Annotated in this window: 53 protein-coding genes and 2 pseudogenes; 31 read left to right on the top strand and 24 right to left on the bottom strand. The window is 46.9% G+C overall.

The window, feature by feature from the left end; genetic code table 11:
* The 21 genes from HMPREF9007_RS26795 to HMPREF9007_RS15325 all read left to right on the top strand — a co-directional run.
* A partial coding sequence (locus HMPREF9007_RS26795) for a hypothetical protein (RefSeq protein ID WP_165000517.1) occupies positions 1–290 on the top strand: 290 nt, incomplete at its 5' end.
* 20 nt (positions 291–310) lie between these two features.
* Complete coding sequence (locus HMPREF9007_RS15230) at positions 311–1,072, top strand: ParA family protein (RefSeq protein ID WP_004322043.1); 762 nt, start codon at positions 311–313, stop codon at positions 1,070–1,072.
* A 4-nt stretch (positions 1,073–1,076) separates the two neighbouring features.
* Positions 1,077–1,487: a DUF3408 domain-containing protein gene (locus tag HMPREF9007_RS15235; RefSeq protein ID WP_004322040.1), complete on the top strand. Its 411-nt coding sequence runs from the start codon at positions 1,077–1,079 to the stop codon at positions 1,485–1,487.
* Positions 1,488–1,516: 29 nt separating this feature from the next.
* Positions 1,517–1,870: a DUF3408 domain-containing protein gene (locus HMPREF9007_RS15240; RefSeq protein ID WP_004322038.1), complete on the top strand. Its 354-nt coding sequence runs from the start codon at positions 1,517–1,519 to the stop codon at positions 1,868–1,870.
* Between the two features lie 2 nt (positions 1,871–1,872).
* Entirely contained in the window at positions 1,873–2,586 is a 714-nt protein-coding gene (locus HMPREF9007_RS15245) for a hypothetical protein (protein ID WP_004322036.1), read from the top strand.
* 175 nt (positions 2,587–2,761) lie between these two features.
* Positions 2,762–3,073 (top strand): DUF4134 domain-containing protein, encoded by a 312-nt coding sequence (locus HMPREF9007_RS15250; RefSeq protein WP_004322034.1) that lies wholly within the window; start codon positions 2,762–2,764, stop codon positions 3,071–3,073.
* A 41-nt stretch (positions 3,074–3,114) separates the two neighbouring features.
* Positions 3,115–3,450: a DUF4133 domain-containing protein gene (locus HMPREF9007_RS15255; protein ID WP_004322031.1), complete on the top strand. Its 336-nt coding sequence runs from the start codon at positions 3,115–3,117 to the stop codon at positions 3,448–3,450.
* Positions 3,447–5,951: a TraG family conjugative transposon ATPase gene (locus tag HMPREF9007_RS15260; RefSeq protein WP_004322029.1), complete on the top strand. Its 2,505-nt coding sequence runs from the start codon at positions 3,447–3,449 to the stop codon at positions 5,949–5,951. Before HMPREF9007_RS15255 ends, HMPREF9007_RS15260 begins: the two co-directional genes overlap by 4 nt.
* A 125-nt stretch (positions 5,952–6,076) precedes the next feature.
* A complete protein-coding gene (locus HMPREF9007_RS15265; RefSeq protein ID WP_004322027.1) occupies positions 6,077–6,490 on the top strand; it encodes a DUF3876 domain-containing protein in 414 nt (137 codons plus the stop codon).
* A 27-nt stretch (positions 6,491–6,517) separates the two neighbouring features.
* Complete coding sequence (locus HMPREF9007_RS15270) at positions 6,518–7,156, top strand: DUF4141 domain-containing protein (protein WP_004322026.1); 639 nt, start codon at positions 6,518–6,520, stop codon at positions 7,154–7,156.
* A 3-nt stretch (positions 7,157–7,159) separates the two neighbouring features.
* Entirely contained in the window at positions 7,160–8,185 is a 1,026-nt protein-coding gene (gene traJ / locus HMPREF9007_RS15275) for a conjugative transposon protein TraJ (RefSeq protein ID WP_007841019.1), read from the top strand.
* 81 nt (positions 8,186–8,266) lie between these two features.
* Positions 8,267–8,890 (top strand): conjugative transposon protein TraK, encoded by a 624-nt coding sequence (gene traK / locus HMPREF9007_RS15280; protein WP_004322024.1) that lies wholly within the window; start codon positions 8,267–8,269, stop codon positions 8,888–8,890.
* Positions 8,890–9,156, top strand: a complete 267-nt coding sequence (locus tag HMPREF9007_RS15285) for a TraL conjugative transposon family protein (protein ID WP_008761198.1) — start codon at positions 8,890–8,892, stop codon at positions 9,154–9,156. The genes traK and HMPREF9007_RS15285 overlap by 1 nt, the downstream gene beginning before the upstream one ends.
* On the top strand, positions 9,153–10,241 hold the full coding sequence (locus HMPREF9007_RS15290) for a hypothetical protein (RefSeq protein ID WP_004322022.1): 1,089 nt from the start codon (positions 9,153–9,155) through the stop codon (positions 10,239–10,241). Before HMPREF9007_RS15285 ends, HMPREF9007_RS15290 begins: the two co-directional genes overlap by 4 nt.
* Positions 10,242–10,260: 19 nt before the next feature.
* Entirely contained in the window at positions 10,261–11,592 is a 1,332-nt protein-coding gene (gene traM, locus HMPREF9007_RS15295; RefSeq protein ID WP_004322021.1) for a conjugative transposon protein TraM, read from the top strand.
* Between the two features lie 85 nt (positions 11,593–11,677).
* Entirely contained in the window at positions 11,678–12,670 is a 993-nt protein-coding gene (gene traN / locus HMPREF9007_RS15300; RefSeq protein ID WP_032539475.1) for a conjugative transposon protein TraN, read from the top strand.
* Entirely contained in the window at positions 12,667–13,224 is a 558-nt protein-coding gene (locus HMPREF9007_RS15305; protein ID WP_004322018.1) for a conjugal transfer protein TraO, read from the top strand. Before traN ends, HMPREF9007_RS15305 begins: the two co-directional genes overlap by 4 nt.
* A 12-nt stretch (positions 13,225–13,236) precedes the next feature.
* Positions 13,237–14,130, top strand: coding sequence for a toprim domain-containing protein (locus HMPREF9007_RS15310; protein ID WP_007841022.1), 894 nt, complete (start codon positions 13,237–13,239; stop codon positions 14,128–14,130).
* A gap of 5 nt (positions 14,131–14,135) precedes the next feature.
* Complete coding sequence (locus tag HMPREF9007_RS15315) at positions 14,136–14,645, top strand: DUF3872 domain-containing protein (protein WP_004322015.1); 510 nt, start codon at positions 14,136–14,138, stop codon at positions 14,643–14,645.
* Entirely contained in the window at positions 14,642–15,163 is a 522-nt protein-coding gene (locus HMPREF9007_RS15320) for a hypothetical protein (RefSeq protein WP_004322014.1), read from the top strand. The genes HMPREF9007_RS15315 and HMPREF9007_RS15320 overlap by 4 nt, the downstream gene beginning before the upstream one ends.
* 94 nt (positions 15,164–15,257) lie before the next feature.
* Complete coding sequence (locus tag HMPREF9007_RS15325; RefSeq protein ID WP_004322013.1) at positions 15,258–16,241, top strand: phage exclusion protein Lit family protein; 984 nt, start codon at positions 15,258–15,260, stop codon at positions 16,239–16,241.
* 122 nt (positions 16,242–16,363) lie between these two features.
* On the opposite strand, the gene HMPREF9007_RS15330 is transcribed toward HMPREF9007_RS15325, so the two are convergent.
* The 15 genes from HMPREF9007_RS15330 to HMPREF9007_RS15375 all read right to left on the bottom strand — a co-directional run bounded on the left by HMPREF9007_RS15330 (position 16,364) and on the right by HMPREF9007_RS15375 (position 23,999).
* A complete protein-coding gene (locus tag HMPREF9007_RS15330; RefSeq protein WP_008156960.1) occupies positions 16,364–16,567 on the bottom strand; it encodes a hypothetical protein in 204 nt (67 codons plus the stop codon).
* A 60-nt stretch (positions 16,568–16,627) separates the two neighbouring features.
* Positions 16,628–16,873, bottom strand: a complete 246-nt coding sequence (locus HMPREF9007_RS15335) for a hypothetical protein (protein ID WP_004322012.1) — start codon at positions 16,871–16,873, stop codon at positions 16,628–16,630.
* Positions 16,870–17,088, bottom strand: coding sequence for a DUF3873 family protein (locus HMPREF9007_RS15340; RefSeq protein ID WP_004322011.1), 219 nt, complete (start codon positions 17,086–17,088; stop codon positions 16,870–16,872). The genes HMPREF9007_RS15335 and HMPREF9007_RS15340 overlap by 4 nt, the downstream gene beginning before the upstream one ends.
* An 11-nt stretch (positions 17,089–17,099) precedes the next feature.
* Positions 17,100–17,357, bottom strand: coding sequence for a hypothetical protein (locus HMPREF9007_RS15345; protein ID WP_004322010.1), 258 nt, complete (start codon positions 17,355–17,357; stop codon positions 17,100–17,102).
* 27 nt (positions 17,358–17,384) lie between these two features.
* Positions 17,385–18,719, bottom strand: a complete 1,335-nt coding sequence (locus HMPREF9007_RS15350; protein WP_004322009.1) for a PcfJ domain-containing protein — start codon at positions 18,717–18,719, stop codon at positions 17,385–17,387.
* A gap of 4 nt (positions 18,720–18,723) precedes the next feature.
* Positions 18,724–19,146, bottom strand: coding sequence for a PcfK-like family protein (locus HMPREF9007_RS15355; RefSeq protein WP_004322008.1), 423 nt, complete (start codon positions 19,144–19,146; stop codon positions 18,724–18,726).
* A gap of 17 nt (positions 19,147–19,163) precedes the next feature.
* On the bottom strand, positions 19,164–19,757 hold the full coding sequence (locus tag HMPREF9007_RS15360; protein ID WP_004322007.1) for a hypothetical protein: 594 nt from the start codon (positions 19,755–19,757) through the stop codon (positions 19,164–19,166).
* A 9-nt stretch (positions 19,758–19,766) separates the two neighbouring features.
* Positions 19,767–20,057 carry a hypothetical protein gene (locus HMPREF9007_RS15365; RefSeq protein WP_004322006.1) on the bottom strand — a complete coding sequence of 97 codons (291 nt, stop codon included), beginning with the start codon at positions 20,055–20,057 and terminating at the stop codon, positions 19,767–19,769.
* Positions 20,058–20,076: 19 nt separating this feature from the next.
* Positions 20,077–20,298 (bottom strand): hypothetical protein, encoded by a 222-nt coding sequence (locus HMPREF9007_RS26065; protein WP_004322005.1) that lies wholly within the window; start codon positions 20,296–20,298, stop codon positions 20,077–20,079.
* Between the two features lie 11 nt (positions 20,299–20,309).
* The gene (locus HMPREF9007_RS0124890; RefSeq protein ID WP_004322004.1) at positions 20,310–20,528 is read right to left on the bottom strand and encodes a hypothetical protein; all 219 of its coding nucleotides are present in this window, start codon (positions 20,526–20,528) and stop codon (positions 20,310–20,312) included.
* A gap of 226 nt (positions 20,529–20,754) precedes the next feature.
* Positions 20,755–21,288, bottom strand: coding sequence for a hypothetical protein (locus HMPREF9007_RS26060; RefSeq protein ID WP_004322003.1), 534 nt, complete (start codon positions 21,286–21,288; stop codon positions 20,755–20,757).
* A 267-nt stretch (positions 21,289–21,555) separates the two neighbouring features.
* Positions 21,556–22,449, bottom strand: coding sequence for a site-specific integrase (locus tag HMPREF9007_RS15370; RefSeq protein ID WP_277754651.1), 894 nt, complete (start codon positions 22,447–22,449; stop codon positions 21,556–21,558).
* Positions 22,446–22,664, bottom strand: coding sequence for an Arm DNA-binding domain-containing protein (locus HMPREF9007_RS27615; RefSeq protein ID WP_277754650.1), 219 nt, complete (start codon positions 22,662–22,664; stop codon positions 22,446–22,448). Before HMPREF9007_RS27615 ends, HMPREF9007_RS15370 begins: the two co-directional genes overlap by 4 nt.
* A gap of 3 nt (positions 22,665–22,667) precedes the next feature.
* Entirely contained in the window at positions 22,668–22,817 is a 150-nt protein-coding gene (locus tag HMPREF9007_RS27610) for a hypothetical protein (protein WP_225651914.1), read from the bottom strand.
* Positions 22,818–22,835: 18 nt separating this feature from the next.
* Positions 22,836–23,999 (bottom strand): site-specific integrase, encoded by a 1,164-nt coding sequence (locus HMPREF9007_RS15375; RefSeq protein WP_225651912.1) that lies wholly within the window; start codon positions 23,997–23,999, stop codon positions 22,836–22,838.
* A 325-nt stretch (positions 24,000–24,324) separates the two neighbouring features.
* On the opposite strand from HMPREF9007_RS15375, the pseudogene HMPREF9007_RS15380 reads away from it, so the two are divergent.
* Positions 24,325–24,793 (top strand): annotated as a pseudogene (locus HMPREF9007_RS15380) (site-specific integrase); the annotation flags it as partial.
* Positions 24,794–24,932: 139 nt separating this feature from the next.
* Here the strand turns inward: HMPREF9007_RS15380 and HMPREF9007_RS15385 are convergent.
* A complete protein-coding gene (locus tag HMPREF9007_RS15385) occupies positions 24,933–25,214 on the bottom strand; it encodes a helix-turn-helix domain-containing protein (protein WP_005868720.1) in 282 nt (93 codons plus the stop codon).
* A 5-nt stretch (positions 25,215–25,219) separates the two neighbouring features.
* Positions 25,220–25,507 carry a helix-turn-helix domain-containing protein gene (locus HMPREF9007_RS15390; RefSeq protein WP_005868718.1) on the bottom strand — a complete coding sequence of 96 codons (288 nt, stop codon included), beginning with the start codon at positions 25,505–25,507 and terminating at the stop codon, positions 25,220–25,222.
* Between the two features lie 315 nt (positions 25,508–25,822).
* Between HMPREF9007_RS15390 and HMPREF9007_RS15395 the strand changes: the two genes are divergently transcribed.
* The 6 genes from HMPREF9007_RS15395 (at position 25,823) to HMPREF9007_RS15425 (ending at position 30,829) form a co-directional block, all read left to right on the top strand.
* The gene (locus HMPREF9007_RS15395) at positions 25,823–26,128 is read left to right on the top strand and encodes a helix-turn-helix domain-containing protein (protein ID WP_005868716.1); all 306 of its coding nucleotides are present in this window, start codon (positions 25,823–25,825) and stop codon (positions 26,126–26,128) included.
* Positions 26,109–27,341, top strand: coding sequence for a VapE domain-containing protein (locus tag HMPREF9007_RS15400; protein WP_032850299.1), 1,233 nt, complete (start codon positions 26,109–26,111; stop codon positions 27,339–27,341). The genes HMPREF9007_RS15395 and HMPREF9007_RS15400 overlap by 20 nt, the downstream gene beginning before the upstream one ends.
* Positions 27,342–27,674: 333 nt before the next feature.
* Positions 27,675–28,676, top strand: a complete 1,002-nt coding sequence (locus tag HMPREF9007_RS15410) for a toprim domain-containing protein (protein ID WP_008761192.1) — start codon at positions 27,675–27,677, stop codon at positions 28,674–28,676.
* A 156-nt stretch (positions 28,677–28,832) separates the two neighbouring features.
* A complete protein-coding gene (locus HMPREF9007_RS15415) occupies positions 28,833–29,216 on the top strand; it encodes a MobC family plasmid mobilization relaxosome protein (protein WP_005868711.1) in 384 nt (127 codons plus the stop codon).
* Entirely contained in the window at positions 29,182–30,099 is a 918-nt protein-coding gene (locus HMPREF9007_RS15420; protein ID WP_005868710.1) for a relaxase/mobilization nuclease domain-containing protein, read from the top strand. The genes HMPREF9007_RS15415 and HMPREF9007_RS15420 overlap by 35 nt, the downstream gene beginning before the upstream one ends.
* 4 nt (positions 30,100–30,103) lie before the next feature.
* Positions 30,104–30,829 carry a hypothetical protein gene (locus HMPREF9007_RS15425; protein WP_008761191.1) on the top strand — a complete coding sequence of 242 codons (726 nt, stop codon included), beginning with the start codon at positions 30,104–30,106 and terminating at the stop codon, positions 30,827–30,829.
* A 50-nt stretch (positions 30,830–30,879) separates the two neighbouring features.
* Here HMPREF9007_RS15425 and HMPREF9007_RS15430 read toward each other — a convergent pair whose 3' ends face one another.
* The 7 genes from HMPREF9007_RS15430 to HMPREF9007_RS15455 all read right to left on the bottom strand — a co-directional run bounded on the left by HMPREF9007_RS15430 (position 30,880) and on the right by HMPREF9007_RS15455 (position 35,062).
* Positions 30,880–31,209, bottom strand: coding sequence for a helix-turn-helix domain-containing protein (locus HMPREF9007_RS15430; protein ID WP_005868707.1), 330 nt, complete (start codon positions 31,207–31,209; stop codon positions 30,880–30,882).
* A 129-nt stretch (positions 31,210–31,338) separates the two neighbouring features.
* A complete protein-coding gene (locus HMPREF9007_RS15435; protein WP_008761190.1) occupies positions 31,339–31,758 on the bottom strand; it encodes an RteC domain-containing protein in 420 nt (139 codons plus the stop codon).
* Positions 31,712–31,951 carry a hypothetical protein gene (locus HMPREF9007_RS15440; protein ID WP_008761189.1) on the bottom strand — a complete coding sequence of 80 codons (240 nt, stop codon included), beginning with the start codon at positions 31,949–31,951 and terminating at the stop codon, positions 31,712–31,714. The genes HMPREF9007_RS15435 and HMPREF9007_RS15440 overlap by 47 nt, the downstream gene beginning before the upstream one ends.
* Before the next feature lie 56 nt (positions 31,952–32,007).
* Positions 32,008–33,009 (bottom strand): aldo/keto reductase, encoded by a 1,002-nt coding sequence (locus HMPREF9007_RS15445; protein WP_005868703.1) that lies wholly within the window; start codon positions 33,007–33,009, stop codon positions 32,008–32,010.
* 80 nt (positions 33,010–33,089) lie between these two features.
* The gene (locus HMPREF9007_RS15450) at positions 33,090–33,995 is read right to left on the bottom strand and encodes a helix-turn-helix domain-containing protein (protein WP_008761188.1); all 906 of its coding nucleotides are present in this window, start codon (positions 33,993–33,995) and stop codon (positions 33,090–33,092) included.
* A gap of 79 nt (positions 33,996–34,074) precedes the next feature.
* Positions 34,075–34,446, bottom strand: a complete 372-nt coding sequence (locus tag HMPREF9007_RS0124880) for a cupin domain-containing protein (protein WP_008761187.1) — start codon at positions 34,444–34,446, stop codon at positions 34,075–34,077.
* 46 nt (positions 34,447–34,492) lie between these two features.
* Positions 34,493–35,062 carry a Crp/Fnr family transcriptional regulator gene (locus HMPREF9007_RS15455; protein ID WP_008761186.1) on the bottom strand — a complete coding sequence of 190 codons (570 nt, stop codon included), beginning with the start codon at positions 35,060–35,062 and terminating at the stop codon, positions 34,493–34,495.
* Positions 35,063–35,438: 376 nt separating this feature from the next.
* On the opposite strand from HMPREF9007_RS15455, the pseudogene HMPREF9007_RS15460 reads away from it, so the two are divergent.
* The 3 genes and pseudogenes from HMPREF9007_RS15460 (at position 35,439) to HMPREF9007_RS15470 (ending at position 40,258) form a co-directional block, all read left to right on the top strand.
* Positions 35,439–36,813: pseudogene (locus HMPREF9007_RS15460) on the top strand (helix-turn-helix domain-containing protein).
* Between the two features lie 11 nt (positions 36,814–36,824).
* Positions 36,825–38,552, top strand: coding sequence for an AAA family ATPase (locus HMPREF9007_RS15465; protein WP_008761185.1), 1,728 nt, complete (start codon positions 36,825–36,827; stop codon positions 38,550–38,552).
* A 59-nt stretch (positions 38,553–38,611) separates the two neighbouring features.
* Positions 38,612–40,258 (top strand): ATP-dependent helicase, encoded by a 1,647-nt coding sequence (locus HMPREF9007_RS15470; RefSeq protein WP_277754654.1) that lies wholly within the window; start codon positions 38,612–38,614, stop codon positions 40,256–40,258.
* Positions 40,259–40,475: the final 217 nt, after the last annotated feature.

The raw sequence follows: 40,475 nt of genomic DNA, 5'->3' as shown, positions 1-40,475 counted from the left end.
GGCGGATGCCGTTTCAATGGGCCAAACGCCAGGAAAAGCGGTGGAAAGGGTGGCCAAAGAACGCCACAAGCTGCCACGACAACGCCAAATGCTGCCACGCAACAGCAAAGAGACACAACCTTGGCGAAAGTCATTTTCCTTTGCAGGCGGAATGGTCGGTATGCCTGCCCTTATGCTTGCCTGCCGGCACACAGGCATGGATGGGAACAGGCATACCGGGAGGGATGCCGGACTGCCTGCTCGCTTACCGGGCGGATGGCTGCCGACCGGACCAAGAAACGGATGTCTAACAAATAAAAAAGAAGAAAGCATGAAAAAAGAACCTTTGTTCATCGCCTTCTCCACCCAGAAGGGAGGAGCAGGCAAAACGACACTCACCGTACTGATGGCGAGTTACCTGTATTACGTGAAGGGATATGACGTGGCGGTCGTGGACTGCGACTATCCCCAGTTCAGCATCAAGGACATGCGCGAACGCGACTTGAAAAGTATCGAGCGCAACCCGTACCTGCGCAAGCTGGCATACGAGCAGTTCAAGCGCATCGGCAAACGCGCCTACCCGATTGTGGGGAGCCGTCCCGGCAACGCGATTGAAACGGTCAGGCCATTTGTCGAGTCGGCGACACCGCCCGACTTCATCTTCTTCGACCTGACGGGTACGGTGAACAACCTCGACCTGATCCGGACAGTAGCGACGATGGACTACATCTTCTGCCCGATAGCCGCAGACCGTTTCATCATGGAAAGCTCGCTGAAGTACGCGGGCGTCATCAACGACACGCTGATCACTACCGGCAAGTCGAACATCAAGGGCATCCGCCTCTTGTGGAACATGGTGGACAAGCGCGAGAAGACCGACCTGTACGACATCTATGACAAGGTGATAGCCGGGATGGGGCTTGAAGTGCTGGACACCAGTCTGCCCGACAGCAAGCGTTTCCGCAAGGAAGGCTCTGAGGAAGGCGACCGCCCGTTTTTCCGCTCCACGCTGCTGCCGCCGGACAAGGCATTGGCGAAAGGGAGCGGCATCGATGCCCTCGCGGAAGAAATACTCGGCATCGTAAAGCGTTGAACCGATGGCCAAGAAACTCGATGTCGATATTGACCCCGGCAAGTTCCTGGATTCGTTCCGTCCGGAAATGCCCGCGCCCGCCTCCCCGGGGAGCCTCGGAACAGATGGCAACACTTCCGCAAAGGAGGCCAGGCTGGCGGAAAAACCGAAAGCAAAGGTGGGCAAGGATGCCACGGAAAAGGAAGAGGAATACCTGGAACGCTTCCTCCATGCACCGAGAATCCCCGTGTGTTCGGGCAAGACCGCCTACATCCGCAAAAGCTACCACGAGCGGATACAGCGTATCGTGCAGGTCATCGGGAAGAACGGGCTTACGTTGTCGGTCTATGTGGACCGTGTGCTGGAGCAGCACTTCCGCGAATACGAGGAAGTGATCCGCCGACTTTACAAGAAAAATTACGAGGACATTTATTGATTTTATTCACCCTAAAAAACGAAAACAAGATGGGATTTTTCAATTCGAGAATGAAAAAGAAGGGGAATGGCAACCCGAAGGCGGACACTCCCCAAGTGAACAATCTGGAAAAGGCGGACGTAGTCATCCACATTGTGGACGACACCCAATTAGAAAAAGCGGCGGTGTTCCTCCGCTATCTGACGCCCAGACAAGGAGCGCACCGCCAGTGCATTTACCTCAGCCGTGAGATGCACGGGAAGCTGTCCCGCATTGTGCGGACACTGGGCGGGAACGGCAGCACCATTGGCGGGTACATCGAGAATGTGCTGGAAGAGCACTTGCAAACCTATGGGGACGACATCAATGCCCTGTTACGCCGTGAAACCTCGCAACCGCTCTGACGATGGCCGAGCTGCTCATCGTGCTGATGATGGCCTTCAACCTATGGATGGTCATCTACCTGACTTGGGAACGCCGGGAAGAAAACGTACCCAAGGAGGACAAGGAAAAGGATGTGGGCGCACCGGAAAGGTCCGGCGACATCATGGGGAAAAGCCTGTTCCGGATGCCTGAACGAAAACCGCAGGCTGCTGCACCGATGTCCAATGCCACCGTGCAAGCCCCCGGCGAGGAGGTGGACGAGAAGGACGTGGCCTTTGACGATGAAACTGCCTCCCCCAATAGCCGGCTTTCGGGAGCCAGGCCGTCGCGCCAAGTGCCCGACGAGGAACTGGACGAGGTGTTTGCCGACAAGCGTGTTTCCGACATCGGGGCGGAATATGACGAAGACGGAGATGATGACGGCGAGCCTCATGAAGCGGGAGGCATGACCTTCGAGGACATCGACCTTGCCATGCGGACGGTGAAGAAACCGAAAGCCACGAAAGAGGAACGCCGTCACGCCGGAATGGTGTTCTGCGACATGAAGGGCAACGAACTGTTCGCGATGATAGAAAAGAGTTCGGAAGCGACCCGCAGGAAACTGGACGAGCTGATGGACTACTATCTGGACTCCGTGTCGGCGGCGCAGGCAAACACTACACCGGTGATTATGCCCAAGAAAGCGCCCGCAGTTCCGGACAACTTCGAGGACTTCAACATCCGCGACTATGTATAACAAGTAAAAACGTAACAGCAATGCGAAAAAAGAAAATCGACTACGGCTAAACCATCGGCTTGCCACCGAGACCACTAAATCCCAAAAGCCGGCTTCATCCAAAGCCGCAAGAATTAAAACAAGTATCAACCGCCAATGGGAACATCCAACCCGGAGGCACAAAACAGAAAAGATTATGACAAAGACATTGAAGAAAAAGCAAATCATCCTCGCGGCCCTCCTGCTGGCTGCCAACATCCAAGTTTTCGCGCAAGGCAACGGCATGGCGGGCATCACCGAAGCCACCAGCATGGTCACTTCCTACTTTGACCCGGCGACGAAACTCATCTACGCCATCGGCGCGGTCGTCGGGCTTATCGGAGGCATCAAGGTGTACGGCAAATTCAGCGCCGGCGACCCCGACACCTCGAAGACCGCCGCAAGCTGGTTCGGCGCGTGTATCTTCCTGATTGTAAGCGCGACCATCCTGCGCTCGTTCTTCCTCTAACAAACGGGTATCCTATACATATATAATAAGGTATAAGGACAATGGCTGAGTACCCCATCAACAAGGGCATCGGCCGTCCGGTGGAGTTCAAGGGCCTGAAGGCGCAGTACCTGTTCCTGTTCGCGGGCGGGCTGCTCGCCGCCTTCATCCTCTTCATCATCCTCTACATGGCAGGCGCGGGCCAGTGGCTCTGCATCGGCTTCGGCGCGGTATCCGCCTCGTCGCTCGTGTGGCTCACGTTCCGGCTGAACGCGAAGTACGGCGAACACGGGCTGATGAAGTTGGGCGCGGCACGGATGCGCCCACGCCATGTGCTCCACCGCAGACGGGTGTCCAATCTGTTAAGACGAAAAAAGAAGAAAGGAAGAAACGTATGAGAAACATCATGAAAGCCACCACGCTGGAAAGCCGCTTCCCCCTGCTTTCGGTGGAACACGGGTGCATCGTCTCGAAAGACGCGGACATCACCGCCGCCTTCGAGGTGGAGCTTCCGGAGGTCTATACCGTCACGGCGGAGGAATACGAGGGCATCCACGCCACGTGGTGCAAGGCAATCAAGGTACTGCCCGACCATTCGGTGCTGCACAAGCAAGACTGGTACGTGAAGGAACGGTACCGCCCCGACCTCGGCAAGGAGGGCATGGGCTTCCTCGCCCGCAGCTACGAGATGCACTTCAACGAGCGCCCGTTCCTGCACCACAAGTGCTACCTGTTCCTGACGAAGACTACGAAGGAGCGCATGAGGCAGCAGAGCAACTGGAATACGCTGTGCCGGGGGCATATCGTACCGAAAGAAATACAGGACAAGGAGACGGCGGTGAAGTTCATCGAGGCGGTGGAGCAGTTCGCGCGTATCCTGAACGATTCGGGGCATATCAAATTGCGCCGCCTCTCCGATGACGAGCTTACAGGCACGGACAAGGAGACGGGCATCATAGGCAGGTACTTCGCCCTGTCGCTGGGCAACGCGGACTGTCTGGAGGACATCGAGATGACGGCAAGGGAAATGCGCGTCGGCGACAACCGCCTGTGCCTGCACACCCTGTCGGACACGGAGGACCTGCCCGCAGCGGTGGCCACGGACTGCCGTTACGAAAGGCTGTCCACCGACCGCTCGGACTGCCGCCTGTCCTTCGCCGCGCCGCTGGGACTGCTGCTGCCCTGCAACCACATCTACAACCAGTATGTCTTCATCGGCAACAGCGACGAGGAACTGCGCCGCTTCGAGAAAACGGCGAGGAACATGCAGTCGCTCTCCCGGTACAGCCGCCAGAACGCCATCAACCGCGAGTGGATTGAAGAATACCTGAACGAAGCGCACTCGCAGGGGCTGAAGTCCGTCCGCGCCCACTTCAACGTGATGGCGTGGAGCGACGACGCGGAGGAGCTGAAACGCATCAAGAACGACGTGGGCAGCCAGATGGCAAGCATGGGCTGTGTGCCGCGCCACAACACGACGGACTGCCCGACGCTGTTCTGGGCGGGCATCCCCGGCAACGCGGCGGACTTCCCGGCGGAAGAGTCGTTCCACACGTTCATAGAGCAGGCGGTGTGCCTCTTCGCGGGCGAGACCAACTACAAGGACTCTCCGTCCGCCTTCGGCATCCGCATGGCGGACCGCATCAGCGGCAAGCCCCTGCACATCGACATCTCCGACCTGCCGATGAAGCGCGGCGTGACGACCAACCGCAACAAGTTCGTATTGGGTCCTTCGGGCAGCGGCAAATCGTTCTTCATGAACCATCTGGTCAGACAATACTATGAGCAAGGCTCCCATGTGGTGCTGGTCGATACGGGCAACTCCTACCAAGGGCTGTGCGAGATGATACACCGCAAGACCAAGGGAAAGGACGGGGTTTATTATACCTATACGGAGGACAACCCGATTTCCTTTAATCCGTTCTACACGGAGGACAAGGTGTATGACATCGAAAAGAGGGAAAGTATCAAGACTTTGTTGCTGACGCTGTGGAAGAAGGACAATGAGCCTGCTACCCGTGCGGAGGAGGTTGCACTTTCCAATGCCGTGTCGCAGTACATAGGACGTATTAAGGAAGACAACAGCATTGTCCCATGCTTCAACACGTTCTACGAGTTTATAGACACGGATTATCGCAAGGTATTGGAAGATAAGAAAGTGCGTGAAAAGGACTTTGACATTGCCAGTTTCCTGAATGTGCTGGAGCCGTACTACAAGGGCGGTGAATATAATTACCTGCTTAATTCGGACAAGGAACTGGACTTGCTACACAAGCGGTTCATCGTCTTTGAAATCGACCAGATAAAAGAGCACGCCATCTTGTTCCCGGTTACGACAATCATCATTATGGAGTTGTTCATCAACAAGATGCGCCGTCTGCAAGGTATCAGAAAGATGATAATAATTGAAGAGGCTTGGAAGGCGATTGCTTCGGCGAATATGGCTTCCTATGTAAAGTATCTTTATAAGACGGTCAGAAAGTATTTCGGCGAGGCAATAGTGGTGACGCAGGAGGTGGACGACATCATCAGCTCGCCCATCGTCAAGGAGTCCATCATCAACAACTCGGACTGCAAGATACTGCTCGACCAGCGGAAGTTCATGAACCGCTTCGACCAGATACAGGGATTGCTGGGGCTGACGGAAAAGGAGAAGTCGCAGATACTTTCCATCAACCAGTCCAACGATTCGTCCAGACGATACAAGGAGGTGTGGATAGGCTTAGGCGGCACACAGTCGGCGGTGTACGCCACGGAGGTGTCCATACACGAATACCTTGCCTATACAACGGAGGAAACGGAGAAGATGGAAGTCCGCGAACTGGCGGGGAAGCTGGGCAGCGACATGGAAGCCGCCATACGGCAGATTGCGGAGAAACGTATGGACGAAGAAAAGTAACCGATGGAAACATCACCCGACCACAGACGGCGTTTGAGGCCACCTTATACGGCATATAAGGGTGTATCAAACGGCGTATGAGGTCAAGACACATTTTATCAACAAAAAAACAAGAATTGAAGATTATGAACATTGAACTGACAAAGACACAACGGCTGCTGCTTTGCGGCGGTCTGATAGGCTTGGCGTCGCTGATGCTGCAAGCCTGCGAGACGGTAATGAAAGAAAACGAAGACATCCGCGAGAAGATTTGCGGCAACTGGCAGAGCGTGGAGGGCAAGCCCGACATATTGGTGTACAAGGAGGGCGCACTTTACAAGGTGACGCTGTTCCGCAGGGCGGGCGTCCACCGGAAACTGAAGCCGGAGACCTACCTGCTGCAAAGGGAGGCGGACGGTAACCTCTACCTGAACACGGGCTTCCGCATCGACGTGGCATACAACGAGGAAACGGACATCCTGTCCTTTTCGCCTAACGGCGACTATATCCGGGTGAACACGGATGAAACAGCCAATGGCGAAAAGAAGAAAGAACAATAAGAATGTACCACTAAATCCAATGTGAATATGAGACAAAAACTGAAAATGCCATTGGTGGCAGCCTGCCTGTGCCTTGCAGGTGCAGGCACGGCAAACGCCCAATGGGTGGTGTCCGACCCGACGAACCTCGCGCAGAGCATCATCAACTCCGCCAAGGAGATGGTGGAAACGGCGGGCACGAAAGCCAACACGCTCAACGGCTTCTTGGAAACCAAGAAAGTGTTTGAGCAGGGAAAGAAGTATTACGACGCGCTGAAATCCGTACATGACGTGGTGAAGGGCGGCGTGAAGGTGTCGAAAAGCATCGGGTTGGTGATGGAAATATCAGAAATCTATGTGGATAACTACCAGAAGATGCTCTCTGATGAGAACTACACGCCGGAAGAGCTTGCCGCCATATCGTCGGGCTACACCATGCTGATAGACGAGAGTTCGGACGTGCTGCAAGACCTGAAGAACGTGGTGAACGTGACGGGGATGTCGCTCACGGACGCGGAACGGCTGGCGATTATCGACAACGCCTACCGCAGCCTGATGAACTACCGCAACCTCGTGCGCTACTACACGAACAAGACCATATCGGTGTCCTACCTCCGGGCAAGGAAGAAGAACGACATGGACCGGGTGATAGGACTCTACGGAAACCCCAACGAAAAATACTGGTAAGTTATGGGAGAGTTCGACAACCTTCACCAGATACTCCTTTCGCTCTACGACGAGATGATGCCGCTGTGCGCGGACATGACGGGCGTGGCGAAAGGGCTTGCCGGGCTGGGCGCGTTGTTCTACGTGGCGGTGCGCGTGTGGCAGTCGCTCGCCCGCGCCGAGGCGATAGACGTGTACCCGCTGCTCCGCCCGTTTGCGCTCGGTTTGTGCATCCTGTTCTTCCCGACCATCGTGTTGGGTACGATGAACAGCGTGTTAAGCCCCATCGTGCAGGGCGTACACGGCATCCTCGAAGAACAGACCTTCGACATGAACGAGTACCGGGAGCAGAAAGACAAACTGGAATACGAGGCGATGATGCGCAACCCGGAGACCGCCTACCTCGCCAGTGATGAGGAATTTGACCGCCAGTTGGACGAGCTGGGCTGGTCGCCCTCGGACTTGGTGACGATGACGGGGATGTACATGGACCGGGCGGCGTACAACATCAAGAAGACGGTGCGTGACTGGTTCCGGGAACTGCTGGAACTGATGTTCGCCGCAGCCGCGCTCATCATCGACACGCTCAGGACGTTCTTCCTCGTGGTGCTGAGCATCCTGGGACCGGTAGCCTTCGCCTTTGCCGTATGGGACGGCTTCCACTCGACGCTCTCGGCGTGGTTCAGCCGCTACATACAGATTTACCTGTGGCTTCCCGTGTCGGATTTGTTCAGCACCATACTGGCGAAGATACAGATTCTGATGTTGCAGAACGACATACAAGCGATGCAGACCGACCCGAACTTCTCGGTGGAGGCGAGCAACGGGGTGTACATCGTGTTCCTCATCATCGGCATCGTGGGCTACTTCACCATCCCGACGGTGGCAGGCTGGATCATCCAAGCAGGTGGCGGCATAGGCAGCTACAACAAGAACATCAACACCGCCGGGGCTTTGGGCGGCAGCGTGGCGGGAGCCGCCGCAGGAAACGTGGCAGGCCGCGCGGGCAAGCTCATCAAGGGAACGGCGGGAAAGCTGTTCCGAAGATAGGCATTCCGGACAATCCGTTTCCGTGAGTTGCCCGACCCTTAAAAACGGATTATTGAACAATTAAAAGACGAAAAGAAGAAAATGGAATTCAAATCACTCAAGAACATCGAGACGAGTTTCCGGCAGATACGTCTGTTCGGCATCGTCTATACGGCGGCCTGCGCCCTCGTGGTGGTCTGCTCGGTGGTGTGCGCCTTCCGCTTCGCCGAGGCGCAACGGCAGAAGATATACGTCCTCGATGGAGGCAAGAGTCTTATGCTCGCGCTCTCGCAGGACCTGTCGCAGAACCGCCCGGCGGAAGCCAGGGAACACGTGCGCCGCTTCCACGAACTGTTTTTCACCCTCTCGCCGGAGAAAAGCGCGATAGAGCACAACGTGAAACGCGCCCTGCTCTTGGCAGACAAGAGCGCGTACAACTATTACGCCGACTTCGCCGAAAAGGGCTTCTACAACCGCATCATCGCCGGGAACATCAACCAAGTGTTGCAGGTGGACAGCGTGGTGTGCAATTTCGACCGCTATCCCTACGAGGCGCGGACATACGCCCGTCAGATGATTATCCGCGAGAGCAACGTGACGGAACGGACATTAGTAACCGCCTGCCGCCTGCTCAACGCGAGCCGCTCGGACGACAACCCAAACGGCTTCACCATCGAGGGCTTCACGGTATTGGAGAACAAGGACATCCGGACGATTGAAAGATAATGCGTATGGGAAAGATGAAAAATCTCATTGAAAAGTGGACCACCGGGCTGAAAGGTTGGTTACGCAATAGGCTGGACGCCCTGCCGCCCAAAGCACGGCTTAGGATAGTCCTTGCGGCATTTGCCGTGTTCGCCTCGCTCTGTCTCTACATGACTGCCGCCGCAATCATCGGCTTCGGCAAAGGGGAAGAGGCATTGGAGATACGGCACATCGAGAAGTTAGAAATATATAATAAGGTGTATCACTCAAATTTGAATCCACAATGAAATTATCAGATTGGATATGGGAAAAGATGGAAAACTTGCAGGATGCCGGATTCCGATGGAAACCGACCTTGAAGTTCTGCCATCAGGTGCTTCGCTTGGATTACAATGCCATTGCCGATTCCATCGTAAGGAACGGGCATCGCCCGGCAATTACGGAAGAGCAGGCAAAAATACTCTGGGATTACCGTTTCTTCCGGAATCTGGACCAGACGGAACGCAGCGGCTGGCACAAGGTTATGGATGTACTGCAACAAACCGATTGGGGCAAACAGCAGGTCTGGTTGTTGTCCGGATTGAAAATGGGGAATGAAACACTTCCCCAAAAACTGAATGCCATGTACACGCTGCTTTGTAGTGCCCATACGGGTAAAAGCCATACCCTATGTCCTCTGCCCAATCCGGAAGAAGTGGCTACCGCCCATAAGCTGGTAGGGTATTGCATGAAGGACGAGGAACTCGACTACTTGAAGCGGCTTGCCCTGCATGGGGAATATCCGGGAGACCTGACCGCCATCAGGCATGGTCTGATGGATATGTACCAAAAGATAGAGGACCTCGAATGGGAACGGGCCAAGGAAATGCGTGCGGACAATCACTGGTCGGCGGACTCCATCGATGCGGCCATCCAGGAGGAAAAAGGACGGATTATGCGCAGTGCCTCCGATTTGTACGAGCAGAAAGTGCAGGGCAAGTTCCCGGACGACTATCGGAAAGCCCTGCACCGGGAACGGATGGTGCTTCATGGACTCTCTCAAAAGGGATGGGACGGGCAGACAAAAATTCCGAAACCTCTGTTGGTCAAGTATGGGTTGGCGGAATCATTCGGAAAAATAAGCGATGCGTTGATGGATTACATTATCCGTTGTGACATGGGAGACGATACTTATCCCAAGCATATGGTAGGGCATCATAACCGCATCATCAAAGAACAGTCCCGGATAGGATTGGAACGCTTGGAACACAGGTTGTTTCCGGATAAAAACAAACCAAAGCTCCATCCGGCTTCTTTGGGTACGCATAAAATGCCCATTCGCTTACAGAATCAGGTAAGCAAAGAGAATAAAGGTATAAAAATCAGACTTTGACAAGCTAATTGAACTGATGATGGAAACAAAAGAACAGAAGAATGAATCAAGAACAAAAGAGAAAAAGCCGCTGACGGAACAACAGCGTCAGCAAAGGCAGAAGATGCTGGTCTATCCGCTGATGGTGCTGCTGTTCGCCGGGTGTATGTGGCTCATCTTCGCGCCGTCCTCCGAGGACAAGGAGAAAGAACGGCAGGGACAGGGATTCAACACGGACATGCCCATGCCCGAAGACTCCAAAATCATCGGGGACAAGGCGAAAGCCTACGAGCAGCAGGATTTGGAAAACAAGCGGAAGGAACGCCGGGGCATGGTGGGCGACCTCTCCGCGTTCTGGAACGACAGCGACGGTGACACGCCAACGGACGATGCCGACACTTCGGACGATTACCGCCTGACACGGACGGAAACGACCGACGGGGAAACGGCGGACGAAAGACAGGCGGGCATCCGCACTTCCGCTGCCGCCTACCAACGGCTGAACACCTCGCTGGGCACGTTCTACGAGCCGCCGAAGGAGGACACGGAAAAGGAGGAACTCCGGGAGCGCATCGACGAACTGGAAGCCATGCTGGTGGCGCAGGATAGCAAGCCTTCCACGATGGAGGAACAGGTCGCCCTGTTGGAAAAGTCCTATGAGCTGGCGGCGAAGTACCAGAATGACAACAATGCCGGACAAGCCGCACAGCCCGATGAAACGGGAGGTTCTGTGAGTACAGGCGAAAAGAGCATGAAGGCAGAACCCGTAAGCGATGTAAGGCGGACGGTGGTGTCCGCCCTGCCGCAGCCCATGACAGACTCGGCGTTCATCGCGGACTATTCGGGGGAACGCAACTACGGCTTCCACACCGCCATCGGTGCGGAGGAAACGACGGGGAAGAACACCATCGCCGCCTGTGTGCAGGGCGACCAGACGCTGACGGACGGGCAGACGGTGAAGCTCCGGCTGCTGGAGCCGATGCGCGTGTCGGGGCGCGTCATCCCCCGGAACACGCTCCTTGTGGGCGCGGCACGGTTGCAGGGCGAAAGGCTCGGCATCGGCATCACCTCGCTGGAACACGGGGGAAACATCATCCCGGTAGAACTGGAGGTGTACGACAGCGACGGGCAGGCGGGCATCTTCATACCCGGCTCGATGGAGATAGACGCGGCAAAGGAAATCGGGGCGAACATGGGCAGCTCGCTCGGAAGCAGCATCAACATATCGACCGACGCGGGGGCGCAGCTCGCCTCCGACTTGGGGCGAGGGGCGATACAGGGCATCTCGCAGTACATCTCGAAAAGGATGCGCACGGTCAAGGTACATCTGAAGTCAGGGTACAGGGTATTGCTCTACCAAGAAAAGGAATGAACAGTCCAAAAACATAAAGGCAAAAAAAGAAAAAATAATCAACAAACTAATTTTTATTTACCACTAAATCCAACGTAAAATGAGTATCAAGAAAGTAATGACAATGTTTGCCCTGCTGATGGGCATCGCCTGTGCGAGCTACGCGCAGGGAGTGACGAACGACAGCACTGCCACCGCCAAGGAGGACGGGCTGGAACTGGTGAAGGACGTCTATCCGCAGACGGAGGAGGACGGCGACCTGTACCACGGTCTGACGAAAAAGCTGATGTTCGACCGCATGATACCGCCGCACGGCTTGGAAGTCACGTATGACAAGACCGTCCACATCCTGTTTCCGGCGGCGGTGCGCTACGTGGACTTGGGTTCGCCCAACCTGATAGCGGGCAAGGCGGACGGTGCGGAGAACGTCATCCGTGTGAAGGCGACGGTCAAGAATTTCCGCAACGAGACGAACATGAGCGTCATCACGGAGGACGGGTCATTTTACACATTTAATGTGAAATACGCCGATGAGCCGCTTATCCTGAACGTGGAAATGAAGGACTTTATCCACGACGGCAGCACGGTGAACCGACCGAACAACGCGCAGGAAATCTACCTGAAGGAACTGGGCAGCGAAAGCCCGATGCTGGTACACCTCATCATGAAGTCGCTGCACAAGGAGGACAAGCGCAAGGTGAAGCACATCGGCTGCAAGCGTTTCGGCATCCAGTACCTGCTGAAAGGGATTTATGTCCACAATGACCTGCTGTATTTCTACACGGAGATAAAGAACCAAAGCAATGTGCCGTTTGACGTGGACTACATCACGTTCAAGATTGTGGACAAGAAGGTGGCGAAGCGTACCGCCATGCAGGAACAGGTGCTGTTCCCGCTCCGCGCCTACAACTACGCCGTCCGTGTAGCCGGGAAGCGGTCCGAACGCACGGTGTTCTGCCTTCCGAAGTTCACCATCCCCGACGGCAAGCAGCTCGTGGTGGAGATGAACGAGAAGGACGGCGGACGCCACCAGACGTTTACCGTGGAGAACGAGGACTTGGTACAGGCTGAAACCATCAACGAACTGCGCGTGCGATGAAAGGAAAGGTACTGTTTATTGTAACGCTTCTGTTCGTCCTCCTGGCAGGACGGGCGGAAGCCCAACGGTGCCTGCCGAAGATGCGGGGCATCGAGTTGAGAGCCGGGCTGAACGAGGCGGACGGCTATGTGCTGGGAGCCATGCTTTCGAGCTACGCGAAAGGTGGGAACAAGTGGGTGTACGGGCTGGAATACCTGAAAACCAGCCACGGATACCGGAGTACGACCATCCCTGCGGCACAGTTCACGGCGGAGGGCGGTTACTACTACAACTTCCTCTCGGACGCGAAAAAGGTGGTGTTCTTCTACGCTGGCGCGTCAGCCCTTGCCGGGTACGAGACGGTGAACTGGGGCGGAAAGACGCTGTACGACGGGGCGAGGCTGAACAACAAGGACGCCTTTGTCTATGGCTGCGCCGCCACGCTGGAAATGGAGCTGTACCTCGTGGACTTCATTGCGCTGACGGCCTCGCTGCGTGAACGCTTCCTGTGGGGCGGCAGCATGGGCGTGTGCCACACGGAATACGGGATAGGCGTGAAGTTCATCATCAACTGAATGTGCGCCTATATGGATATAGAAGCGATGAAACGCTATCCGCTGGAGGACTTCCTTGCACGGCTGGGGCATCATCCCGTGCAAAGACGTGCCAACGCCATCTGGTACAGGTCGCCGTACCGGGAGGAACACACGCCTTCCTTCAAGGTAAACCCGGAAAAGAACCTCTGGTTTGATTTTGGCGAGGGCAAGGGCGGTAACATCTTCGCCCTTGCGGGGGAGTTCATCCAAAGCGGCGACTTCCTCACACAGGCGAGGTATGTGGCGGAGGTGGCGGACATGCCGTTGCAGGACTATGAGCAACGCCGCACCCCCGAAGTGCGGCAACCAGCCGGACACAGCTTCGAGGACGTGGAAGTGCTGCCCTTGCAGAGCCGGGCGTTACTCCATTACCTGCAAGAAAGGGGCATACCGTCCGCCATAGCCATCGCGAACTGCAAGGAGATGCGCTACTCCACGCACGGGAAACGGTATTTCGCCGTGGCTTTCGGCAACTGCGGTGGCGGCTACGAGATACGCAACCCGTTCTTCAAGGGCTGTGTGCCGCCAAAGGACGTCACCCTGCTGCCGTCAGGCTCTGCCGTTTGCAACGTGTACGAGGGCTTCGTGGACTACCTTTCCGCCCGTGCATTAGGCATCGGCGGCGGGGAGGACCACCTTGTCCTCAACTCGGTGTCCAATGTGGCGAGGGCGTACCGGCATCTGGACGGCTACGGAACGGTGCGGTGCCACCTTGACAACGACGAAGCCGGGCGGCGGACATTGGAAGCCCTGCGCACACGTTACGGCGAAAGGGTGTCGGACTGCTCCGGCATCTACGGCGGATGCAAGGACTTGAACGAGTATCTGCAAAGCCGTCTGAAACAAAACGAGAAGAACAACAAGAACATCAAACTTAAAATGTAACGGTTATGAACATGAACAAATTAAACAATACACGGAAAGTGAAAAGAAACATAGTAAAATCATTGGCAACCCTTTGTCTGGGGCTGCTCTCTGTATGCTTCACCGCCTGCGATGACGATTTGGACGTGACGCAAGCCTATCCGTTCACGGTGGAAGCCATGCCCGTGCCGAAGGAACTGGCGCAGGGCGAGACGGCGGAAATCCGTTGCGAACTGGTACGCGAGGGCGAGTTTGACGGGGCGGTCTATACCATCCGCTATTTCCAATACGACGGGGAGGGCACGTTGAAGCTGGATAACGGCTTGGTGTTGCAGCCCAACGACCGCTACCTGCTGGAGAACGAAAAATTCCGCCTATATTACACCTCGGAGTGCGACGAGTCGCAAAGCCTGACCATCACGGTGGAGGACAATTTCGGCAATGCCTGCGAGTGGGAATTGGAGTTCAACAACGACTCGGACGCGGAAACGGAGGGAGGCGTCGCTGTGTCTGACACCTTGAACGCCAGCCGATGATGCGCAAGGCGTTGCTCCTGCTGCTGGCGGCTGCCCTCTGTGGCAGCCTGCCGGCACAAGACACGGACAGCATGGCGGAACTGCTGGCATCGTTTAACAATCATCCCAAGGCTGACATCGCCGTTGAACTGATAAAAAAGTACGAGGGACTGCACGACCGTTCCGATTACCCCTACTACGGCTACGGGCATCGCAGGTTGCCCAACGAAAACCTTTCCTATGACATGACGGAGGCGGAAGCCGAAGCCCTGCTCCGCAAGGATTTGGCGGTGCGCTACAAGCTGTTCCGCAAATTTGGTAAAGATGCCTTGCTTCTTACCGTATTAAGTTTCAATGTGGGTCAAGGGGTATTGCTTGGTCACGGCGGACACCCGAAAAGCAAACTCATCCGCAAGCTGGAAGCCGGGAATCGAGACATTTACCGTGAATATATCGCTTACTGCCGGTACAAAGGAAAGCAGCACGCCATGCTATTCAATCGAAGAAAAACAGAATTTGCGTTGCTATATATTCCGTGATATGATTAAAATTCCTTGCGGTAAATAATTTCGCAAGGAATTTTTGCTTCCAATACAAATAAACATATTATCTTTACAAATAAATTTTCGAAAAATGAAAGAGCCGAAAGAAATCTATTATTTACCTGTAGAACAGTTATCTGATGATGTTATTCAATATATTGAAAAAGTTTTTGAGTTATTAGATGCTGTAAAAAATGATTGCAATAGCAATAATTTTTCTCGCCGATTTACTTTCATAAGAGATGAGAAAGCTATTAGTGATGTTGCGGAAATTAAAAAAGATAATAATAAATTAAATCATATATATATCAACGAAAATTTCTGTCAGTATTTATGGTCTGTTTGTGTCTATCTTATCGCATATTTTGAAAATGTTATACATATCCCTATGATGGATGCTGTTGGTATTAATAAAAATGGATATAAGCCCAATATGATAGATGTAGAATATGGCAATGATTGTTTTTTCAGAGGACGGCAATTATTACATAACTTTAATAGAGATGCATATTGGGTTACTCCAAATATCTGTAATCCGCAGCAATTTGAAAATATTATAAGCCATGCGAATGATGTCTATTGTGCTGCAATAGCATTTATATATGCTCACGAGTTTTCACATAATTATTTGGGGCATACACAAATACAGCAAACGCTTTCTCGTTCAATAAATGATGAAATTGCAGCAGATGATATGGCAATTAGCTTTATTCAAACTGAATATAACTCTGCATGGGGAAGAACCTATAAGGCAGGAATTGCAACTACATTAGCAGCCCTTTTATTAATGGGAGAGGATTCTATTTCTGGTGGTGGAACCCATCCAGATATGGATGTTCGAATAGAAAATTTGGTTACTAAACTGGAATTGCACGAAATGGATCTTCTTTGGGGCTATTTAGGGGTTGCTTTAAGATTATGGCTTCTTGTTTTTGATGGCTTATCCATCAAAGAGGATATGCAGCAACCGGGGTTTGGTTCATACAAAGAGATATATTTATATTATATAGAAAAATTAAAGATTGTCAGGCAACAACGTTATCCTACAATTATCAAACCAGACTGGGATATATAATTAATGACTTCATTGGATTTTTCCATCTTATCGAAGATGGGGGCAACGGTTTCTTTGCTACTTTCTTATCCGCCGACCTGCTCATGAAAGAAAGTAGCGGGCGGCAAGCCTGCCGCCCGATTTTACCGCTTTATCCTTTGCAGCACACGCTCAAGTGTGCGCTCGGCAATGGGGCGTGTGTCCTTGTTCCAAAGGTTATACCCGTGTACGGATATTCCCACGCTCCGCAAATCTCGGATATAACCGGACGCTTCATCTTGCGTGGGCAGGTAAACGAACTGCACCCATGCGTCCCTGCCGTCTGTCAGTATGAAATAGTATTTCATTTCGCTTGTTTTTTCAGTTGTTACGAATGGAGTGTGGGCGGTGTTTCCACCGCCACGCACTCAAAATTCCTTTATGTCGGCGATAGCCGTGCAGCGTGTGAGCCATTCCTTTACGCAGGGCATGTTGTATTCGGAAGTGATGACTGCCGTATGCCCGTTTATCTGCGTAAACCTCGTACTTTCATAGTCCTCCACCCATCCTTTGAGGCTGTCCGTTCCCCATGCGTCCGCATCGGCGAACATATTGTCCAAAACCTTGATAGGGTCGCTGAACGTCACTATCAGCGTTTCATATCCTGCGCTCATCGTCTGCCCTCCTTCGCTTTAATCCATTCGTCACGCAACCGCCTGCACTCGTCCAATGTGGGTTTCACGCAGGAGAACAGTTCTCCCGTTGTGGTGTCCCGATAGTCATATTGGTACATCGTGCGGACTTTGCGCCCGATTTTCAGTTGGAATTTCTCGTATTTCTCACCTGCCGTGCAGGTGCTTACTCCGTTAATAGTCATTCTTGTTGTCATAGCCTTATCAATTAAAATTCAACAATCAGTAATCTGTTCTCCAAACATTGGTCGGGGTCGGATGCCTTTTTCTGTGTCACCCACAGATGGTGTGCGCCATACCCGAATGCGAAAAGGGCGTTGAAAAGTTTCTTTCGGGCGAACACCTCCATTACCCCCCTTACATCCTGCTCGTCCTTTGTCAGTACAAGCGTGTTCAACAATTCGATGAACATTTCAGGCAGTTTCTCGTGCCACCCGAAAATCATGTTTTCTATTCTCACTTCCATATCAATAAGTATTAAGTTGTTAAACGATTACGCTGCTTCTTTCATCCGTTTCCGTATCTGCTCGGCATTGTCCTCCACCAATTTGATGATGCGGTCGTGGTATTCGGTGTTGGAGTTGCATACGCCACGGCTCTGCACCACTTTTAATGTCCGCAAGTCCACCTCCACTGTCTCGATGCGTCGCTCGTCTATCCGTGCGGAAAGTATCAGGGAGTTCTCATTGTTGTAGTAGGCGTTGGCATAGACGCAATGGTGCATGGCTTTCCCCTCCTCGTAGAACTCGTCCACGCTTTGCAGCACCTTGACGATGATTAGACCGTCCGTCAGTACAAGGTTGAGGAATGCGGCTTTCTTTCGGATATACTCGTCTTTCTCTTTCGCCATTTCTTCCAGACGCTTCCGCTCACGCTCCAACCGCTCGGCTTCCCACTCCCTGTGTTGCTGCTGCCGTTCACGCTCCAATTGGACTTGCCGTTTCCCCATATACAGGTCGTGAGCCGCCTTGAAATCGGGCGGGCATATGAAACGGGGGTTGCGCAAATCTTTTCCCAATCTCTCTAAGAGATATACGAGGTCGCACCACAATGAGATGTCGGTTATGGCATATTTATTCCGCATGGCTATCTTGTACGAGTTCCAACATCTGTCAAGTACCTGCGGACGGGAGAGGAAATAGCGCAAGTGTTCGATGTTGCCCGACTTCAGCAATGTTTCCGCACGGCTGTCCGAAAGGATAGCCTTGAAGAAGTCGTAAGGCAGTATGCCGTGCAGGTTGCCGTCAAAGCCATTTCGCTTAATTTCGGGGATAATCCGTCGGCGTGGATAGGTGCATATCGGGTCAATGTCATACACCTTATGCTGGTTGTTCCTGCGGATTTCCATCGGGCTGTCCTCGTTCCACAAGTCGTAGTAGAGAAGTGAAAAGCCACGCAACCTTGCCACTGTCTCGGACTTGCCGTCAGGAGCAATCCACCGCTGTGCCACCTCAAAGATGGAATACTCCGCCTTTTGCCCGACTTTCTGACGGCTCCTGACGAAAAAGAAACGTATTACCTGGTAGCCTTTGCAGGTGGTGATGATGGAGAAATACTCGTTGTCCACGAACACCCTCTTTCGGGTGTCCGTGATTTCCAATGCCGTGCCGCAGTTCGGGCAGGTGCATCCGCAAAGCGTGTCGGCAAGGCTGTGTCCGCTTTTCCATGCGTGTCCGCACTCCGTGCAGGTAATGACGCCTTTTGCAGTCCGCCTGCCGTAGTGCTTGAAACAATGGTGGAAAGCGTAGGTTCTCTGTGCGTTTGTCAGTTCGGGCAGGGTTGCGCTCAGACGGATGACTTCTTTCTGTATGGGTGTCTTGGGTTTCATAGGTTCAGAATAATGAAAGTTCAACTTGTTGTGCGTTTGTCTTTTGGTTCGCCTTAGCCTTGTTCCGGTTTTGCATCTTGCGCAGTTCCTCGTCTTGGTATTGGCGGATGGCTCTCTGCCTTGCTTCCGCCTTTTCCTCGTCCGTCAGTTCAACTCCGCATACCATGACTTGGCACGGGATTGGTTTGCCGATGTCGATGTCGTCCTCGTCAAAATAGTGTACCGCTTGCGACAAGACTTCCCCTGCGGTAACGCCTATGCCGTTGCCTCCATTGCATTGGCTTTTCGCCCAATGCAACAAATAGGTGATGCAATCGTCCATGTTCTTGTTCGGCTTGCTGTAACTTGCTGCAAACAGCTTGTCCTCCGCCGCACGGCTGTCCAAATAGGCTTGGATGGTCCGCTTGAAATGGTCTGTTCCGTTCATATCTGTATGTATTTTAGTTATTTGAAAAATTCTCCGTTGGATAAAAACTCGTATTCGTTGGCTTCGCAATCACGCTCAAAGGCTTCCTCGTTGCTAGCATATTCCACATCATCCCTGCAAAAGCGGAAAAAGCTGTCGATGCAGTCATTCATCAAGTCATACAAGTTCGTATGCTTGTCGGGGACTTTCAGAAAGTCGTATATGGGTTTCAGTATGTCCATGTCCGCACAATAACCCGTCAGCACACAATCATTGGTTACGGATATCCGACTTCTGCGCTGTTTGTGGAAGTCCTTTTTGTGCCAATAGGTCTTGGGCTTGAAAAGGTTGTGCCAATAGTTGTTCACGATGAATTTCAGCAACCGCACACCGCACAGTTCTTCCTCTTCCCCGCTGTAATTTGAGATGAATTGGAAATTATAGGTACAGGCATCATAATTCCACCTGCTTACCTTTACCTTGAAAATCTCCTCAAAGGCTTTCAACGTTGCCCTGTTGTCGGATGCGTCATATTCAAAGCCTTTCAACCACTTCCAATAGGCGTTCTCTTTCGCCTTGTCCGAAAGCTCGTCCACCTTGTAAACTTCGTATTTCCTCGTTTCCGTTCTCATAACTTTGCTCTATTGTTCGTCCAACATATTGTGATAAAACAACTCGTCATCCCGTCCGTAGATTTCCATCGTAGGGTTGTTGTCGTTTTCCGCAGGGGACAGTCCTTCCACCGTTTCGGGGTTCAATTCGTAGTCGCAATAGATGACGTTCTCGTCCATACCGATATGGCTGTTCACGTCTTTATCTTCCCATGAAAGAATGATGGATTTGGCTTCTTCATAGCTGTTCGCTTTGATGGAGAAGCGGGTACGTTCCCAGCAAGTTACCTTGCAATCCATATAAAAGTCAAAAGTTTCCATTGTCTGTAATTTAAGATGGTTATACGGTTTTCTGTAAAATCTCTATGTGGTATTGGGGCGGGCATTCCAAGATGAGAAAGGCGATGAAGTCCTTTCTTGCCTCCTTGTTCAACTCGTGGTACAACCTCCTGAATGAGGAAAAGTTACCGTTGATGCACACCTCTACCATATACTCGAAGATGTTGTCCACCTCGTAATACCTGCATTGTTGTGCCACTGTCTTGCTGTGTCTTTTCGCCATATCCGTATGAATTAAAGGGTTAATAACCAAATGAAAATTCCGATAGCTGCCACTACTGAAAGCAGGGCGGTGAGGATGCCGAACATGAAGTTCAACATACCCAGCAGGATTTCCCCTGCGATGCCCACCGCCAAACCTCCTGCGCAAAGGGTAATGCCCCATGCTGCTCTCACCATTGCGGACAATACGCTCCGCATAGCCTTTCCGATGTCGTTCAATGTCATTCTCATATCTTCCAATTTTTAGATTGTTGTTACTTGTCTTGCTCGGATGGGGAGGTCGGGTCGAGTCCTTTTTTCTTTTCGCCTCTCCGTATGTCCGATGTCTCCTTGTGACGTCTTCCGACCGCGCACCGGTCGTTTTCGTTTCAGGGGAAAAAGCAAAGGTCAGGGGAGTAGGTTCAGCAAATTTTTTCGACAGAATACTACCTGAGCCTGCGAAGTGTGGAGATTGTGGCTAAAAAATTTGTGTTCCTAATCCCGTCTTTACCTTTGCCCCTGCAACGAAAATGACCACTGATGCCGTCTGGAATGGCGGCATGGGGACATTGGCATACACTTGGAGAGACGGAAAGGAAAAGGGGGAAGTATGTGAAATGGCGCAACGCGCCACAGGAAAATCGAAAGGGCGGCGCAACTGACAAGGGAAAGCCTCGCTTTCCTGCCGCCGTGACGGAAGTCCCGTGACCGTCATTGTCATGCGGGCATGGCTTGCGGTCGCGGGTGTTCCTCCGGCGGCATCTGTCTGAAAATGGTCTTGCCTGCCATTGCTCCGATTGGCAACGGCAGGGCAAGACGGTTGGAAGACAGGCCACACATGACAGCCGGGAATAGTCGCAGGAGCAGATTCACGCTTGCCGTGTCCTGCATCCGGCGGCATTTCCGGCTGACAACGGAAACGAAAAAAGAAAAACGAATAAGACGGTCTTGGCCGTTCAGCACAAGCACATAAAAGAAGTGTCCGCGACGATGGCAGTGTCACTGGTGACATTGTGGTCGTCGTGGGCTTTTCTTTGCTTGTGCTGCTTCTGAAATGGGCTTGCGCACATCAAGCCGGAAGCCGTTTTCAGAACAGGAAAAATGATGGAGGATAAAATTTGCGGGCGAAATAAAATTGCGGGAAATTTTGCAAAGACGGGGACTGTTTTGTACCTTTGCAAAAAGTAAGGACGTTCTTTCGCTTGATGCAAAATGAGGCAGATTATAGAAGTTCGCTGGTTTCTAAACCGTTAACAAGTCTGTTTTGTTTCTCTGTTAATTATCTCATAGCTTGAAAGATACAATTTTTATTGTGTCTTCTCTGATAGAATGTCAAATGGCATCCCAGATTGCACTGTTCGGCTATGATTTTAAGGCTGCGGCACAGATTGCAGGTCTGCGGAACGTAAAACAATCTTCCGTCCTTACCTTCCCCTTTGTATTTTTCGATAATGCGAAGGGGTATGTCAAGAAGTTTGATATGGCACTCCGCCTTGGTCTTCTGCCGTGCAATGTGAATCCATTTGGAACCGTCTTCTTTCGTGATGATATTGTCTTCTGTCAGGTTTGCCAGATCAGCCCTGCCGATGCCCGTGAACACCGAAAAGACAAACAGGTCACGGGTATGGCATAAGCGGTAAGTCGGCAGTCGGGCATTGAGCAGCTTTTCAAACTGTTCCCTGTTCAGGTGGCGGTGGTTCACCGGCACTTTCTCAATCTTATGTCCGGCAAACGGGTCACGTTTCAATATATGTTTCTTCAACGCCAGCCGGGTCATCTTGTGCAGCAGGATAAGATAGTCATTGTAGGCAGAAACCTTCAACTGCAATACGGTCGAGAAATAGAATGTGAAGTCGGTCATGAACTTCATCGTCAGCGAGCGTAACGGAATATCCTCCAAATCATACTTGAATTTCAAAAAGTTGGATATATGCTTGCGAGTGGTAAGATAACGGACGTAGGAATGCCTTGTCCGGTCAATGCCCACACGTTTGGCATATTCCTCGTTATGCTCGTCAAACAAGGAAAGCAGCGTTTCCTTGACGTCTGATTTTCCCGTGACGGCATTCTTGATGATTTCAGCCGAGACGAAGCCGTAAGAATCCACGTTCTTTTTGTAAGCGGACTTCGCTTTTTCCTCCAATGCCTCCAACAATGAGTTCAGCCTGTTCAACTCGTTTCTTTTTCGCCGGTGATGTTTCCGGTCTTGCGTCCGTCCGCGAATGCCTTTCCCTTCTTTGCATCCCATAAGTCAGGTTCAATTTCCAGTCCGGTGGAATACTGGCTCACCTTCCCGTCAAGGGTGACACGTCCCATAACCGGGCATCTGCCGTTTTTCTTTACTTTCTGACGGTTGATGTAGAACAACAGTTTGAATGTGCTTCGCATGGCTTACCCTTCCATTATTTTGGTTATATACTCCCTTTGCTTCATGCTCGGATTGACTCTCCGTTGGCTGTAATCTTTCAGAATCGGTGACGGGGCGGTGTCAATGTCCGACAAGGAGAACCTGCCGCTGATAATACCATTCAGGCAATCCACGTCCCTATCAATTTTATCCTACGTGACTTTCGCATACCGCTGTGTGGTAGTGATATGCCGATGCCCCATGATTTTGCTGACGGTTTCTATCGGAATTCCCTGTGACAAACAAATTATACTTCCGAAGGTATGCCGGGCCTGATGGAATGAGATCGGACGGTTGATGCCGCACATCACGGACATCTTTTTCAGATGCCTGTTCATGCTCTCTTTGGTCAGCATCGGAAGCAGTTTTCCGTTGCTGTCCATACCCTTGTACTTTTCGACGATTTTCAACGGTATCTCCATCAGCCGCACACATTCGGGTGTGCCTGTCTTTTGCCTTTCCGTGTGAATCCACAGGCTTCCGTCATCCGCCCTCACCAGATTGGCGGCTGTCAGACTCCTCATGTCGCAATAGCAGATACCCGTCCAGCACGAGAATAGGAACATATCCCTCGTGAAATTACGGTTGGGGGTGTCATAGGTAGTGTTCGCAAACCTGTCAAGCTCGTCTTCCGTCAGGTACATCTGTTTGAAAACAGGTTTCTGCGGGGCATAGCCTTTGAACGGGCTGAAAGGGATGATGCCGCGGAACACGGCAAGCATCATCACGCTTTTCAGGCGGTTGATATGTCCGAGGATGGTTCTGGGCATGAAACGCCTTGTCGTGCGCATATACATATCAAACGCTTCGATAAAGTTTTCATCCAGCTGCTTGACAGGCATATCCGACACATGGTATCTCTCTTTCAGGAACTCACCGAGTATCCGGCAGGTGTTCCGGTACTGGTAGAACGTGCTTGCCGCCCTGTTCACCCCTACACGCAGGGCATAGTCGCTGTTATGCTCCGCATAGAGCTTCATGATGGTATCCTGTGTTTCAGCCTGACCTTGAAACACGTTTCTGACTTCCTCTGCTGTCACGACATCCTGCATGTCGGAAAGCTCGTTGAACCGCTTTTGCAACAATAGCAGTACCCGTTCAATCTCCCTGTTTGCCATTGTCGCCACCTTGCTTTTGCCCGTGCAGCGTTGGGCTGTGGCGTTCCACAACCGCACATTGATTTTGAACTTGCACGCAAATTGTGCGATGGAATTGACCTTTCCCTTGATGGATATTCTGCCCATGAGTGGAGAAAAGCCGTCCTTGTCCTGTCCGCCGCGCTTGATGTAGAGCAGCACTTTCATTTCTGTTTTCATGCGTTACTTTTTTGATTGCAATTTTACTCATACTTCGCCAGTCGAATGATATGAGAATCAGGCAGAACGGCGCAATCAAAACCGGACGGGCTAAATCTGCCGGAAATGAGGATGTTTCCCGGATGGAAAGTCATCCTCTCTGACTGTTTAACCCTTGATTGACTGCATCTGAATGAAATGAAAACAGGTAATGACTTGGTAGCTGAACAGGTTCGTTATTCCACCTGTCTTTGCTGTTTACCCAACTGTGCAAACCAACGCAATTTTGCTGTATTACAACGCATTGACGTTTGTTTGCTATATTCCTCTATTGGTCGCATTGATAGTTTTCTATCTATATACCGGGCTGGCGTTCATAGACGTATATAATTTGCGCTCCGAACACATTTCAGAGGACAGCAACGGCAACCTGTGGATAGTGAAAGCCCGTGAAAAAACAAACAACCTTTGTAACATTCCGCTTTTGAGCATCCCCAAGCAGATACTTGACAAGTACAAGGATAACCCCCTATTGCCTTGACAAAGGAACTTTGCTGCCCGTCCCTTGCAATCAGAAAATGAACAGCTACCTGAAAGAGATTGCCGACCTGTGCGGAATAAAGAAAAACCTCACCACGCACACCGCAAGGCACAGCTTCGCTTCGGTTATCGCGCTGGCTAACAACGTGTCACTGCCAAATGTCGCTAAAATGCTGGGGCATTCATCCACCCGAATGACACAGCACTATGCAAAAGTGTTAGACCAAACGATATTAAGAGATATGCAAGCGGTTGAAAAACAGCTATCTGTATAAATATAAGTAAAGCCAGCAATACAGTTTTATTAAAAACACGATTGCTGGCTTTCAACCAAACCATAAATATAGAAAACAAGACAGCTATATTTCAAGACTTCAAGCTATCAAGATTCCAAGATAGCAAGTTTTCAAGATTTCATTTCCGGTAATGCCTATCCAATAAATCCCTGATGTCACTTTCACGATAAATGATTTTTCCCGGAAGTTGCACGTAGCCCAGCAGCCCCGTGTCCCTATAATCCTGCAAAGTCCGTTTACTGATGCACAGCCTTTGGCAGACTTCCTCCCCCGTCAGGTAGTGTTCACCGTTCAGCACCGGGCGGTAGTTGGTGACAATATGCTCCACGTTCTCCAAAACCCGGTCAAGGGATGAAAACAATACCTGCGTAGTTTCCGAATCTTTCGTTATCAAGTCCATACGATTCATGTTTTAGGGGTGTTCTTTACTTGGTTGAGTATAAAGGTTTCCACGTCCGAAGCCTTATAATAAATTTTGCAATTGATTTGCGAATAAGGCAGCTTGCCCGTATCACGGTAGGTTTGCATCGTCCGGGAAGAAACATTCAGCAGGCGGCAGGCTTCGCTGTTATCCAACCATTTGTCCTGCTTTCTCCGCAAAGGTAGGCAGAGCGCATCCATACGCCCCACAAAACTTTCAAACCTCTGTTTCCACAACTCGAATGTCTTCTTTTCAATCGTTACTATTTCCATATACTGATATTTTTTGTTATTACTCCGTTTTTCTTGTCCGGTACAAATATACAGGTCAGGATAACAGGTTGTTACTGCCTATCCTCAGATGTCCTTAGAAGTCCTCAAATGTCCCAGCCCGATAAAACGATAATGGGAATAAGCCCTTTTTCTCTGTTCTTCCCATATAAGTAAGGTGAAGTACACATGGCGTTTTCGGATAGCTTGTATTAATACGGTGCAGAGCAGTGCAAAGCAATTCCAAACGCTTGACACTTTGCTTTTTACCGATTTTTCTTATTTTATTTGTGGTGCTAATTCAAAGAACAAAGCACCATGAACAATCCATTTGAAGAAATTTTCAAGCGGCTGGAAAACATCGAAAAGATGATTTCCCCCGTAGTCGGCACACAGCCCAAAGGACGGGACGGCAAAGAACCCGTTTTAGTCAGAATATCCGTAGCCAGCAGCATAACCGGATATTCGGTCAATTACCTCTACCATTTAGCCAGCACCGGGACGATACCCTGTGTGAAGCGTGGTCGCACCCTACGTTTCGATGCGGACGAGCTGAAACAGTGGATGCGGCAGCAATATGTCCCGGCTTCCAACAGACTTCCCGATGAAAAAGAAAAGAGATAACGAAGCGGAACGTATCGGGGGCAGGCAGTCCAAGAACGAGCGTATCGAAAGGCAGCTTAATTCCTTGTACGACTTCCGGTTTAACACCGTGAAGAGCCGGACGGAATACAAGCCTGCCGATACCTCCGGCTTGTACCAGCCCGTCACGAAGTTTGCCCTGAACTCTTTCAGGCGTGAACTGGATGCGACCACAGGCATCACCACCTCCGCCGACAATATCCGCATGATACTGGAAAGCAACTTTGCCGTGAAAGTGCATCCCATACGGGAATACCTAACCGCCCTGCCCCTGCTGAATCCTGTCGAAAACGGACATATCAAAAGGCTGCTGGGCACGGTACAGGTAGCCAACCCCGACAAGTGGGAGGAATATTTCACCAAATGGCTGGTAGGCGTGGTTGCCAATGCGATGAACGACACGGGATGTCAGAACCACACCTGCTTAGTCCTGACCGGGGAACGGCAGGGGCAGTTCAAGACATGGTGGCTGGATAACCTTTGCCCACTGCCGTTGAAGAGCTATCTCTTTACCGGGAAGATAGACCCACAGGGAAAGGACATATTGACACTGATAGCCGAATACCTGTTCATCAACATAGACGACCAGCTAAAGGAACTCAACAAGCAGAACGAGAACGCCCTGAAGAACCTGATAACCACCCCGGCAGTCAAGTACCGCAGACCGTATGACATCTATATAGAGGAATATCCGCACTTAGCCAGCTTCATGGCATCGGTGAACGGGAACGAGTTCCTGACCGACCCGACAGGCAGCAGGCGTTTCCTGCCGTTTGAAGTCCTGCATATAGACAAGCCGGGGACAGAAGCCATCCGTATGGATAATGTCTATTCCGAAGCCATGTACCTGTATCGGCAAGGTGTACGGTACTGGTTCAACGATACGGAGATTGAAGAGCTGTACAAGGTCAGTGCAGGTTTTCAGGTGCAGACGGTGGAGTTTGAGATGCTGATGCAGCATTTCGAGAAACCGGAAGAGGGGGAAGAAAACCTGTTCTTTATGACAACGGCACAAATCCTCACCTGTTTACGGAATGTGTGCCCCATGCAGTTATCAGAAAAACGGTTGGGGGAAGCGTTGCGGAAAGCTGGGTTCAAACGGGTACAGAAACGCATAAACAACGGTGGTTATTCGGTATATGGATATAGGATAAAGCCTGTTCCAACCCCTTACACCGATAACGATTACGGTTAGGAATCCGCTTTGCAGTAGGTTGATATTGCCATGCAGCAACTACCCTAAAAACAACTTACTGCACATTAACTATTGAATATCAACCATTTGCAACAGGTGCAGTAAGCAGTAAGATAAAACCCGGAACTTTCGGAAAATTTGAGAAAAAAGAAAAAGCAGATGCCAACATGGATAGTTTTCTCTCTTTTTATATAGGAATAACTTACTTATCTTACTGCATAAGAGATAATACATTGAAAGAAAAAGAATTAGGTGCAGTAAGTCCGTATCTTTTCTTCTTACTGCTTTCTTACTGCCTTACTGCAATCATCCAACATCTAAAAAACAAAAATTATGACTTATCAGGAAGCTAACAGCATAAGTATCAAGGACTATTTGGAATCATTGGGCATCCTGCCCGTAGTGGATAAACTTTATTACGGTATGTACCACAGTCCGTTACGTCAGGACGATACGCCCAGTTTCAAGGTGGATTACGGTGTAAACCTTTGGTGTGACTTTGGGACGGGTGAGGGCGGCTCGCTCATCGACCTTGTGATGAAACAGTACGGATGCAACGCTTACGGGGCTATCAGCCGACTGGAACAGGACTATTACTCCGCCAATACTTTTTCTTTTCAAGGGAAAAATATCCCCGAAAAGAATCCGGCAAGGGAGGAAAGGAAGCGACCAGCCAGCCCGGTAGAAATCCGTAGCATCCAGCCGTTACAGTATCCGGCACTCACCAATTATCTGAAAAGCCGGGGCATTGCGCCCGAAGTGGCAGCGGACTATGTGCAGGAAATGTATTACCGTGTAAACGGGAAGCCGCTTTTTGCGCTCGCTTTCAAGAACGATGCCGGAGGGTACGAACTACGCAATCCCGGTTACAAGGGCTGCACCTTTCCCAAAGACATCACACGCATACAGTTTGCAGGAAAGAAAAACGATGCCTGTTTCGTGTTCGAGGGATTTATGGACTACCTTTCTTTCCTAACCATCCGGCACAAGAACAGCCCGATTTATCCCTGTATCGACTGGCAGGATTACATCATCCTGAACTCGACCGCCAATGTGGATAAAGCATTATACCCGTTAGGCGAGTACGAAAAGATACACTGCCTTTTGGATAATGACGAAGCCGGACGTAAAGCCACCCAAGCCATACAAAAGGAATACGGCTGGCGTGTGCGTGATGCCTCACACCTGTACAGCGGACACAAGGACTTGAACGACTACCTATGTCAAAAGTCCAGTCTTCCGGAGAAGCAAACGCAGTCTGCCAAGCAGCCGAATCAGGAAGAGAAAAACAAACAATCTCCCGGTGAAAAAAGAAAAAGGGGCAGACGGTTGTAGGCAGGAGAACAGGCAAGGCATACCAACGGCAAGCGGTGTGATTCAGGAGAGCAAGGTTATGTTTCGGTAGACCGAAACCCCTTGCTTTGCCTGACAGCAAAGAAAATTTCTCCCGTTGGTCGCAATTTTAAAGATACCATTCAATAAGCAAAACGTATGACAGAGATAAGGAACAAGGCAGGAGGTCGCCCGGCAAAGAGCCGGATAGACAAACAAAAGAGAGTAGTCAGTACAAAGCTGACCGAACTTCAATATTACGCTATCAAGAAGCGAGCCGGAGAATCCGGTCTGCCCGTCAGCGAGTACGTCCGGCAAGCGGTCGTTTCGGCAGAGATAACGCCACGGTTGAACAGGCAGGATGCCGACACTATCCGCAAGCTGGCAGGGGAAGCCAACAACATCAATCAACTGGCGCACCGGGCAAATGCCGGAGGGTTTGCACTGGTAGCGGTGGAACTCGTGAAACTAAAGAACAGGATTATTGAAATCATAAACCAGTTATCGAATGATTGGAAAAATAAAAAAGGGAAGCGGATTTAAAGGCTGTGTAAACTATGTGCTGGATAAGGAACAAGCGACTTTGCTTCATGCGGAGGGAGTACTAACAGAAAGCAAGCAGGATATTATCCGTAGCTTCTGCACGCAAACCGAAATGAATCCCAATTTAAAGAAGCCGGTCGGACATATTGCGTTAAGTTATTCGGCAGTGGATGCGCCCAAGCTGACGGACGAGAAAATGATACAGTTGGCGCAGGAATATATGCATGAAATGAAAATCACCGATACGCAGTATATCATCGTGCGCCACCAAGACCGGGAGCATCCGCACGTGCATATCGTATTCAACCGAATAGACAACAACGGAAAAACGATTTCGGATAAAAACGATATGTACCGGAACGAGCAGGTTTGCAAGAAACTGAAAGCAAGACACGGGCTTTATTTCGCTAAAGGGAAAGAGCAGGTGAAACAACACCGTTTGAAAGAGCCGGATAAATCAAAATACGAGATTTACACGGCTGTAAAGAACGAAATCGGGAAAACAAGGAACTGGCAGCAATTACAGAAGCAGTTAGTGGAAAAGGGTATCAATATTCATTTCAAGCGCAAGGGACAGACGGATGAGATACAGGGTATTTCCTTTTCCAAAGGTGAATATACATTCAAAGGTTCGGAGATTGACCGCAGTTTCAGTTTTTCAAAACTGGATAAATACTTCGGAAATACAGGACTGACGACAGCCGGAAACAACAAACAGACAATTTATACACCTGTTCAGGAGCCAGCTACAAACAAAAGTAATAATTCACTGATAACAGGTTTGGGCGGTTTGTTCTCCGTTTCGTCCTCTCCGGCTGATGAAACGCCTGACAATCCCGATTTGAGAAAGAAGAAGAAAAAGAAACGACAATTTAAGTTATAAACGAATGGAAGAGAATTTGATTTTAGAAGGACTTCTCTCTATGGTTGCGGAACTGAAAGAGAAGCAAGAAAAGCAGGTGATACCAGCCAGCCGGGAAGAGACGATAAGCCGACTGGATGTTATTGAACAACGTATTTTAGAGATGCAGAACAAACCTGCCATTTCTGAAAATACGGTGCAGGAGATTTTGAACCAAATCGCCTGTATTAAGAAAAGACAGTCAGGCAATCAGAAACAAGACCTTAATGATATAAAGGGAATGATTGTGACTTCGCACCGATATTTCAAAGAGAAATTAAAGGAACTGTTTCCGACAGATACCCGGCAGCAGGAAAAGGTAGAAGCCGTTTCGTTATACGATAAAATCCTAAGCCGGATAACTCCATATCTGCAACCGAAGTTCTTTCTTTTTTCAGCAGGAATAATTATCGGTATTGTTTCGTTAATCCTGAATGTTCGTTTTATGGAACGTATGCAACAGTTACAGGACAATGATATAAAATACCGTTATTTCCTGATGAAAGGGAAAGCGGACGGGAATATGCTTAATCTATTGGAACTAAAGTTTATCCGGGAACGGGACAACGCTTTCATTCAGGACTTGACAGAGACAGTTATTGATTTTGAATACCGTAGCAGAAAGCAAGCGGAAGCATTGGAAAGGGCAAGGTTACTGAACGAACAAGCCGAACGGCTAAAGGAAGAAGCAGGCAAATTAGGCAAGCCATAAACAAGAAGCCGGAGCAGACAGGCAATTACCCGATGCTCCGGCTTATCTGTTTACTTCTTGTCCGAACCGTGTTCTTTCTCGAACTTGCGTAGCGTTACCGAACTGAACCGTTCCTTTATGAATTCCCGGACGTCCGAAGCCCGGTAATACACTTTTCCGCTGATTGTAAAGTAAGGTAATACGCCCAAAGCACGGTAGCGTTGCAAAGTTTTGATGCTAACCTTGAACAACAGGCACAAATCCTGATTATCCAGCAGGTTATCATCTTCGGGCAGCACCTTGTCGGCATTGCGCAATGCCCGCACATCCTTGCAAAGCTCGTCCAGCTTGTCGAATAACTTTTGCATCCACTCTTTGAAATCGTAGTTTTCTATATACATAGTTGCTTCATTTTCTGATTATACATTATGGTTTGTCAATCGATTGATGAAGCAAAGTTCAGAAATGGAGGGCAAAGAAATTACGAGGGCGGACATGGAATCCCCTATAAATGGGTGTTAAGTTATTGATTATCTATATCCTTTTTTATCATGTTCCTTTCGGATAAGGTCTGCCAGTCCATTAAGAAACTCCGTGATTTTGCCCGGCTTTCGTTTTATCACATCCTCATGCTTTTGGTGATAGTCGCCTATCTTGATATTAAAGAGCCATTCAAAGGCTTTTCCCAAATCCACCAAGTAGGCAGGTTTACCATTTTGATATACGATGTTTTTAGAGATGAACAAACCGCTGACAATTTCCATAATGTTGATAAGGGTTGTTTTGTCAGCCAAATAGAGAGGGGAAAGAGGTGGTTTATCAAGTTGCCGTTTAAACTGTTCGGGGTATTTGATACGCCATTCTACAATACGTATTTCGTTATCTATTAGTCCTATCGCTTCATCAATTAGATGCAAATAAGGCATTTTTTTCTTGCTCAAACTGTACACGGTACGATTTGAGACGATGTAATCCGAAAGAAAAATACCGTAGTAAAATGCTATTATCCTGTTCATACATGCTGAAATCAGCTAAATGTAACGCCAATTCTTCAATAGCTCCTACAAGCTCTGTTGCAAAAACTTCACGCTGTGAGTATTCCGATAATAAACGGAAAAATCTCTGTTGTAATAGGTCGTTCATTATAATTATCTGAGGAAGTTCTGCTAAAATATTGACAGAACTTCCTACTGTAAAGTTTACTTATTTACAAATTTAAAATCATATTCGTTGTATCGATTGCCTATATTTGGATATTTTTTCAGAAGCAATTCTATCTTAGATATATCATCTGGCAATAAATTAACATCGGTAGCTTTCGCATTTTCTTCTAAATACTTGATTCGTTTAGTTCCCGGTATAGGAATGATATTTTCACTCTGTGCCAATATCCAAGCTAATGCAAGTTGAGCAGGAGTTATTCCCTTACTTTCTGCTATTTCTGCAAATTCTGCAGTTAATTTTTGATTATTCTCCCAATATATACCGTTATAACGTGGCAAATGCTTACGAAAGTCATTTTCACCCAATGCATTCACATTAATAGTATTTGTTACCAATCCTCTACCCAATGGTGAAAAGGGAACTAAGGTTACTCCTAATTCTTTTGTCAAGGGCAAAATTTCTTTTTCCACATCACGGGTTAATAGAGAATATTCACTTTCAACGGCAGATATAGGATGAACGGCACAGGCTCTCCGCAATGATTCGGCAGAACATTCGCTTAGTCCTAAATAGCGTACCTTGCCCTCTTTTACCAATTCTGCCATAGTCCCAACGGTTTCTTCGACCGGTATTGTCGGGTCTATTCGATGCGCATAGTACAAATCTATGGTTTCAATATTCAACCTTTTCAGGCTGAGTTCTACAGCTTGTCTTATATATTGAGGAGAAGCATCCACATAACTTTCACCACCATCAAATACAGTACCTTGATGATTACGTAAACGGAAACCGAATTTGGTAGCAATGAAAATCTGATTTCTTTTTTCAGCCAATACCTTAGATAGTAATCTTTCATTAGCACCATTGCCATACACATCCGCAGTGTCCCAAAAGTTTATACCAAGCTCTAAGGCACGATGTAATGTCTTAATACTTTCTTTTTCATCGGCTACTCCATACGCAGCACTCATTCCCATACATCCCAATCCAATGGCGGACAGGCTTACTTCTGTTTTACCTAATTTTCTATACTTCATAATTTATATTTTTAGTCGATACAAAATTAGGAGATGCTAATTGAGCAGAATTATACAATTCAAAGCATCAGTTGCACAAATCAAATAATTGCCTGTTCTCTGACTTCGCTTGGCGATTTACCCGTATGCTTGCGATAGAATTTACTGAAATAAGCAACCGTTTCAAATCCCAAGCTATAGGCTATTTCCGATATTGAAAGATGAGTATGTAGCAGGTATTGGGTACCTTCTTTGATTATTCTTTCCGCAATCATCTCAGAGGTAGTTTTTCCTGTTATTTCCTTAACTACTTTATTTAAATGATTAACGTGTACAGACAGGCGGTTTGCGTAATCGGCAGGAGTGCGCAGACTTAAAATCGCGTTTGGATAATCAACGGGAAATTGTCTATCCAACAATTCTATAAATAATTCAGTAATGCGTTGCGAAGCATTCGGATGTGATTCATATTGATTGGAATCCTGCATTTTCAGGGCTATATGAACCAACAAATGAAGATAACACCGCAAGACATCGGACTTATTTATATAGTCTGATTGGTTCTCTTCCTGCATTTGTTTGTATATATCCATCACTTTAGCAACTTGCACATCATCTAAAAGGAAAACCTTATCTCCTGTTACTTTGAACAAAGGAGTATTTGCCAAAGAACCGTTCTTTTCATCTGACTGCACAAACTGTTCATTGAAAATGCAAAACACTCCTTTTTGTTCTTCACTGATTGATTCCCAAGCATAAGGAACTAAAGGGTTGGAAAACAATAATGCAGGACGGTCTACTAAAATCCATTTGTCTGCATAATACAGTTTTCCCACACCTATAATTAATGTAATCTTATAAAATTCCCTGTAACTGAATTGTACAGTTCCAAAATTACATTGCCGGGAGAAAATATTAAAATAAGGTTTCTCCATAGAATAGGTTGCATCCGGTTGGAGGTCACAACTTTGTATTCTCTTATAGAATTGTGTAATACTTTCTGGCATAATATAGCTATTTATTGCAAAATAAACAATTATTTTTCGAACAATAGCTTACTATTCAGGCAATAACATTAATAAATCCTCATTTTTCTTCTACTAAGTAGTATGCCATGAACACCAAAGGTCCGGAATCTAAGGCATTATCAAAATGCAGTATCGGCTTATTTTTAGGTTCGTAGAATGCCTCGCCAGCTTTTATCAATTGAGGCTTTTCTCCTTCAATCTGAAATAATAAAGTACCTGAAACTATATGCCCTACAACCGGACAAGGATGCAAATGATACTCTGCCTTACCATTTACCGGTATAACAACTTTCTTAATTTCGACTTTTGACAAACCTTGTTTTTCCTTCAATTGGATTGAAAGAAGATTGGTTCTTGCTACATTTTTCTTTTCCATACTTGTGCAACAACTTAAAATGATTAATAAAATAAATAGTACTATCTTATTCATAAATAATTTATTTTGCTGCAAAGATAGAATGGAGCAAGAGATTATTTCATTGACCTATGTTAAGAGATTTAAGACGGCTTAAAGATTCAGGCTTTATTCCAAGATAAGAAGCGATATGATATTGTGATACGTGTTGTTCTATATGAGGATAAGTTCGTAAAAGCAACTTATATCTTTTTAAAGCATCATCCATGAGTAATGAAGTCTCTTTCCTGCATTTTTTAATGAAGAGAGTGTCCGCCATATATTTTCCTAATTTATACCCTTCATTAGAGGTTTGTAGTAATTGGTCGTAATTAGATTTAGACAAACAATACAAAACTGAATCTTCTAATGCTTGTATACTTCCTACGCTTGCTTCTCTTGTCAAGAAACTTCTATAGGATGTAGCAAATGAACCTTCGAAATGAAAATCACTGATATAATCCTCTCCTTCCTTTTCTATGTAAGAACGTAAAACTCCCGTTTCTACAAAACCAATAAATGAGCAGACTTGACCCTGATGCAATAAATATTCTTTCTTCTTCAAAATAACTTCATCGCATTCATCCATCAGCCTTCTAAACAAATCGAATGAGAGTCCTATTTCCTTGATTATTAAGTTTTCTAATACCATATTTACAGTTTGATGCTACAAAATTACCTAAAAGACTTCAAATCGACGTACTATTTACCAAACAAAAGCATTACTTTTATAATGAGGTCATAAAACAATGGAAACACAAAGCAGATTGAAGAATCTCACTCGTATCTATATTGTTCCCATTATCTATTACACTCCTTATAAATATCTATTATTTAACATATAGAGCTATCATTACTTGTTACTCAAAACAAGCTTTTACCATAGAAGTAACCCATAAACTCTATAGCAATACTGAACCCTTTTCTTTTACTTCTCACAAAGAAATAACTTTTGCTGCAAATAGAATATAGGCAACGAAGTATTTATCAAACAAATAACTACCTTTGCAGCACAATTACAGATACTTATGTTGAATACTGAAAACATACAATTGCTCATTGATAGCGGAGAAGGCTATAATGTAGAGTTCAAAGTTCGTGTTCCCTCTAAAGTTCGTGAACTGACAGAAGAAATTTGCGCTTTCGCCAATGCAGACGGAGGATACTTACTTATTGGTATAGACGATAACGGACAGATTATAGGCACAAGTTTAGAGAATGACAAACGTTCTGCTATTCAAGGCTCTATCAGTGAAATATCTCCGGCGTTTCATTGCGAGTTGTACACCGTGAATATTGAAGATAAAACAGTTTGGGTGATTGATGTTCCATCAGGTAAAGACAAACCTTATATCTTTTCCGGTTCTATCTTTGTACGCGAGGGAGCAAACTCTCAAAAACTTCGTACTGTCGAAGAAATGCGTAGCTTCTTTCAGGAGTGCAACAAAATATTTTTTGATGCTATTCCCTGCTCATGGTTTAACATTTACACTGATGCAGACGAACAAGCGATAAAAGACTTCCGTACGGAAGCACAACTAAGTCCATCGACAGCCGACAAACAGATATTCGAGAATTTGGAACTGTTTACAGATAAAGGTGTAGCAAAAAAATGGTGCTGCCATGTTCTTTGGAAAACAACCTGAACGGAAATTTCCGCACGCAATAACAAGATGTGTTCTTTTCAAGGGAACAACCAAAGTATTTATTATTGATGATAAATCTTTCGGTGGTCCACTATACCAGCAATATTTACAAGCAATGACATGGCTGGAAAGCAAACTGCAAGTAGCTTATAAAATTGAAGGAGCAGGGCCGAGAGAAGAAATTTGGGAAATTCCTCTTACTGTATTCAAAGAAGCCATTATAAACGCTTTATCCCATCGTGATTATTACGAACAGGGAGCAACCATTACGATAGAAATGTTCGACGATCGAGTAGAAATTTCAAATCCCGGAGGACTTTTGCCTATTGTAGCTAAAGATTTCGGACACAAGAGCATGACACGTAACCCGTTAATATTTGGTCTGTTTACCCGTATGCATTTGGTTGAAAGGGTTGCATCCGGTATCCCCCGTATGAAGGAAGCTATGAAGGAAGCTAATCTTCCTGAACCTGAATTTCATACGGACGGGATGTTTACGGTAGTGTTTAAAAGGAAGAACAACAGTGACACCGATGGCACTGTAAATGACACTGTAAATGGCACTGTAAATGCAAACGAACAGTCCGTTCTGAATCTGATAAGAAAAGAGGAAGGTTTGAATGCTACGGAAATTTCAAAAAGAATTTTGAAGAGCGTAAGAACCACCAAACGTTATCTAAAATCTTTAAACAATAAAAAGCTCATAGAATTTAAAGGAGCACCGAAAACTGGAGGATATTATATTAAAAAACTTTAACAATACATGATATGATACTAGCAGATATAACTCTCAAAGGATTTAGAAATTATAAAGATGCACATATTAAGTTAGAGAAAAATACACTTATTATTGGGGCAAATGATGTTGGTAAGACAAATTTAATCTGGGCGATGCGATTACTATTAGATAGAAGCCTGTCAGATTATGATATAGAACCACGATCTAGTGATTTTTATGTATTGGAAGAAACTAACTCATTTGTCATATTATTACACTTTACAGATATTACTGAGGAATGTGTTTTGTCTAAACTAAGAGGAAAAATAAGTGATGCTAATGAGATGTATATGTCCTATAATGCATCAAGAGATCCTAATACGGGAAAAATATCCTATACAATAAAAGCAGGAGCTTCCGTTGAACTTTTGTCGGATATTGAAGCACATTATTATCGTAAATATTTAAATATTAAATACATCAGTTGCAGAAGAGACTTGTATGCTTTTATATCTAAAGAAAGAAATTTTTTATTTCAAAATGCCAAAGAGAGCAGGAGCACTCAAGAAGAAGAGGAAGATAATACACTTTTACAAGAGATTAAAACTAAATTACAAGAAGCTAACAATTTAATACCGACTTTACATTACATTTCTAAAGCGACAAACTCAATCAATAGTGAATTAAAAGAAATGTCTATTTACAACAATAATCAAGATGTATATTTTGATACAAATTCTTCAAATATAGACAAATTTATAGACAGTACCTCCGTTTCGTCAAAGACAAATGACACGCCCGTAAATATAGGTGGAGATGGACGATTAAATCAAATTTACTTATCATTGTGGGCAACTAAACATGAAATTGAACGTCCCAAGCTTGAAGAAGTTTCGATTGTATGCATCGAAGAACCTGAGGCTCATTTGCATCCACATCAACAGCAAAAGCTTGCAACTTATTTGAGTAACAAGATATGTGGGCAAATATTCTTAACTAGTCACTCTCCACAAATCACCAGTGAATTTTCTCCAAATTCAATTGTTCGCTTATACAAAACAGAACAATCAGATACCAAAGCTGCATCAAATGGTTGTTCTAAAATTATTGAAGGTTCCATAATAAACTTTGGCTACAGAATGAGCATAATCCCAGCTGAGGCATTTTATGCTGATCAGGTTTGGCTCGTTGAAGGTATCTCTGAAGTTATTTTCTATAAAGCATTATCGAAATTTTGTGGTGTAGATTTATTAAAAAACAACATAAGTATACTAATGGCTAATGGGATTGGATTCTCTACTTTTATCAAAATATTAAATGCCATGAATATACCTTGGAAACTTAGAACAGATAATGATATATTCAAGATACCCAAAAAGAAATATTATAGAATGGCAGGAATGCAGAGAGCCATAAGTATTCTCGAAGATTATAGAGAATTGGATGCATCAGAAAAAAAAATAATTGAGGAAAACAAGGAAAAACTTAAAGAACTACCAACGAATATTCCTACAAATGAAATAAACACTATTTGCTCCACTTTAAGAAGTATATTAAATAATCATGGAATCTTTCTATCAGAAAAAGATTTAGAGAATGATATGTTCAATAGTCCTATAAAAAATGATTTAATAGAATTTTTCAATGATTTAGAGGAATATGAAATTATCACGGCAATGCAAGAAGCAAAAGGAAATTTCATGTATAATTTCATAAGACAAAAAAGTACATCATTAAGTAAATTGAAGGAACATTCATTAACAAATCTATTAAGATAAAATGACTCCTACAGAACAACAAAAGGCTATATTAGAATGTAGAGAAAAATCTTGTCGTCATTGCTGCTCCTGGATCTGGAAAAACATTTGTTTTATCCGAAAAAATAAAAAACGACATTAAGGAACTGCTCGATTATCAAGGAATTATCGCCATATCGTACACAAATAAAGCTTCTTTAGAACTAAAAAACAGAAGCCTAGCAAATGGCATTTCCCCTAAAAGTTCATTTTTTGGTACCATTGATAAGTTTTGTATTCAAGATATAATTATACCATTTGGAAGCCTAATGCAAGAGAAAAAGACTTTCGACAATCTCATAATTCGCTCAATGAACAATTCTGAGCGTTCTCAGCTAGGGCAAGTTGAAAAAAGAGAAAAAATAGAATATAACCATATGGATATAATATTGTCCTTATTAGAAGCAAATATTATATTAATAGAATGTATAGGAATATTAGCTAATTATATCTTTGATAACTCAAAAGCTTGTAGAAGTTACCTAAAATCGAGATACAAATATTTATATGTAGATGAATATCAAGATACTGGGATAGATCAACATTATTTATTTATTAAGCTAAAAAACATGGGTATAATAATGACTGCTGTTGGGGATGTTAATCAGTCTATTTTTGAATTTTCCGGAAAGAAATCTTATTACCTAAAAAGAATACGACAAGACAAAACTTTTAGAAGTTTTATACTCAGTCAAAATCATCGTTCACATCAATCTATTGTAAATTACTCCAATAGGTTAATAGATTCTACATGCACAATCACTGATATACCGGAAAAAGACAGGCGGGTATTTTATTTCATTAGTTTAGGAGATGAAAAACATATAGCATCTTTTATTGATGAAAAAATAGCATCTATTATGAATGCATACAATATTGACAAATTCAATAAAATTGCTATACTTTTTAGGAACTCCAAAAATGCTCAATATATCAGTCAAGAGTTAAATACTCCTCATAAAATAGTATCACCAACCAAATTAGATATGCAAATTAGTATTTGGGCATCTATCTTTGCATCCATATTACGTTTCATTTTTAATCCAACAAATCGTTTTATTGATATAGTAGAAACTTACTCTTCTTTCGATAGTTTAAGAAATACACAAAAAAGAAGTTTGCAAAAAAGCAACATTGTTTTAAATGGAATTGTAGATCATGGAGAAATCTGCAATAAAGACTTATTTATAGAAACATCCATTAATATAGCTACTATCCTAATGCCTGAAGCACACAATATTAATGATATAAATCTTTTGAAGGAAGTTGTTTTTGATTCCAAACAACTTGATAGCTATAGGTCTGAAGATTCTAATGAGATAAATTTAATGACCCTTCATAAATCAAAAGGTTTAGAGTTTGATGCTGTAATACATGCTGATTTATATGAATGGGGATTACCTTCAAAAAAGGTGGAAAATAATAATTTTAAGGAACCTTTATATCCAAACTGGGAACAGGATTTGAATTTACACTATGTTGGCATTACAAGAGCAAAAAAAGTTTGTATCCTAATTCGTTCTGAAAAAAGGCATAAGTCAAATGGAGAATTAACAAATGCACAAGATTCAGAATTCATTCAACTACACAATGTTCATAATCTTAGGTTTAATCCTGTTAATGCTATCCCATTTCCTACTCAGCGCTACATGAATGAAGTTAAAGAGAAAGAATTTCCAAGATCATAAATTGAATAACAAAATAATTTATTATATTTGCCCTTAGGAATCGTACCCAAGATACAAACTTGTGTTAAACGGTGCAAAGCTGTGAAAACCTTATTCAAGGGATTAACATCGTAGAAAAGATATAACTTATTGAAAAATAGTGTTATACAAACCGACTTTCGGTTGCTGGTGGCACCACTATCAACTCAGTAACAAAAATCCCTTGAACTTTTGAAGT

Origin of the sequence: Bacteroides sp. 1_1_14, from assembly GCF_000162515.1 — a bacterium.
Classification (GTDB): Bacteria; Bacteroidota; Bacteroidia; order Bacteroidales; family Bacteroidaceae; genus Bacteroides; species Bacteroides thetaiotaomicron.
This window is presented reverse-complemented; position numbering and strand designations above follow the sequence as displayed.

Coding starts and splice junctions, on each gene's coding strand:
- HMPREF9007_RS15250 (WP_004322034.1), top strand. CDS start 2,762: ATGACAAAGACATTGAAGAAAAAGCAAATCATCCTCGCGGCCCTCCTG.
- HMPREF9007_RS0124880 (WP_008761187.1), bottom strand. CDS start 34,446: ATGAATAAGATAGTACTATTTATTTTATTAATCATTTTAAGTTGTTGC.
- HMPREF9007_RS15285 (WP_008761198.1), top strand. CDS start 8,890: ATGCGTATGGGAAAGATGAAAAATCTCATTGAAAAGTGGACCACCGGG.
- HMPREF9007_RS15415 (WP_005868711.1), top strand. CDS start 28,833: ATGACAGAGATAAGGAACAAGGCAGGAGGTCGCCCGGCAAAGAGCCGG.
- traK (WP_004322024.1), top strand. CDS start 8,267: ATGGAATTCAAATCACTCAAGAACATCGAGACGAGTTTCCGGCAGATA.
- HMPREF9007_RS15430 (WP_005868707.1), bottom strand. CDS start 31,209: ATGTATATAGAAAACTACGATTTCAAAGAGTGGATGCAAAAGTTATTC.
- HMPREF9007_RS15255 (WP_004322031.1), top strand. CDS start 3,115: ATGGCTGAGTACCCCATCAACAAGGGCATCGGCCGTCCGGTGGAGTTC.
- HMPREF9007_RS15335 (WP_004322012.1), bottom strand. CDS start 16,873: ATGAGCGCAGGATATGAAACGCTGATAGTGACGTTCAGCGACCCTATC.
- traJ (WP_007841019.1), top strand. CDS start 7,160: ATGGGAGAGTTCGACAACCTTCACCAGATACTCCTTTCGCTCTACGAC.
- HMPREF9007_RS15265 (WP_004322027.1), top strand. CDS start 6,077: ATGAACATTGAACTGACAAAGACACAACGGCTGCTGCTTTGCGGCGGT.
- HMPREF9007_RS26060 (WP_004322003.1), bottom strand. CDS start 21,288: ATGTCACCAGTGACACTGCCATCGTCGCGGACACTTCTTTTATGTGCT.
- HMPREF9007_RS0124890 (WP_004322004.1), bottom strand. CDS start 20,528: ATGAGAATGACATTGAACGACATCGGAAAGGCTATGCGGAGCGTATTG.
- HMPREF9007_RS15315 (WP_004322015.1), top strand. CDS start 14,136: ATGAACATGAACAAATTAAACAATACACGGAAAGTGAAAAGAAACATA.
- HMPREF9007_RS15240 (WP_004322038.1), top strand. CDS start 1,517: ATGGGATTTTTCAATTCGAGAATGAAAAAGAAGGGGAATGGCAACCCG.
- HMPREF9007_RS15440 (WP_008761189.1), bottom strand. CDS start 31,951: ATGAACGACCTATTACAACAGAGATTTTTCCGTTTATTATCGGAATAC.
- HMPREF9007_RS15395 (WP_005868716.1), top strand. CDS start 25,823: ATGAACAATCCATTTGAAGAAATTTTCAAGCGGCTGGAAAACATCGAA.
- HMPREF9007_RS15230 (WP_004322043.1), top strand. CDS start 311: ATGAAAAAAGAACCTTTGTTCATCGCCTTCTCCACCCAGAAGGGAGGA.
- HMPREF9007_RS15420 (WP_005868710.1), top strand. CDS start 29,182: ATGATTGGAAAAATAAAAAAGGGAAGCGGATTTAAAGGCTGTGTAAAC.
- HMPREF9007_RS15340 (WP_004322011.1), bottom strand. CDS start 17,088: ATGACAACAAGAATGACTATTAACGGAGTAAGCACCTGCACGGCAGGT.
- HMPREF9007_RS15385 (WP_005868720.1), bottom strand. CDS start 25,214: ATGGACTTGATAACGAAAGATTCGGAAACTACGCAGGTATTGTTTTCA.
- HMPREF9007_RS15410 (WP_008761192.1), top strand. CDS start 27,675: ATGACTTATCAGGAAGCTAACAGCATAAGTATCAAGGACTATTTGGAA.
- HMPREF9007_RS15425 (WP_008761191.1), top strand. CDS start 30,104: ATGGAAGAGAATTTGATTTTAGAAGGACTTCTCTCTATGGTTGCGGAA.
- HMPREF9007_RS15260 (WP_004322029.1), top strand. CDS start 3,447: ATGAGAAACATCATGAAAGCCACCACGCTGGAAAGCCGCTTCCCCCTG.
- traM (WP_004322021.1), top strand. CDS start 10,261: ATGGAAACAAAAGAACAGAAGAATGAATCAAGAACAAAAGAGAAAAAG.
- HMPREF9007_RS15290 (WP_004322022.1), top strand. CDS start 9,153: ATGAAATTATCAGATTGGATATGGGAAAAGATGGAAAACTTGCAGGAT.
- HMPREF9007_RS15400 (WP_032850299.1), top strand. CDS start 26,109: ATGAAAAAGAAAAGAGATAACGAAGCGGAACGTATCGGGGGCAGGCAG.
- HMPREF9007_RS15365 (WP_004322006.1), bottom strand. CDS start 20,057: ATGGAAACTTTTGACTTTTATATGGATTGCAAGGTAACTTGCTGGGAA.
- HMPREF9007_RS15325 (WP_004322013.1), top strand. CDS start 15,258: ATGAAAGAGCCGAAAGAAATCTATTATTTACCTGTAGAACAGTTATCT.
- HMPREF9007_RS15390 (WP_005868718.1), bottom strand. CDS start 25,507: ATGGAAATAGTAACGATTGAAAAGAAGACATTCGAGTTGTGGAAACAG.
- HMPREF9007_RS15320 (WP_004322014.1), top strand. CDS start 14,642: ATGATGCGCAAGGCGTTGCTCCTGCTGCTGGCGGCTGCCCTCTGTGGC.
- HMPREF9007_RS15345 (WP_004322010.1), bottom strand. CDS start 17,357: ATGGAAGTGAGAATAGAAAACATGATTTTCGGGTGGCACGAGAAACTG.
- HMPREF9007_RS15245 (WP_004322036.1), top strand. CDS start 1,873: ATGGCCGAGCTGCTCATCGTGCTGATGATGGCCTTCAACCTATGGATG.
- HMPREF9007_RS15455 (WP_008761186.1), bottom strand. CDS start 35,062: ATGGTATTAGAAAACTTAATAATCAAGGAAATAGGACTCTCATTCGAT.
- HMPREF9007_RS15450 (WP_008761188.1), bottom strand. CDS start 33,995: ATGCCAGAAAGTATTACACAATTCTATAAGAGAATACAAAGTTGTGAC.
- HMPREF9007_RS27615 (WP_277754650.1), bottom strand. CDS start 22,664: ATGCGAAGCACATTCAAACTGTTGTTCTACATCAACCGTCAGAAAGTA.
- HMPREF9007_RS15235 (WP_004322040.1), top strand. CDS start 1,077: ATGGCCAAGAAACTCGATGTCGATATTGACCCCGGCAAGTTCCTGGAT.
- HMPREF9007_RS15445 (WP_005868703.1), bottom strand. CDS start 33,009: ATGAAGTATAGAAAATTAGGTAAAACAGAAGTAAGCCTGTCCGCCATT.
- HMPREF9007_RS15355 (WP_004322008.1), bottom strand. CDS start 19,146: ATGAACGGAACAGACCATTTCAAGCGGACCATCCAAGCCTATTTGGAC.
- HMPREF9007_RS15330 (WP_008156960.1), bottom strand. CDS start 16,567: ATGAAATACTATTTCATACTGACAGACGGCAGGGACGCATGGGTGCAG.
- HMPREF9007_RS15310 (WP_007841022.1), top strand. CDS start 13,237: ATGGATATAGAAGCGATGAAACGCTATCCGCTGGAGGACTTCCTTGCA.
- HMPREF9007_RS15305 (WP_004322018.1), top strand. CDS start 12,667: ATGAAAGGAAAGGTACTGTTTATTGTAACGCTTCTGTTCGTCCTCCTG.
- HMPREF9007_RS15350 (WP_004322009.1), bottom strand. CDS start 18,719: ATGAAACCCAAGACACCCATACAGAAAGAAGTCATCCGTCTGAGCGCA.
- HMPREF9007_RS15375 (WP_225651912.1), bottom strand. CDS start 23,999: ATGAAAACAGAAATGAAAGTGCTGCTCTACATCAAGCGCGGCGGACAG.
- HMPREF9007_RS15360 (WP_004322007.1), bottom strand. CDS start 19,757: ATGAGAACGGAAACGAGGAAATACGAAGTTTACAAGGTGGACGAGCTT.
- HMPREF9007_RS15270 (WP_004322026.1), top strand. CDS start 6,518: ATGAGACAAAAACTGAAAATGCCATTGGTGGCAGCCTGCCTGTGCCTT.
- HMPREF9007_RS26065 (WP_004322005.1), bottom strand. CDS start 20,298: ATGGCGAAAAGACACAGCAAGACAGTGGCACAACAATGCAGGTATTAC.
- HMPREF9007_RS15465 (WP_008761185.1), top strand. CDS start 36,825: ATGATACTAGCAGATATAACTCTCAAAGGATTTAGAAATTATAAAGAT.